Source organism: Enterobacter adelaidei, from assembly GCF_041937165.1.
Classification (GTDB): domain Bacteria; phylum Pseudomonadota; class Gammaproteobacteria; order Enterobacterales; family Enterobacteriaceae; genus Enterobacter; species Enterobacter adelaidei.
In genome coordinates this window covers 1034608-1091001 of the sequence record NZ_CP154353.1, presented here as the reverse complement: position 1 = coordinate 1091001, position 56394 = coordinate 1034608, and the positions used below count along the sequence as shown (strand labels likewise).

Annotated in this window: 54 protein-coding genes, 1 tRNA gene and 1 other annotated feature (2 of these 56 cut by a window edge); of the genes, 26 read left to right on the top strand and 29 right to left on the bottom strand. The window is 54.8% G+C overall.

Annotation, left to right across the window (positions count from 1 at the left end; all coding sequences use genetic code 11):
- The 4 genes from AAHF05_RS05310 to AAHF05_RS05295 all read right to left on the bottom strand — a co-directional run.
- Positions 1-386, bottom strand: partial view of an iron ABC transporter permease gene (locus tag AAHF05_RS05310; protein ID WP_164989101.1) — the start only. 1189 nt of this gene lie to the left of the window's left edge; the window shows 386 of its 1575 coding nt (coding positions 1-386); its start codon is at positions 384-386; the stop codon falls past the left edge of the window.
- A 24-nt stretch (positions 387-410) separates the two neighbouring features.
- Positions 411-1427, bottom strand: a complete 1017-nt coding sequence (locus AAHF05_RS05305) for an iron ABC transporter substrate-binding protein (protein ID WP_028018455.1) — start codon at positions 1425-1427, stop codon at positions 411-413.
- A 330-nt stretch (positions 1428-1757) separates the two neighbouring features.
- The gene (locus AAHF05_RS05300; RefSeq protein ID WP_129323870.1) at positions 1758-2978 is read right to left on the bottom strand and encodes a cytochrome P450; all 1221 of its coding nucleotides are present in this window, start codon (positions 2976-2978) and stop codon (positions 1758-1760) included.
- 99 nt (positions 2979-3077) lie between these two features.
- A tRNA-Arg gene (locus AAHF05_RS05295) sits at positions 3078-3154 on the bottom strand.
- A 278-nt stretch (positions 3155-3432) separates the two neighbouring features.
- Here AAHF05_RS05295 and AAHF05_RS05290 point away from each other — a divergent pair.
- From AAHF05_RS05290 to fimZ, 3 genes are all read left to right on the top strand, one after another.
- A complete protein-coding gene (locus AAHF05_RS05290) occupies positions 3433-4131 on the top strand; it encodes an EAL domain-containing protein (RefSeq protein WP_129323869.1) in 699 nt (232 codons plus the stop codon).
- 24 nt (positions 4132-4155) lie between these two features.
- Positions 4156-4884: a response regulator transcription factor gene (locus AAHF05_RS05285; RefSeq protein WP_129323868.1), complete on the top strand. Its 729-nt coding sequence runs from the start codon at positions 4156-4158 to the stop codon at positions 4882-4884.
- Between the two features lie 800 nt (positions 4885-5684).
- On the top strand, positions 5685-6317 hold the full coding sequence (gene fimZ, locus AAHF05_RS05280; protein ID WP_049007446.1) for a fimbria biosynthesis transcriptional regulator FimZ: 633 nt from the start codon (positions 5685-5687) through the stop codon (positions 6315-6317).
- 51 nt (positions 6318-6368) lie between these two features.
- Here the strand turns inward: fimZ and sfmF are convergent, their stop codons facing one another.
- The 6 genes from sfmF to fimA form a co-directional block, all read right to left on the bottom strand.
- Positions 6369-6890 carry a fimbria assembly protein gene (sfmF, locus tag AAHF05_RS05275; RefSeq protein ID WP_129323867.1) on the bottom strand — a complete coding sequence of 174 codons (522 nt, stop codon included), beginning with the start codon at positions 6888-6890 and terminating at the stop codon, positions 6369-6371.
- Positions 6891-6899: 9 nt separating this feature from the next.
- Entirely contained in the window at positions 6900-7907 is a 1008-nt protein-coding gene (gene fimH, locus AAHF05_RS05270) for a type 1 fimbria D-mannose specific adhesin FimH (protein WP_129323866.1), read from the bottom strand.
- A complete protein-coding gene (locus tag AAHF05_RS05265; RefSeq protein ID WP_129323865.1) occupies positions 7900-10461 on the bottom strand; it encodes a fimbrial biogenesis usher protein in 2562 nt (853 codons plus the stop codon). Before AAHF05_RS05265 ends, fimH begins: the two co-directional genes overlap by 8 nt.
- A gap of 14 nt (positions 10462-10475) precedes the next feature.
- Entirely contained in the window at positions 10476-11168 is a 693-nt protein-coding gene (gene fimC, locus AAHF05_RS05260) for a type 1 fimbria chaperone FimC (protein WP_129323864.1), read from the bottom strand.
- Positions 11169-11202: 34 nt separating this feature from the next.
- Positions 11203-11748 (bottom strand): type 1 fimbrial protein subunit FimI, encoded by a 546-nt coding sequence (fimI, locus tag AAHF05_RS05255; protein ID WP_129323863.1) that lies wholly within the window; start codon positions 11746-11748, stop codon positions 11203-11205.
- A 63-nt stretch (positions 11749-11811) separates the two neighbouring features.
- On the bottom strand, positions 11812-12363 hold the full coding sequence (fimA, locus tag AAHF05_RS05250) for a type 1 fimbrial major subunit FimA (RefSeq protein ID WP_129323862.1): 552 nt from the start codon (positions 12361-12363) through the stop codon (positions 11812-11814).
- 310 nt (positions 12364-12673) lie between these two features.
- Between fimA and folD the strand changes: the two genes are divergently transcribed.
- The 5 genes from folD (at position 12674) to AAHF05_RS05225 (ending at position 17187) form a co-directional block, all read left to right on the top strand.
- Complete coding sequence (folD, locus tag AAHF05_RS05245) at positions 12674-13540, top strand: bifunctional methylenetetrahydrofolate dehydrogenase/methenyltetrahydrofolate cyclohydrolase FolD (RefSeq protein WP_006809817.1); 867 nt, start codon at positions 12674-12676, stop codon at positions 13538-13540.
- Position 13541: 1 nt separating this feature from the next.
- Positions 13542-13754 carry a ribosome-associated protein YbcJ gene (ybcJ, locus tag AAHF05_RS05240; RefSeq protein ID WP_023310640.1) on the top strand — a complete coding sequence of 71 codons (213 nt, stop codon included), beginning with the start codon at positions 13542-13544 and terminating at the stop codon, positions 13752-13754.
- A 232-nt stretch (positions 13755-13986) separates the two neighbouring features.
- Positions 13987-15486: a PTS transporter subunit EIIC gene (locus AAHF05_RS05235; RefSeq protein ID WP_128348572.1), complete on the top strand. Its 1500-nt coding sequence runs from the start codon at positions 13987-13989 to the stop codon at positions 15484-15486.
- 83 nt (positions 15487-15569) lie between these two features.
- Positions 15570-16586 carry a Mal regulon transcriptional regulator MalI gene (malI, locus tag AAHF05_RS05230; protein WP_028018404.1) on the top strand — a complete coding sequence of 339 codons (1017 nt, stop codon included), beginning with the start codon at positions 15570-15572 and terminating at the stop codon, positions 16584-16586.
- A 73-nt stretch (positions 16587-16659) separates the two neighbouring features.
- The gene (locus AAHF05_RS05225) at positions 16660-17187 is read left to right on the top strand and encodes a metal-dependent hydrolase (protein ID WP_129323861.1); all 528 of its coding nucleotides are present in this window, start codon (positions 16660-16662) and stop codon (positions 17185-17187) included.
- An 89-nt stretch (positions 17188-17276) separates the two neighbouring features.
- Here AAHF05_RS05225 and cysS read toward each other — a convergent pair whose 3' ends face one another.
- Positions 17277-18662: a cysteine--tRNA ligase gene (gene cysS, locus AAHF05_RS05220; RefSeq protein WP_129323860.1), complete on the bottom strand. Its 1386-nt coding sequence runs from the start codon at positions 18660-18662 to the stop codon at positions 17277-17279.
- A 175-nt stretch (positions 18663-18837) separates the two neighbouring features.
- Here cysS and ppiB point away from each other — a divergent pair, with 175 nt between their 5' ends.
- The 6 genes from ppiB (at position 18838) to mnmH (ending at position 23304) form a co-directional block, all read left to right on the top strand.
- Positions 18838-19332, top strand: a complete 495-nt coding sequence (gene ppiB, locus AAHF05_RS05215) for a peptidylprolyl isomerase B (protein ID WP_028017583.1) — start codon at positions 18838-18840, stop codon at positions 19330-19332.
- A 3-nt stretch (positions 19333-19335) separates the two neighbouring features.
- Positions 19336-20058 (top strand): UDP-2,3-diacylglucosamine diphosphatase, encoded by a 723-nt coding sequence (gene lpxH / locus AAHF05_RS05210; RefSeq protein WP_129323859.1) that lies wholly within the window; start codon positions 19336-19338, stop codon positions 20056-20058.
- A gap of 136 nt (positions 20059-20194) precedes the next feature.
- Positions 20195-20404 (top strand): YdgH/BhsA/McbA-like domain containing protein, encoded by a 210-nt coding sequence (locus tag AAHF05_RS05205; RefSeq protein WP_028017585.1) that lies wholly within the window; start codon positions 20195-20197, stop codon positions 20402-20404.
- A gap of 171 nt (positions 20405-20575) precedes the next feature.
- Positions 20576-21085, top strand: a complete 510-nt coding sequence (gene purE / locus AAHF05_RS05200; protein WP_028017586.1) for a 5-(carboxyamino)imidazole ribonucleotide mutase — start codon at positions 20576-20578, stop codon at positions 21083-21085.
- On the top strand, positions 21082-22149 hold the full coding sequence (gene purK, locus AAHF05_RS05195; protein ID WP_129323858.1) for a 5-(carboxyamino)imidazole ribonucleotide synthase: 1068 nt from the start codon (positions 21082-21084) through the stop codon (positions 22147-22149). Before purE ends, purK begins: the two co-directional genes overlap by 4 nt.
- Before the next feature lie 84 nt (positions 22150-22233).
- Positions 22234-23304: a tRNA 2-selenouridine(34) synthase MnmH gene (mnmH, locus tag AAHF05_RS05190; RefSeq protein ID WP_374936441.1), complete on the top strand. Its 1071-nt coding sequence runs from the start codon at positions 22234-22236 to the stop codon at positions 23302-23304.
- Positions 23305-23429: 125 nt separating this feature from the next.
- Here mnmH and AAHF05_RS05185 read toward each other — a convergent pair whose 3' ends face one another.
- The 3 genes from AAHF05_RS05185 to ybbA all read right to left on the bottom strand — a co-directional run bounded on the left by AAHF05_RS05185 (position 23430) and on the right by ybbA (position 27855).
- Complete coding sequence (locus AAHF05_RS05185; RefSeq protein WP_049007457.1) at positions 23430-24575, bottom strand: porin; 1146 nt, start codon at positions 24573-24575, stop codon at positions 23430-23432.
- Between the two features lie 182 nt (positions 24576-24757).
- Positions 24758-27172 (bottom strand): putative ABC transporter permease subunit YbbP, encoded by a 2415-nt coding sequence (gene ybbP / locus AAHF05_RS05180; RefSeq protein ID WP_129323856.1) that lies wholly within the window; start codon positions 27170-27172, stop codon positions 24758-24760.
- A complete protein-coding gene (gene ybbA / locus AAHF05_RS05175) occupies positions 27169-27855 on the bottom strand; it encodes a putative ABC transporter ATP-binding protein YbbA (protein WP_028017748.1) in 687 nt (228 codons plus the stop codon). Before ybbA ends, ybbP begins: the two co-directional genes overlap by 4 nt.
- Between ybbA and tesA the strand changes: the two genes are divergently transcribed.
- The 3 genes from tesA to AAHF05_RS05160 are packed head-to-tail and all read left to right on the top strand — an operon-like array spanning position 27826 to position 30161.
- Complete coding sequence (gene tesA, locus AAHF05_RS05170; protein WP_129323855.1) at positions 27826-28449, top strand: multifunctional acyl-CoA thioesterase I/protease I/lysophospholipase L1; 624 nt, start codon at positions 27826-27828, stop codon at positions 28447-28449. The two genes, ybbA and tesA, sit on opposite strands and share 30 nt — an antisense overlap.
- 28 nt (positions 28450-28477) lie before the next feature.
- Positions 28478-29248, top strand: a complete 771-nt coding sequence (locus AAHF05_RS05165) for an SDR family oxidoreductase (RefSeq protein WP_129323854.1) — start codon at positions 28478-28480, stop codon at positions 29246-29248.
- A 58-nt stretch (positions 29249-29306) separates the two neighbouring features.
- Positions 29307-30161 (top strand): co-chaperone YbbN, encoded by an 855-nt coding sequence (locus tag AAHF05_RS05160; protein ID WP_023293125.1) that lies wholly within the window; start codon positions 29307-29309, stop codon positions 30159-30161.
- A 49-nt stretch (positions 30162-30210) separates the two neighbouring features.
- On the opposite strand, the gene fetB is transcribed toward AAHF05_RS05160, so the two are convergent.
- Positions 30211-31044 (bottom strand): iron export ABC transporter permease subunit FetB, encoded by an 834-nt coding sequence (gene fetB / locus AAHF05_RS05155; RefSeq protein WP_374936440.1) that lies wholly within the window; start codon positions 31042-31044, stop codon positions 30211-30213.
- Positions 30986-31657: an iron efflux ABC transporter ATP-binding subunit FetA gene (fetA, locus tag AAHF05_RS05150; protein WP_129323853.1), complete on the bottom strand. Its 672-nt coding sequence runs from the start codon at positions 31655-31657 to the stop codon at positions 30986-30988. Before fetA ends, fetB begins: the two co-directional genes overlap by 59 nt.
- A 136-nt stretch (positions 31658-31793) precedes the next feature.
- On the opposite strand from fetA, the gene AAHF05_RS05145 reads away from it, so the two are divergent.
- Positions 31794-32708: an SPFH domain-containing protein gene (locus AAHF05_RS05145; protein ID WP_024906863.1), complete on the top strand. Its 915-nt coding sequence runs from the start codon at positions 31794-31796 to the stop codon at positions 32706-32708.
- Entirely contained in the window at positions 32705-33157 is a 453-nt protein-coding gene (locus AAHF05_RS05140) for an NfeD family protein (RefSeq protein WP_129323852.1), read from the top strand. The genes AAHF05_RS05145 and AAHF05_RS05140 overlap by 4 nt, the downstream gene beginning before the upstream one ends.
- Here AAHF05_RS05140 and cueR read toward each other — a convergent pair.
- A complete protein-coding gene (cueR, locus tag AAHF05_RS05135) occupies positions 33154-33564 on the bottom strand; it encodes a Cu(I)-responsive transcriptional regulator (protein ID WP_049007462.1) in 411 nt (136 codons plus the stop codon). The two genes, AAHF05_RS05140 and cueR, sit on opposite strands and share 4 nt — an antisense overlap.
- Positions 33565-33672: 108 nt before the next feature.
- Between cueR and copA the strand changes: the two genes are divergently transcribed.
- The 3 genes from copA to ybaK all read left to right on the top strand — a co-directional run bounded on the left by copA (position 33673) and on the right by ybaK (position 37695).
- Positions 33673-36171 carry a copper-exporting P-type ATPase CopA gene (copA, locus tag AAHF05_RS05130; RefSeq protein WP_129323851.1) on the top strand — a complete coding sequence of 833 codons (2499 nt, stop codon included), beginning with the start codon at positions 33673-33675 and terminating at the stop codon, positions 36169-36171.
- Between the two features lie 50 nt (positions 36172-36221).
- Positions 36222-37016: a TraB/GumN family protein gene (locus tag AAHF05_RS05125; RefSeq protein WP_028017597.1), complete on the top strand. Its 795-nt coding sequence runs from the start codon at positions 36222-36224 to the stop codon at positions 37014-37016.
- Between the two features lie 199 nt (positions 37017-37215).
- On the top strand, positions 37216-37695 hold the full coding sequence (gene ybaK / locus AAHF05_RS05120; RefSeq protein WP_129323850.1) for a Cys-tRNA(Pro)/Cys-tRNA(Cys) deacylase YbaK: 480 nt from the start codon (positions 37216-37218) through the stop codon (positions 37693-37695).
- 47 nt (positions 37696-37742) lie between these two features.
- Here the strand turns inward: ybaK and ushA are convergent, their stop codons facing one another.
- On the bottom strand, positions 37743-39395 hold the full coding sequence (gene ushA, locus AAHF05_RS05115) for a bifunctional UDP-sugar hydrolase/5'-nucleotidase UshA (RefSeq protein ID WP_028017599.1): 1653 nt from the start codon (positions 39393-39395) through the stop codon (positions 37743-37745).
- 169 nt (positions 39396-39564) lie between these two features.
- Here ushA and AAHF05_RS05110 point away from each other — a divergent pair, with 169 nt between their 5' ends.
- Positions 39565-40785 (top strand): MFS transporter, encoded by a 1221-nt coding sequence (locus tag AAHF05_RS05110; protein ID WP_129323849.1) that lies wholly within the window; start codon positions 39565-39567, stop codon positions 40783-40785.
- Between the two features lie 229 nt (positions 40786-41014).
- Positions 41015-42691 (top strand): YbaL family putative K(+) efflux transporter, encoded by a 1677-nt coding sequence (gene ybaL / locus AAHF05_RS05105; RefSeq protein WP_129323848.1) that lies wholly within the window; start codon positions 41015-41017, stop codon positions 42689-42691.
- 80 nt (positions 42692-42771) lie between these two features.
- Here the strand turns inward: ybaL and AAHF05_RS05100 are convergent, their stop codons facing one another.
- From AAHF05_RS05100 to AAHF05_RS05060, 9 genes are all read right to left on the bottom strand, one after another.
- On the bottom strand, positions 42772-44076 hold the full coding sequence (locus AAHF05_RS05100) for an inosine/guanosine kinase (RefSeq protein WP_129323847.1): 1305 nt from the start codon (positions 44074-44076) through the stop codon (positions 42772-42774).
- Between the two features lie 62 nt (positions 44077-44138).
- Positions 44139-45101 (bottom strand): ferrochelatase, encoded by a 963-nt coding sequence (gene hemH / locus AAHF05_RS05095; RefSeq protein ID WP_129323846.1) that lies wholly within the window; start codon positions 45099-45101, stop codon positions 44139-44141.
- Between the two features lie 124 nt (positions 45102-45225).
- Entirely contained in the window at positions 45226-45870 is a 645-nt protein-coding gene (adk, locus tag AAHF05_RS05090) for an adenylate kinase (RefSeq protein ID WP_006809841.1), read from the bottom strand.
- Positions 45871-46063: 193 nt separating this feature from the next.
- Positions 46064-47938, bottom strand: coding sequence for a molecular chaperone HtpG (htpG, locus tag AAHF05_RS05085; protein ID WP_129323845.1), 1875 nt, complete (start codon positions 47936-47938; stop codon positions 46064-46066).
- 110 nt (positions 47939-48048) lie between these two features.
- Positions 48049-48654, bottom strand: a complete 606-nt coding sequence (gene recR / locus AAHF05_RS05080; RefSeq protein ID WP_028017605.1) for a recombination mediator RecR — start codon at positions 48652-48654, stop codon at positions 48049-48051.
- A complete protein-coding gene (locus AAHF05_RS05075) occupies positions 48654-48986 on the bottom strand; it encodes a YbaB/EbfC family nucleoid-associated protein (RefSeq protein ID WP_003858972.1) in 333 nt (110 codons plus the stop codon). The genes recR and AAHF05_RS05075 overlap by 1 nt, the downstream gene beginning before the upstream one ends.
- Positions 48987-49040: 54 nt before the next feature.
- Complete coding sequence (gene dnaX, locus AAHF05_RS05070) at positions 49041-50981, bottom strand: DNA polymerase III subunit gamma/tau (RefSeq protein ID WP_129323844.1); 1941 nt, start codon at positions 50979-50981, stop codon at positions 49041-49043.
- Positions 49647-49711: a sequence feature (DnaX frameshifting element), on the bottom strand. (Overlaps the previous gene by 65 nt.)
- A gap of 88 nt (positions 50982-51069) precedes the next feature.
- Positions 51070-51621 carry an adenine phosphoribosyltransferase gene (apt, locus tag AAHF05_RS05065; protein ID WP_028017607.1) on the bottom strand — a complete coding sequence of 184 codons (552 nt, stop codon included), beginning with the start codon at positions 51619-51621 and terminating at the stop codon, positions 51070-51072.
- A gap of 152 nt (positions 51622-51773) precedes the next feature.
- Positions 51774-52151, bottom strand: a complete 378-nt coding sequence (locus AAHF05_RS05060; protein WP_028017608.1) for a DUF454 family protein — start codon at positions 52149-52151, stop codon at positions 51774-51776.
- A gap of 50 nt (positions 52152-52201) precedes the next feature.
- On the opposite strand from AAHF05_RS05060, the gene priC reads away from it, so the two are divergent.
- A complete protein-coding gene (gene priC / locus AAHF05_RS05055) occupies positions 52202-52729 on the top strand; it encodes a primosomal replication protein N'' (RefSeq protein WP_129323843.1) in 528 nt (175 codons plus the stop codon).
- Positions 52730-52743: 14 nt separating this feature from the next.
- On the top strand, positions 52744-52935 hold the full coding sequence (gene rsmS, locus AAHF05_RS05050; RefSeq protein ID WP_129323842.1) for a pleiotropic regulatory protein RsmS: 192 nt from the start codon (positions 52744-52746) through the stop codon (positions 52933-52935).
- Here the strand turns inward: rsmS and mscK are convergent.
- Positions 52932-56279: a mechanosensitive channel MscK gene (gene mscK, locus AAHF05_RS05045; RefSeq protein ID WP_374936439.1), complete on the bottom strand. Its 3348-nt coding sequence runs from the start codon at positions 56277-56279 to the stop codon at positions 52932-52934. The two genes, rsmS and mscK, sit on opposite strands and share 4 nt — an antisense overlap.
- Before the next feature lie 113 nt (positions 56280-56392).
- Positions 56393-56394, bottom strand: a 2-nt sliver of a protein-coding gene (acrR, locus tag AAHF05_RS05040; protein WP_129323840.1) for a multidrug efflux transporter transcriptional repressor AcrR. It continues 652 nt past the right edge of the window; just 2 of its 654 coding nucleotides fall inside the window; its start codon lies beyond the right edge, outside the window; the stop codon is cut by the window's right edge — 2 of its three bases fall inside, at positions 56393-56394.

Below are 56394 nucleotides of genomic sequence, written 5' to 3'. Positions count from 1 at the left end.
GACGGAACAACACTTACCCACGCATAACTTTGTACAAACGCGGGGATAGCCAGCGGAGCCACCGCCAGCGCAGACCAGATCCCTCGTCCGGCAAGCTGCGTGCGCTCTGTGAGCCAGGCGATTGCTACACCTGTCACAATACAAAGCGGAACCGCTAACGCCGTCAGCCACAGCGTGTTGCTGAGCAACTCAGCAACACGCGGGCGGAACACCAGCGCCTTAATCGTCTCCCAGCCCGTCTCAATGCCAATGGCAACGATAAAACCTAAAGGCAGAAGCGCCATTAATGAAAACAGGACAGCTAACGCAACCATCGGCAGTGCAGGACGCCTGCGAGCAGGCTCCTGCACTCTGTTTTTGCCGATGTCGAGACTTAGACCAGACATAAGACGTTCACTTTACTCTCAGGATCACAGCAGACCGGCTTGTGTCATCAGCTCGATAACTTTTTTACTGTTGAGCGTTGAAGGTTCAACTTTCGGCGCATCGAGATCTTTCAGCGGAACGAGTTTCGGGTTAGAGGCAGCATTTACACCCACAGCATATTCAAAGGCATTGTTGGTACGCAGGCTTTCCTGGCCTTCTTTACCCGTGATGTATTTGATGAACGCCTGTGCTTGCTCTTTGTGTTTGCTGGATGCCAGTACACCACCGCCGGAGAGGCTCACAAACGCGCCCGGATCCTGGTGTTTGAAGTAGTAGAGCTGGGTGTTTTTGCTGTTTTCACCCGTTTTGGACTGGTCGACAAAACGGTAGTAGTGATAAATCACGCCGCCATCAATCTGACCGGCATTGACGGCCTTCATGACGGTGCTGTTACCTTTGTAGGCAACAAAATTGGTTTTCATCGCTTTAAGCCATTCCAGAGTCGCCTTCTCGCCTTTCAGGGCCAGCATTGCGCTCACAATGGCCTGGAAATCTGCGCCTGACGGTGATGCCGCCCAACGGCCTTTCCACTCAGGTTTCGCCAGATCCATCAGCGATTTTGGCAGCTGCTGTTCGGTCAGTTTTTCCGGGTTATACACGAACACCGTGCTGCGGGCAGCAATCCCGATCCAGCGACCGTGTGCCGGACGATATTCTGCTGGTACCTGCTTCAGGGTATCTGCATTCAGCGGCGCGAACAGGTTGGCATTATCCACCAGAACCATGGACGGCGAGTTTTCCGTCAGGAATACGTCTGCTGGCGATGCGCTGCCTTCCTGAACCAGCTGGTTACCCAGCTCGCTGTCATCACCGTTACGCAGAGTCACTTTAATACCGGTTTCTTTAGTAAAACCGTCAACCCACGACTTAACCAGGTTTTCATGCTGCGCGTTGTAGACAACGATACCCTCGTTGTTATCGGCCGCAACTGATTGTGTAGAAAGTAAAAGTGATGAAGACAACAAGGCAAGGGAGAAACATGACAGCAGACGAGAATTCATGAACATATCCTTAATTGACCAACGTGATTAACAACGCATAGCTTTGTGGGACAGGATTAAAGCATACAAAAACGCTAATGATAATTAGTATCAATCCAGTTTTAGCGTAAAAGTGTAAAATTTCATTATAGAGGTGTTTAAAGTGATAAAAATCCAGATTTAAGAATGGAGAAAAATAAAGATTAAGAAATCCTTAAGGGCAGCCCTAATAAAAGATAATTAGCACTCTATTTATTAAGCCGTTATTTAACCGAAAAGAAAAGAATAAAAATTCGACCACAGGGCATTAGAAAAAAATGACTCCCTTCATGTCATTGTCCTGTTATCGCACTAGTCGATCTTAAGCGGAAGTGTCTCCAGCGTTCTCAGGATCAGACTTCGATTCGACCATTTCGCCTCCCCCTCCAAAGCAGTAATCCCTCGCTCGCTCAGGGCCGTCGCCAGATTTTCAGCCTGAAACTGCGCCAGCAACTGCCCGATGCACTGGTGCACACCTGCTCCAAACCCTAGCTGTCGCTGTGCATTATTTCTGCCCGGAATAAAGCGCGACGCCTCTTCAAAAACGCGTTCATCCCGGTTAGCGGAGCCAAGGCACAGCAACACGTTATCGCCAGCCTTCAGTTCACGCCCCAGAAAATGCACAGGAGCCGCAACCTTCCGCCTGCCCATCTGAAGCGGGGATTCAAAGCGCATCGTTTCGCTTACTATCTCTTTCATCCGCAGCGTGTTATTTATGACCCCCTCCTGCAATTCCGGATGCAATGCCAGCATATAGAGCAGATTTCCGGTTAGCGCTTCGCTGGTTTCACTGCCGCCAATAAGCATCGTGATGCAGTCCGTGCTAAACCGCTCATAAAGCGCATTCCCATCTCCGCCATATCCTTTCAGCAGGCTGCGATAAAACAGCGAATCGTAACCTTCTCTGTGCGCCTGCGCGAGCTGGAGAAAGCTATCATCCAGACGGGAGAGCGCTTTTATCAGCCTCTGAAGCCCCTCACGGTCAATGGCGCTGGGATCCAGCAATAGCCTGATGGCACCTTTCTCTTGCTCCACCACCTCCTGTTGCGCCTGCGGCAGGTTAAGCCATACGGTGAAAAGCTTCCCCCATAGCGGCGCTGCAACCTGCCGAACTCCGTCAAACGGGCGAGCTGCGGGTAAAGCGGCTACCACTGAATGTGATTCGTGTGAGATGAGATGGGTTAGTGCCCTCCAGGATTCGCCGGTAAACAGAGCCTGCAGAGCCTGACGGTGAGCGCGATGAACACTTCCCTCCTCAAAAAGGACAATGCCGTAGAGAAGATCCCGCAGCCGGTGCGGAAGGTTAAAACACTCTTTTTCCAGCACAGCATGCACGTCTTCAGGGATACCTGAAGAGACGAATGCACGCTCCTTCATTGCCTGATACACGTCCTGATAGCGGGTAAGCACCCATGTTTTCCCGATTCGCGTCACCGGCTGATGGTTTCGCATATGATGATAGACGTCGTGAAGATTCTCCTGAAAGACAGGAGAGGCAGGATTAAACCGAAGCGCTTTGTCGACATATGCCATGGGTGAGCCCTCATCACAGGATTAATCACCATTGAGTTAAGCAGGGATATGTTTCAGTTCAAGTATGGCGATGGAGTCTGGGGGATTACGGGGATCAAATGGCACGCCCTGTAGGATTCGAACCTACGACCTACGGCTTAGAAGGCCGTTGCTCTATCCAACTGAGCTAAGGGCGCACTGAGAAGAGTGAACTTCGCGGTGGTGAAACGCGAAGAATTATACGGTCAATGTCAGGTGAGTCAATGCCTTTTCCGTTTTCAGGCCCAATAACGACTAGTCGGTTGTAAATACGGCTGTTTTTTCAACATTTTCATCAAATTCACCGTAAAATTATGCGCTGCGAAAAGGCTTAGTGGCATTTAAGTAACGCCTGCTGTTTTCCTGAACGTCACCTCGTCACACTAGTAAGAGGTATCCCGGCCGCCCGGAGGCTGACAGACAACAGGACAATGGAGTGACAGCGCAAAACCTGATCTATACGCCCCCCCAGCTACAGACCCTTTCTCAGGACATCGTCGGCATTAAACTTGAGCCCATTGTCGCCCTCACCTCTTTGCGTCAGATTGGCGCTGAGGTGCTTAGCATCATGTCCGAAACGCGGCACAGTGAGGCGTTTTTCCATCGTCAGTCCGCAGAAGAGTCGATAACCCTGCTTGAAGCGCAGCTTGTCGCGTTAAAAAATACACCGCACTGTCATAACCTTTTTATTAATCTGCCGATAACCGTCCTGACAGAGTCAGAATCTTTTCAGCGACTTATCCGGCTGAGTGGGGCTCTGCTGAATATTGAGATCGTCGATCTCGCGGCTTTTTTGGCGCTGTCTGTTGCACAGAAACAGAGCGTCATTCAGAACCTGCAGCAACTCAGAAGGCAGGGGCACAGCATCTGGCTGGATGATATTGATGAAGTATTAATTTCGTCGTTTATATCCTGTCGACTACCGTTAAGCGGCATCAAGATTGATAAAGAAGCTTTCTGGCGCTTACGCGCCACCCCTGCGCTGAGGCAACTGGTTTCACTTTGCTTTCAGCTTGCCGGGAAAGTTCTTATCGAAGGGATTGAAACTGAGCGCGATCACACCTGGGCACTGCAGGCGGGCGCAGATCTCGGCCAGGGGTATTACTGGCCGTCCTGGACATGGCCGGAGGATTAAAAAGCCATTTCCAGGAGGGAGACCATGCGAATGACAGTGCGCCGTTACAGGCGGCGGCGTACAGGAAGTGATGCATTGGGATTTACGCACTCGCCTTTTGCTCCCCCCTTTTTCGACCGACTCGAATTTTTGAGCCAGTCCATCAGCCAGCCCCGCAAAACAGACGCCCCGTTTATCCTTCTGGTGACGGAGGATCACTTCCTGCGCACCGGTTTTCTCAACGGGCAGTTTCCCCTGAGCAGTTGCTGCGACTACGCCACGCTGGACGACGCCCTTGTCGCTCAGACGCAGTGGCCATCAGCCCGTCTGGTCGTGGATATTGAAAGCCGCTCCACGGGGCTTCTGGAGAAACTGGATCAGTTGAGACGGCATAGCCTGTTTCCTCCTTTCCTTACGCCCTGGCTGTTGGTCCGGGCCGATAATTACGACACCCGCCTCTTCTGCAAAGCGGCAGGTCCCTTTCATGTGCTCGAACGTCAGCTGAACGCCACTGCGCTCCAGCACAGCCTGCTGGATACCCGCCCCCCGCAGGGTACCGGGAAAGACTGGTTCTCGCGTAATGAATGGCCCATCCTGCAGGAGCTTTCCCGGGGCAAGACATTACGTCAGATTGCCCATATGCAGAATCGTCCCTATAGCCGCATTATCTATCGTCTTAGCTGCATCCTGCTGAAACTCGGGCTAAGCCATCGCCAGGAATTACTGCATCTTCTTAATAACCTCTCAGACTGCACGTTTTCACTCACATCCTAACCCCTTATTTCCTAAAGCGGTTTAGGAATTTACTTACCACTTACGTTGCAAGAATGTTAATTCTTAACAATAAAATCGAAATTATAACTATTCCTAATTTATGGGCGTGAACCTTGTGAAATACCACAAATTGCCGAAACAGCAGAACTTTCCTCCATCGGTTAAGTGAATGCAGAAGGCGTTAATAAGATGATAATGATGTAAAAACAAGCAGCTTGGTGACGCCTTCCAGGAGTAAAAAGCGAAGCGATCAGCATGTTCTCCTGTACAGCAGACACCGTTATCCAGGTCAACGTAAGAACTTTCAGATGAAGGTCTGACGGCCTGTGAGGGTAATTTTTAACCTCTCCACAACGGGTTCGCCCCTTTAAAAAAGGCGTAATTTTGTTAACAATTAATCAACATACAGAGATATCTGTTATTTTTTGTTATTACATAAAGACGAAAATATGCGGTAAATGAGATACCAGGACATTTCCGCTAATTTTAAAAAATTAGCTATTCAGATCCAGAAGATAATACAAACCAACACACGGATATTAATTTACAGGGTTTTCGGAAAAAACTTACCCTGTATAATAAGATGCGTACCAAATCTGAATAAGAAAAACCTTTTTGCCAACACCAGCCAAATGAGATGACCGCGCTGAGGCATAGTTCTTTTCATTACGTAAACAAGGATGCTTTCGCTCTTTCCAGGGAAATACTTCGGTATAGGGATCTGCACATTATATCCTTCCGGCATTTCGTGAGTTTTACAAAACTCTACATAACGCTTTTAACAATCTGAGGCATTAAAAATGAAACCGGCATCCGTTATCATTATGGACGAACACCCTATTGTCAGAATGTCGATAGAAGTCCTGCTACAGAAAAATAAAAACATCACCGTCAAGCTCAAGTCTGGCGACAGCCATGAAGTCCTTGACTGTATCCGTAATCACCCTATTGATATGGTGATCCTTGACATCGAACTCACCAGTACAGATGCTTTCGCTTTACTAAAGAGAATCAGAAACTTAAATAAAAACATTAAGATTCTGTTCCTCTCGTCGAAATCAGAGTTGTTTTACTCAGGCCGTGCCATTCGAGCCGGGGCAAATGGCTTTGTCAGTAAACGAAAAGACCTGGGTGAGATCTACAATGCTGTAGATATGATCCTTATGGGCTATTCTTTTTTCCCGTCGGAAACGCTGAATTTTATAAATCACCAGGGTTCAGGGAAAGGGATCGCAGTGGATATGCCATTATCGAATCGTGAAGTCACGGTATTACGTTATCTGGCGAATGGATTATCCAATAAGGAAATAGCTGAACAGCTACTATTGAGTAACAAAACCATTAGTGCGCACAAATCCAACATTTATTCCAAGCTGGGCGTGCAAAGTATCGTGGAATTAATTGATTACGCCAAAGCGCACGAACTGCTATAACCTGAATTCACTCCCTGCAGCTTATCTGAGCTGCAGGGAGTGCGGTCAGTGCTAATTATAGTTAATCATGAAAGTGGCATCAGCGTCAGCCTGTCCGGGCTGAGGGTTTTCGGCAGTGGCAATATAATTGGCATAAAACGACAGAATTGCATTCCCCTGAGCATCAACCGTGACTGGCTGGCTGGCCTGTTGAAGCGGCAGGCGCGTTTTATCCGCATCCCTGATCTCAACGGCGACATGACTTGCTGTACTGGCGTCATTCAACGCCAGCAACCCGTTATTACTTCCGTCAGCTTTGCCTGAAAACGTGATCGACGCAGCGCCCGGCGGACAGCCAGTCAGCTTCAGCGTAAACGGCATGGGCTGCGTGCGGCTCCCGGTGGAGCTCAGCTGTTTAGTCGGCCAGGTGCCCAACGTGACGGTCTTGTCGCTATCGCTCCCCTCTGCTACACAGGTGAAATCGACAATATTGCCGTAGAGTCGAATGTTAATTTCGCCCAACGCGGTTTCCGCCTGAGCTTGTGTGCAAAGCGCAAAGAGCGCCACGGTGATAAAATGGATTCCGTTTCGCATATCGGCTCCTTAGTCGTAATCCACACGCAAATATCCGCGCGAGGTAAAGCGCCCTTCCGCTGGCTTGTTGCCCGTCACGCTCACCGGCCAGACCCGGATCCCCACCTGCGCCTGCGCACTGTCGTCGAGACGGAACGGAATTTTACTCGTCAGGTTGTTGGGCGTGAGCGGCGCACCGCTCTCGTTGGCAATGATGAAGCCTACATCCGGGTTATCGGACACCAGTACATTATCGGAGACCTTTTCAGCCTCGACTCGCATCGTCAGCATGGCGTTCGCCTCCACGTTGGTGCATTTAATCGCGATGGTTTTGCTTTGCGATGAGACGCCCTCCGGCTTGTTACCCACGCCCGCTTTGCTGAACAAAGAGGCGCCAATGTCGCCGAAATCAAACTCAACCACATTACCGGCATTGATGGCGCAGCTCTGCGGCACCTGAATAGTTCCGCTGTAGCTGATGGTGTAGACCGGCGTGGTTAACGGATCGGAGGACGTGGTGGTGACGTAAACACGGAACATGGTGGCACGTGGGATCACCACCATATTGATAAAGCGTCGCGTCACTTTAAGGCGGAAAATAAGGCTGGAATCCTGCACACCAAACGGTTTGTTTTTTGAAACGTTCGGATGACTCCCCATCTGGATATAGTTTTTGGGTGGATAAAACGCGCCAGCAAAGCTGTCCGTGATTTTCATCGCCCCGTCAAGATAGTCATTAAGCTTCAGATACTGGTAACCATCGCTGGTCCCGGTGATCGGGTAATCTGTCACATAGCTGCGTTTGGTGGTATTACCGGTCGTGCCCTTTGGGCAGACGGCATTCACCCCTACCCACTGCGATTTCTCGCTGAGCGTCACGACCTGCCCAACCTGGTTATTTGAATTATTAAATTTATCCGTCAGGTCGTAATGCACTTCCGTCGGTACACCTTTTTCATTGACGCACACGGTCGCTAATGCGTTTGTCGCGGGCAGTAACGCCAGAAGCGACAGGGCAAAGATTTGGGTTTTAATCACAGCTGATCCCCTTAAGTGTGATCGCTTGTTGCAGGCTCTGTTCAGGCAAGCTGTAAGGTGCACGGCACTGGGACTGCGTCCCGTTGCCCCACTGGATAAGCAGTTCCCCTTCCAGCGGCAGCCCACTCAGGTAGATCTGCCCGTCATCCCCCACCATGCTTGTGACGCCACTCTGGGTTTCGCGCACCACGGCACCGAACGGCACGGGCTGGTTACCGCGCATCACCGTCAGCAGGGCACGCACACCAATACGCGTATCAAAGCTGGCGCGAACCAGCGCGCCTTTGGTTGGCACCACGCTGCTCACGTTGTTTTCGATATCGGTGTTGTTGCTCATGGTGTTGGTATCCAGCGCCACGCGGTTGTAGCGATAGACGGTGGCATACGGCATCACCGCATAGCCTCGCCAGTCGGTTTTCACGCCGGTCTGGTTTTCCACACTGACGCCCGATGCTCCCGGCGCTTTGATCAGCACGTTGGTGTCGCCCAGTGGCTGACTGAAGGTCACCCCGTCGGCATGACCGACCACGCCCCCGGAGAGCTGCCAGTTGAGATCGTGCTGATCGCGTGAGTAGTTATAACCCGCGGCCAACGTGCCGTAAGTCGCCTGCCAGTTGGCACTGGCGCTACCGCTTGAGCCATTATTGCTGGTGTGTCCCTGGGTCACGCTGTAGTTCAGGTTGCGATCCTCCAGCAGCGTACCGCTGACGCCGGTTTGCCAGCTCGTATCGCCATCGCTGTTTCGGCTGGCGGATGCCGTGGCATAGGCGCGGTCAATCGCGCTGTCACGGCGATATCCCTGACGGGTAAAGAGGCTAAACGGCACGGAGACGTTAAACGACGCGATCCGGTCGGTACCTTCTATCCCGACGGATTTGTTCCACGACCAGGAAACGGAGTAGTTGATCCCCTTCACGCCCCCCGCATACCCCAGCTGATACCAGAGGTTTGTCTCGTCGGTTCCCCAGTAGCTCTGCTCGCTGCCGGAGATATATACCGATCCATAATCCCCCAGCGACTGAGACACATTGAGCTGGAAGCGCCCTTTTTTATTCCACGTCAGGTTGTGATAACTCTGCACGTCCGGGACGCTGTTATCATCCTGGTTATCCGCATACTGATAACCTTCCATTGAGCGCCAGGCCACATCGTCCAGGGTGTAAAACCCTTTTGTGGAGTAGCGGTAACCCAGCAGCTGGAAGTTGGTGCCGAAACCGTTGAGTGATTTCGCGTAGAGGAAGCGCAGAGACTGTCCTTCATGTTTGCTGTCGTCCGCGAGCTGGCTGCGGGCATGGGTAATATCGAGCGAAACCGCGCCCCAGTCACCGAGGTTTTTTCCGGCCCCGATAGCCACCGCGGTATAACGAGATGCCAGTTGGGTACCACCGTACAACGTGTAACCATTGGCAAGACCGGTAATCAGGGTTCCCTGAGTAAAGAATGGCGTATCCTGATCGCTGTTACCGCTGCGGTAATCCCCGGCAACAAGATCGTACTTCCAGCGCCCTTCACGCTGCAGGAGCGGTACGGTGGAGTACGGCACGGTATAGCGCTGCTGGGTACCGTCTTTCTCTTCGACCGTCACTTCCAGGTCACCGCTTGAGGAGGTCGGGTTGAGATCGGTAATGGCGAACGCGCCGGGCTGGACATAGCTTTGATAAATGACATAGCCGTTCTGACGCACCACAACTTTAGCTGGCGTCCTGGCAATTCCGCGTACGGTTGGGGCATAGCCCTGCAGGCTGTCAGGGTACATGCTGTCAGATGAAAAGAGCCGCCCACCGCGAAAACCGACGCTGTCGAAGACATCATTGCCGGTATTACTGTCACCCAGCACCAGTTCACTTTTAAGCGGAATAACGGTGCGTTGCGCCCAGGTACCGATATTCTGCCACTCGCTGTGTCGCTGCCCGTTATTCTGCGTGTAACGCCATGCACCATTGTTACGTAAACGCCAGGCGCCATAGTTCAACCCGCTCTGCAGGTTCAGGTAATAACTGTCGTCTTCACTGCCCCGGTTACCGGTGAAACTGTAGTTCAACAGTGCGGCGGGAATGCCTTCATCCCATTGTTCAGGCGGAATGTAGCCACGGGCGCTGTTCTGCAACGCCACCTGCGGCAGGCTGACGTTCAGACGCTGAGAGGCAAAGTTAAATGTCGTCTCACTACCAGGAATGGCCGTGGTCAGCGGAACGCAGGTATCGCCCTGTACATTTGCCAGTTCAGGAAATGCCGCAACATTGACACCAAAGCGATCGAGCATCGCGCGCGTGATGCACGGCGATAAACCGCCCGCCACTGGCGGGGTGTTTTCGGCTTGCTCAAAACGCACGTCCTGGGTGCCGATAAACTCATCGTTACGCCAGATATCCACACGATAAACGCCGGGTGCCTGCTGGTGACCTTGTTCAAAACGCGACAAATCCGCCACGCTGGCGGTATCGTCGGACAAGAAGGCCGGGTTGAAGTAGCTTTCGCTCCAGCCAGACTGCGGCCAGAGCGCGGCCATCAGCGCCAGTGCAACCGGGCAGTAACGTCCCAGATGATTTTTCATCGCCCTGACTCTGCTCACAGGTTGACGCTACGCGCCGGTGTAATGGCACCGTAGTCATTCACGCTCTGCCAGGAGAGCGTGCCGCTCGCACCGGCTGGCAGTACCTGCTGTGCCGAGTTTTTAGGCGCAACCATCAGGTTATCCAGCGTCTTACCACCCAGCTTCATGTTGACCAGGGTGATGTAATACGGAGACGCGTTGCTGACTTTGAGGTGGTTGCCAGTACGCTCAAAACGCAACTGGGAGAGCGCCTCTTCCGGCTGCATCGCCAGATTGTTCGGGCGTACAAACAGTTTGATACGCGAAAGGATCGCCAGCTGCAGCACGTTATTGTTTTCCGTTTTCTCCTTGTTCACTGACGGGATCGCTTTCACGTTCATGTAAAAGAGCGATTCGCGGTCGGCGGGTAGCGTCGGTCCGGCGTAAATAATACGCAGCGTGTTTTCGCTGTCTGGCTCACTCACAAACAGGGGCGGTGTGACGGCAAAGGTTTTTTCTTTTTGCCCGTTCGCATTTTCGATCCACGCGTTGATTAAATAGCGTTCTTGTTTGTTGCTGTTAGTGATCGCTAGCGACGTTTGCTTCGCATCTGCCGGATAAATAACGCGAGTGGCCCCCAGCGCAATACCGCCGGAAGCATTCGCGCAAGCAGAAACCATCATCAAAATAAACGATAAAAAAAGTCCTGGTTTAATTCGGGTATTCATCACAACCGTACCTTTAATAATGTGTTCGCAGGTGTTATGGATAAATCAACGTAAACCAGACATCCGACTGAATATTGCCTGGCATGAGATGTTCGGAAATAGCCCGATAGCGGGCGCTAAAATGAAACGCGAGTTCACTGGTATTTACCGGCAACCAGCTGACGGCAGTGGCATTTGGGATAATCTGACGTTGTTGTTCGTCAAAGAGCGCCAGCCCCACACCGCTGCTGACAGGTGTTTCACCTGGCCGCGATGTCGCCAGAAAAACCTGCGGATCTTCTGCGGGTGTGACGCCCTGAAACTGGATCCCCACGGTGCGCGAGACATCAACGCTGCAATCCAGTAGCCTCACAGTGAAGGGCACATTCACCGCGGAAAAACTACCCACCCCGGCAAATGAATTGGTTCGATACTGTCCCATGTCGATGCGCATATTCTGGCTGTCGGGCGCCACGGCGCAGCCGCCGTTCACCAGCTCACCTCTGAGGTGAACTTTCCCGCCTTCGATCACCACAGTATGTGCCGATGCCTGGTTAGCCATCGCAAGGGTTAAAAGCAGTAGTGCTCCCGTTTTTGTCATCCTTCGTTCCTGGCATTAGCGTATGACGGCCTCGTCCCTGAGGCCTGGACATCCCTGTATGAATTATTCGTATTTCATAACGAAGGTGGCGTCAGCGTTTGCCTGGCCTGGCTCGGTGGTCGCAGCCGTTGACTTATAACGCGCGGTGAATTGCAGGGTGTTCGTTCCTTCGATCAGGTTCTGCGCAGCAGAGAAGGTTGCACCGTCTGGGGTCAGAACGCTGGATTTGCTGTCGAGGATCTCGATACCCACGCCTTTCGCGGTGTTGTCATTGTTACCGGAAGTCACTGCCAGCAGGGTTTTGTCAGTTGCATCAATCTGACCGGTGAACGCAACAGCAGCGGTTTTTGCTACCAGTGGATCGCAATCGTTCAGTTCAATGTTGAATGGGATATTAGAGGTAGTGTCGCCCACTTTAGTGAATTTCGCGGTACGGTACTGACCGAGATTAACAGTCTGCTCGGAAGAATCGGTATTTACTGAACATGCAGCATTAACCAGTTCACCTTTAAAATGCACAGTACCGCCATTTACGGAAACCGGATCTGCATGAGCGGCACCCGCGACCAGGGCCAGAGTTGCAATAACAGTAGAAGCAATGTTGCTGAGTTTCATGTCTATTCCTTTAAAATGTAAATAACCCTTCCCGCGAATAATCGGGAATAAGAAATACGTTCAATTGTTGAATTGAAAGCTTATTTCGGAGGAGACAAAGTAGCTCAGGAATCATTTTTTAAATATGTCAAAACGCTGCCATTTCTCCAGGTCACATCCTAATCCCGCCTAAGAAATTGACCATCCATCTGGAAGGGTTTTTATGCCCTACTGATGAAAACTCGCAAAGGGTGACTGACAGCGGCGCTCGCTTCTGACAAAATACAGGCAATCCCCCCTTTCAAACGTTACAGACGGAATCTTCTCTCTGATGGCAGCAAAGATTATTGACGGTAAAACGATTGCGCAGCAGGTGCGCTCTGAGGTTGCGGAAAAAGTGAAGGCGCGTAAAGCGGCAGGATTTCGCGCCCCTGGGCTGGCCGTTGTGCTGGTTGGTAGCAACCCGGCATCACAAATTTATGTCGGCAGCAAACGCAAAGCGTGTGAAGAGGTGGGCTTCGTCTCCCGCTCTTACGATTTGCCAGAAACCACCAGCGAAGCAGAACTGCTGGAACTTATTGACACTCTGAATGCCGATAAAGAGATCGACGGTATTCTGGTGCAGTTGCCGCTGCCGGCGGGCATCGACAACGTGAAGGTGCTGGAGCGTATCGCACCGGATAAAGACGTTGACGGTTTCCATCCGTACAATGTTGGCCGCCTGTGCCAGCGTGCACCGCGTCTGCGTCCATGTACGCCACGCGGTATCGTGACGCTGCTGGAGCGTTATAACATTGACACCTACGGTCTGAACGCCGTGGTCATTGGTGCCTCCAACATTGTGGGCCGCCCGATGAGCATGGAACTGCTGCTGGCCGGCTGCACCACTACCGTCACCCACCGTTTCACCAAAAATCTGCGTCACCACGTAGAGAACGCCGATCTGCTGATCGTTGCCGTCGGGAAACCGGGCTTTATTCCAGGTGAATGGATTAAAGAGGGTGCGATTGTCGTGGACGTCGGAATTAACCGTCTGGAAAACGGCAAAGTCGTCGGTGACGTAGTGTATGAAGATGCTGCGGCACGTGCCTCTTACATCACCCCAGTACCGGGCGGCGTAGGCCCGATGACGGTTGCCACATTGATTCAGAATACTTTGCAGGCATGCGAAGAGTACCATGATGTAGAGGACGCGTAAGATGGCGACATTTTCATTAGGAAAACACCCACACGTTGAGCTGTGCGATCTGCTGAAGCTGGAAGGCTGGAGCGAAAGCGGCGCGCAGGCGAAAATCGTGATCGCCGACGGGCGAGTAAAAGTCGACGGCGTGGTGGAAACGCGCAAGCGCTGCAAGATTGTCGCGGGACAGACCGTGAGCTTTGAAGGACAGAGCGTGACCGTTACGGCCTGAGCCGTTTGATGCCCTCACCCCAACCCTCTCCCACCGGGAGAGGGTTAAAAATCCCCTCACACCCATCACGGTTATTTATCGATCAACTTCAAATAATCACTATTTCCTCTGTTGAATAGTGAAAATTCAGTTGCGTGTTTTTCACTCTTTGCCCACGATAAGTAGAACGTTCTACTAAAACGTTCTACTTACAATAACAGCGCCAAAAAAGCGCTACTCGGGGGAAATCAGCATGAGTCTGATATCAGGGTTTGTTAAATCGCTGTCTAAGTTGTCTATGATTGGTCGCGCCTTGATGCTGCCAATTTCACTGCTTCCCGCTGCGGGCCTCCTGCTGGCCTTCGGCGATAAGTTCCACCTGCCGCTGATGATGAACGCGGGCGGGGTTATTTTTGATAACCTGCCGATGCTGTTCGCCATTGGCTCTGCCGTGGGTCTGGCGTCTGAATCCGGTATTGCTGCGCTGTCTGCGGCGGTATCGGTGTTTGTCACGAATATCACCATTAGCACCGTGCTGAGCATCACGCCGGAAATGGCCTCTCAGGGCGGGAAATACGCCATGGTGGTCGGCATCCCGACGCTGCAAATGGGCGTCTTCGGCGGCCTGATCTGCGGTATTCTCGCGGCCTGGTGCTATAACCGCTTCCACACCATGCAGCTCCCGGAGTTCCTGGGCTTCTTCTCCGGTAAGCGCTTCGTGGCAATTGCAACGGCGTTCCTCTCGTTCCTGATGGGGCTGCTGCTGCCCTACATCTGGCAACATATCCAGGCCGGTATCGACGCGCTCTCCGTGATCGTTAACGGCGATAATCAGGCGGCGTCGACCTTTATCTTCGGTCTGGTGGAGCGCGCGCTGATCCCGCTCGGACTGCACCATATCTGGTACCCGTCTTTCTGGTATTCGTTTGGGGATTACACCACCCAGGCAGGCCAGGTGATCCACGGCGACCAAACCATCTGGTTCAAGATGCTGGAAGAAGGGGTCAAATCCTTCAGCAGCGACACCTACCAGAACGCCGGTAAGTTCATGCAGGGTGAATTCCCGCTGATGCTGTTCGCGCTGCCTGCGGCGTGCCTGGCGATGTATCACGAAGCCCATACGAAGAATAAGAAAATCGCGGCCGGTATTCTGTTCTCTGCGGCGTTGACCTGCTTCCTGACGGGGATCACCGAACCGGTTGAGTTTACCTTTATCTTCGTGGCGCCGATTCTGTACGTCTTTAACGCCATCATGGCGGGCCTGGCTTATATGACCATGTATCTGCTGCATGCGCATATCGCCAAGTCGTTCTCCGCGGGCTTTATCGACTATCTGTCATTCGGGATCCTGCCGTCGTTTAACGGTTACAAAACCAATTTCCTGAACGCCATTATCATCGGCATTCCAATGGGCCTGATTTATTACTTCACGTTCCGCTTTGTGATCCGTCGTTTCGACGTGAAAACCCCGGGCCGCACTGAAGTGACAGCCAATGCGGATGAGAAGTCAGATTCCGAACTCGCGACCGAGATCATCACCCTGCTGGGCGGAGCGCATAACATCGACTCCGTCGGCGCCTGTATCACCCGCCTGCGTCTGGAAGTGGCAAAAAGCGAGGCAGTTGATAAAGACGGCCTGAACGGACTTGGCGCGCGCGGCGTGGTCTTCGTCGGCGACAACGGTATTCAGGTGATTTTCGGTGCCAGAGCACAGTTTATCGCCCAGACCATGTCCACCATGATCGGCAAATAATAAGATGCCTGAACGACACGTCTCCTGTACGCTGGGAGACGTGTTTTATCTGGCTGATAATCGGCAAATTTCAGGGAGCGGTTTTGAAGAAAGTCAGCATTATTGATGTCGCAAAGCACGCGGGCGTTTCGGTCTCAACCGTCTCGCTGGTGTTGCGCCAGAAAGGGAAAATCTCGGAGGCAACGATCGAGAAGGTCAACGCTGCCATCAATACCCTGGGCTATGTTCATAACGTCGCCGCCGCCAACCTTCGCGCCAACACCTCCAATCTTATTGGTCTTATCCTCCGTGACTTCAGCGACAGCTTCTCCATCAAGGTGATGGCGAGCATCGTCCTGGAGCTGGAAAAACAGGGGTATATGGTGTTTCTCGGCCAGCCTCAGAATGACTATGACCATCTTGAACGCTGCCTGCTGTCGTTTAAACAGCAGGGCGTCGCCGGTGTGATTTACCTGGCTTCTGACACCCGGACATCCACCCTGCCGGAACACATTCGTCATTGCCCACTGCCGTTGGTTGCGGTCTCTCAGTCGTTGCTGGATGAAAAATGTAACCTGGTGATGCGTGATAACCGTCAGGCGGCAAATCTGGCGGTACGTTATCTTATCGAGCGCGGCCATCGCAATATCGCCTACATTGGCGGGCGTGAGGGCTGCCTTATCCGAGAGCAGCGTCTGCTTGGTTTTCGCAGCGCGATGACGCAAAACGGGCTGGTCTGGCGCGATGAATACTCTCCGGCCTGCAGTGATGACACGCTGGCCGCGGGTTTCGCCACCCGCCAACTGCTGGAAAAAAACAACACCATCACCGCCCTGCTCTGCCACTCGCCTGATGCCATGATCGGCTCTATATCAGCGATTCATCAGGTAGGACGTACGGTGGGTAAAGACGTGTTTCTGACGCAGCAGGTCGCGCTGGTCGGTTTCGAAGATATGCTGCACGTAAACCTCACGTCACCGTCATTGACCTACGTCTCCTCCGCCAGTGAAGAGACGGGGCGTCAGGCTGCCGGGTTGATTATTCGCAAGCTGAAAGAGCCGGACTTGCAAACGCAGCGGATTACGCTTTCCGGGCAGCTTATCGCGCGCGAGTCGGCGTAAAATCAGAATTTAGCACAGGTCTGTTAGCGCGAGATTACTGCTATATTTCCATGATTTGCCATGGATAATGTCAATGCCTACCGTTATTACGCACGCTGCTGTTCCGCTTTGCCTGGGTTTAGGCCTGGGAACCAGAGTTATTCCGCCTCGTCTGCTGTTCACCGGAATTGTCCTCGCGATGTTGCCGGACGCCGACGTGCTGGCGTTTAAGTTCGGCGTCGCCTATGGCAATGTTTTCGGCCATCGCGGCTTTACTCACTCCCTGCTGTTTGCCTTTGTGGTGCCGATACTCTGCGTTCTGATCGGTCGACGATGGTTCAGAGCCAGCCTGACCCGGTGCTGGCTGTTTTTAACCGTGTCATTACTGTCGCACAGCCTGCTGGATTCCATTACCACGGGGGGGAAAGGGGTTGGCTGGCTGTGGCCGTGGTCAGACGAACGCTTCTTTGCGCCATGGCAGGTGATTAAGGTCGCACCGTTCGCGCTGTCACGCTATACCACGCCGTACGGGCATCAGGTGATCATTTCAGAATTGCTGTGGGTGTGGCTGCCGGGAGTAGTGCTGATGGGGATGTTGTGGTGGAGAAGACGTGCGCGCTGATGCCCTCACCCCGACCCTCTCCCACGGGGAGAGGGAGAAAACCTGACCATTCCCTCTCCCTGCGGGAGAGGGTTAGGGTGAGGGGAAGATTACTTACGGCGCCAGGTGGTTCCCTGCGGGCCATCTTCCAGAATGATGCCCATCTCGGTCAGACGGTTACGCGCCGCATCTGCCGCCGCCCAGTCTTTCGCCTGACGCGCTTCCAGACGTGCGTTGATCAACGCTTCAATTTCCGCCACTTCACCGTCGTCCGCCTGCGCACCGCTTTGCAGGAACACGTCCGGCTCCTGCTCCAGCAGGCCGAGAACGGAAGAGAGCTTACGCAGATGGGACGCCAGCGCATTCGCTGCCGCCATATCCTCTGACTTCAGGCGGTTCACTTCGCGCGCCATGTCGAACAGCACGGAGTACGCTTCTGGCGTATTGAAGTCGTCGTTCATCACCTCAACGAAGCGCGCTTCGAACGCTTCGCCGCCCGCAGCAGGAACAGACCTGTCGGTACCGCGCAGCGCGGTGTACAAACGCTCCAGCGCCGAGCGCGCCTGCTTCAGGTTCTCTTCGCTGTAGTTCAGCTGGCTGCGATAGTGGCCGGACATCAGGAAGTAACGCACGGTTTCCGCATCGTAATACTTCAGCACGTCACGCACGGTGAAAAAGTTGCCGAGTGATTTAGACATCTTCTCGCGGTCAACCATCACCATCCCGGAGTGCATCCAGTAATTAACGTACTCACCGCCATGCGCGCAGGTGGACTGCGCGATTTCGTTTTCGTGGTGCGGGAACATCAGATCCGAGCCGCCGCCGTGAATGTCGAAGTGCTTGCCCAGCTGTTTGCAGTTCATCGCCGAACATTCAATGTGCCAGCCAGGACGCCCTTCGCCCCACGGAGATGGCCAGCTCGGTTCACCCTCTTTGGACATCTTCCACAGCACGAAGTCCATCGGGTTGCGCTTCACGTCAACGACGTCAACGCGGGCACCGGCCTGAAGCTGATCCAGATCCTGACGGGAGAGCGCGCCGTAGGTTGGGTCCGTCGGCACGGAGAACATCACGTCGCCGTTATCCGCAACGTAGGCATGACCGCGTGCGATCAGCTTTTCGGTGATTTCAATAATTTCGTGAATATGGTGGGTCGCACGTGGCTCACTGTCCGGGCGCTGAATATTTAATGCATCAAAGTCTTTGTGCATTTCAACGATCATGCGATCCACCAGCGCCACAAAGCTCTCGCCATTTTCATTAGCGCGTTTAATGATTTTGTCGTCAATGTCGGTGATGTTGCGCACGTACTTCAGGTTGTACCCCAGAAAACGCAGGTAGCGCGAAACAACATCGAAGGCGACAAAGGTACGGCCATGGCCAATATGACAGAGATCGTAAACCGTAATACCACACACGTACATGCCGACTTCCCCGGCATGGATAGGTTTAAATTCCTCTTTTTGGCGCGTCATTGTATTAAAGATTTTTAACATCGAAGATTCCATGTAAACACGTGTGTGGGTTGTTTGTTCCCTATAATACCCATAATTCGGAATAGGATCAGCACACAATGCAAGGTGATCGCGTCCTGTGGTTATGCTATAACAAGCCCCTATATGTGACCCGAACACGGGTTGACGCACCACAATAACGGAACAGGATGCAAAAATGGTTACTTTCCACACTAATCATGGCGATATCGTAATCAAAACCTTTGATGACAAAGCGCCTGAAACAGTTAAAAACTTCCTGGACTACTGCCGCGAAGGTTTCTACAACAACACCATTTTCCACCGCGTGATCAACGGCTTTATGATCCAGGGCGGCGGTTTTGAACCTGGCATGCACCAGAAAGAGACCAAAGAAGCGATCAAAAACGAAGCGAACAACGGTCTGAAAAACACCCGTGGCACGCTGGCGATGGCCCGTACTCAGGCGCCTCACTCTGCGACTGCCCAGTTCTTCATCAACGTGGCCGACAACGACTTCCTGAACTTCTCTGGCGAAAGCCTGCAGGGTTGGGGCTACTGCGTATTCGCAGAAGTGGTTGAAGGTATGGACGTGGTTGATAAGATCAAAGCCGTCTCTACTGGCCGCAGCGGCATGCACCAGGACGTTCCTAAAGAAGACGTAGTGATTACCAGCGTGACCGTCAGCGAGTAATTGGTGGCGACACTCTTTATTGCGGATTTGCATCTGCAAACAGAAGAACCGGCGATCACCGCCGGTTTTCTGCGTTTTTTACGCGGTGAAGCAAAAAGCGCCGACGCGCTGTACATTCTGGGCGACCTGTTCGAAGCCTGGATTGGCGACGACGACCCTAACCCGCTGCACCGGGAAATGGCTGCTGCCATTAAAGCGCTGGTGGATTCCGGCGTTCCCTGCTACTTCATCCATGGCAACCGTGATTTCCTGCTCGGCAAGCGCTACGCCCGCGAAAGCGGCATGAAGCTGCTGCCGGAAGAGCAGGTGCTCGACCTCTATGGCCGCAGGGTCCTGATCATGCACGGCGACACGCTCTGCACCGACGATACCGGTTATCAGGCCTTCCGCGCCAAAGTCCACACCCCGTGGATCCAAAAAGTGTTCCTGGCCCTGCCGCTGTTTATCCGCAACCGTATCGCTGCCAGAATGCGCGCGGGCAGTAAAGCCGCCAACAGCAGCAAATCCATGACCATCATGGACGTGAACCCGCAGGCGGTCGTGAACGTGATGGAAAAGCATCGCGTCCAGTGGCTGATCCACGGTCATACCCATCGCCCTGATGTCCACACGGTGGTCGCCAACGGCGAACCTGCCCACCGCGTCGTACTGGGTGCCTGGCACAGTGAAGGCTCCATGGTCAAAGTAACACCAGAGAGTGTAGAGCTGATCGCTTTTCCGTTTTAACCCCTCAAATATCATTCTATTTTTTTGAATAACATTGGCAAATTGTTCCGATTTTAATCAGCCCATGGTTAGCCTAATATTTATCACATCAGGGCAACACGCCCTATCCCAGATAAATTACTTCAGGAATACGACCATGAAATCTATCAAAACTTTCGTTGCAGTTGCCGCTCTTTCTATGATCTCTTTTGGTTCTTTCGCTCAGAGCGTCAGCGCGAGTGCTTCTACCCTCGACCGCGCAGAAGCGAAAATCGCCGCTCAGGCTGCTGAACAAGGTGCGTCTTACAAAATCACCAGCGCACAGGTTAACAACCGCGTATACATGACCGCAGAACTGACCAAATAAAGACACCTGATTGATGAAAACAGACCGCCAGATAGCGGTCTGTTTTGTTATGTCCTGGCGGTCACAACGGCTCAAGTTTTAACCGCGCAACCGTTTTCCTTCCCCGTATTACATGCTATTCTCTGTGCCCTCGAAAGCAGTGTGTTTCGCACCACAGGAGTTTTAAGACGCATGTCTTCCCGCAATAATCCGGCGCGTGTCGCCATCGTGATGGGGTCCAAAAGCGACTGGGCTACCATGCAGTTCGCCGCCGAAATCTTTGAAATCCTGAATGTTCCGCACCACGTTGAAGTGGTTTCCGCACACCGTACACCGGACAAACTGTTCAGCTTCGCCGAAGGCGCTGAAGAGAACGGTTATGAGGTGATCATTGCCGGTGCGGGCGGCGCAGCACATCTGCCAGGCATGATTGCCGCCAAAACGCTGGTCCCCGTTCTGGGCGTACCGGTACAAAGCGCTGCGTTGAGCGGTGTCGATAGCCTCTATTCCATCGTGCAGATGCCGCGGGGTATTCCGGTCGGCACGCTGGCGATTGGTAAAGCGGGTGCTGCAAATGCTGCCCTGCTGGCTGCACAGATCCTGGCGACGCATGATAAAGACTTACATCAGCGTCTGGCTGACTGGCGTAAAGCACAGACCGACGAGGTGCTGGACAATCCGGATCCACGGGGTGCGGCATGAAGCAGGTTTGCGTCCTCGGTAACGGTCAGTTGGGCCGTATGCTGCGCCAGGCGGGTGAACCGCTGGGTATTTCCGTCTGGCCCGTCGGGCTGGATGCTGAACCTGAAGCGGTACCGTTCCACCAGAGCGTGATCACCGCCGAGATCGAACGCTGGCCGGAAACGGCGCTGACTCGCGAACTGGCGCGTCATAACGCCTTTGTTAACCGCGATGTTTTCCCGATTATTGCCGACCGCCTGACGCAAAAGCAGCTGTTCGACAAGCTCGGTCTGCCGACCGCACCGTGGCAGCTCCTGTCGGATAAAAGCGAGTGGAATGATGTTTTCGCGATGCTGGGCGAACTGGCCATCGTGAAGCGCCGCGTGGGCGGTTACGATGGCCGCGGTCAGTGGCGCCTGCGTGCATATGAAACGGCAGAACTGCCGGATGATTGCTACGGCGAGTGTATCGTTGAGCAAGGTATCAACTTTAGCGGCGAAGTGTCGCTGGTCGGCGCGCGCGGGCACGATGGACACACTGTGTTTTATCCGCTGACGCATAACCTGCATCAGGACGGCATTCTGCGCACCAGCGTGGCGTTTCCGCAGGCCAGTGCGGAACAACAGGCACAGGCGGAAGACATGCTATCTGCCATCATGCACGAACTGGGCTACGTCGGCGTAATGGCGATGGAGTGCTTTATCACCCCGTCCGGTCTGCTGATCAACGAGCTTGCGCCGCGCGTTCACAACAGCGGCCACTGGACGCAAAATGGCGCGTCCATCAGCCAGTTCGAACTGCACCTGCGCGCCATCACTGAGCTGCCTCTGCCGCAGCCGGTGGTGAATAGCCCGTCGGTGATGATCAACCTGATCGGCACCGATCTGAACTACGACTGGCTGAAGCTGCCGCTGGTACACCTGCACTGGTATGACAAAGAGGTTCGCCCGGGTCGTAAGGTCGGTCACCTGAACCTGAACGACACCGACACGGGCCGTCTGAGCGCCACCCTCGAAGCCATCATCCCTCTTCTGCCGCCGGAATACGCGAGCGGTATCGTCTGGGCACAGTCTAAGATCAAGTAACACACCTGCGCCGGGGAGTTGACCTTCCCCTTCCCCGGCGTACAATTCCCGCCCATTGCTGCTGAGTTTTCTTCTGGAATAACCATGAACGATGGAACGGACTATCGCGCGATCCTCGCGTCCGATACCCCTTTAATCGACGTTCGCGCGCCGATTGAATTTGCCCAGGGTGCGATGCCCGCCGCCATTAACCTGCCGTTGATGAATGACGACGAACGCGCCGCCGTCGGCACCTGCTATAAACGCCAGGGCCCCGAGGCCGCGCTGGCGCTCGGCCATAGTTTGGTGAACGGCGCCACGCGTGAGGCACGGATCAACGCCTGGCGGGAGGCCAGCCTTGCCCATCCTGAGGGCTATCTCTGCTGCGCACGCGGCGGCCAGCGTTCGCACATCTCACAGGCATGGCTGAAAGAGGCGGGTGTCGACTACCCGCTGATCCGCTGCGGCTATAAAGCCTTGCGTCAGACGGCGATTCAGGTCACAACCGAGCAGTCACAAAAACCGATGGTACTTATCGGTGGCTGTACCGGCAGCGGTAAAACCCTGCTGGTTAAGCAACATGTCCAGGGCATTGATCTGGAAGGGCTGGCGCGCCATCGCGGTTCATCGTTTGGCCGCACGCTCACGCCGCAGCTTTCCCAGGCCAGCTTTGAAAATCACCTTGCGGTTGAGCTATTAAAAAAAGACGCTGCACGCTGGGTGCTGGAAGATGAAGGTCGGATGATTGGTTCCAACCACCTGCCGGAGTGCCTGCGCGACCGTATGGTTGAAGCCCCTATCGTTGTCGTCGACGACCCATTTGATATCCGTCTTGAGCGCCTGCGAGAAGAGTATTTCGACCATATGTGGGCAGATTTTTCTGCGGCTTACGGTGATGAAGCAGGCTGGAAAGAGTACAGCGAGTATCTGCACCACGGCCTGTTCGCCATTCGCCGCCGTCTGGGGCTGCAGCGGTATGCAGAATTCACCGCGCTGTTAGATTCCGCACTGCTGGAACAACAACGCTCTGGCAGCACTGACGCGCACTTCCGCTGGCTTGCCCCGTTGCTGAATGATTATTACGACCCGATGTACAGCTATCAGCTTGGAAAGAAAGCGGAAAAGATTGTCTATCGCGGAACGTTCGAAGAAATTGCTGAGTGGCTTGATCGCTGAAAAATAAAGCCGGGTGACGAGGCAAAAGCAAAACGGCAACCAGAGTTGCCGTTTTTAATGTTTGTTCCCTCTCCCTGTGGGAGAGGGTCAGGGTGAGGGCATCAGGCAGCACCCTACAAAACGACTTAGAAGTCGTAACGCAGACGGACCAGGTTCATATCGCCCAGATCGTCGGTGCTGGAGGTGAATACGTGTTCGTAATCAACGCGGAAACCATAATCCAGCTGGAAGCTGATACCCACACCGTTGTCGATGCGCTGGTAGTTACGGCCGTTCACGTACTCGATGCGATCGCCCATGAAGTAAGGCTGGATGGATTTAACCGCATACTGATTGATTGGGAATTTATACCCAGCGAAGTATTCAATACCCCACGCGTCGCCCGCAAAGTAGTCGTTAACAGACACTTTTTTGGTGGTCAGGAAGTTCTGGTACCAGCCGCCGCCAAAGGAGAAGGTCCAGTTGTCAGGTTTCCAGCTCAGAGCAGTACCGAGGATGTTCTGATCGTAGGTTTTGCTGTCGCCGTTGTCCGGGTTACGCATGTCGGCGCGGGTGTAGTTCCACGCCGTACCCCAGGTCAGATCTTTAGTCAGGTGATAATCCAGACCCAGTGAACCGCCGCCTTTACGCTTGTAGCGCAGGCCGTTGCCCGGCAGGTATTCGCTGTCTTCAAACAGGTAGGATGCATAAATGTCAGCATCGCCAACGGTTTTCTTATATTTCAGCATGTTGCGTGAACGATAAGAACCGTCGTAGTCACCGTTGATACCGTTACCTGGTGCCTGACCAATCATATCGTAGTCCCAGATATCGGTTTTCACGCCAACCACATCATAGTAAACGCTGTTCTGTTGACCGAAGGTCAGCGTACCCCAGGTATCGCTCTTCAGACCGGTGTACAACATACGGCGAGTAGTGTTGTTCGCGCCTTCTTTGTAGTGGTTGTCCCAGTCGAACAGCGCAGGAATGTTCACGCCCAGCTCGTAGTAGCTTACCCAACTGATGTCATCAAACAGGTAGTAATCGGCTGCGAAACGGAAACGGGTACCGCCGTCGAAGCCATTACGTTTGTAGGAACCTTTGTCGCCATCGCCCGTCATCATGTTGAACTGAGGACGGATACTGCCGCCCACGGTGAAGTTCAGACGGCTCAGTGGATCGCCCGCCTGAGGATCCTGTTTAAGAACGGTGATTTCTGCCTGAGAAGCGAAGGTAGTCAATGCCACTGCCGCGCCGATCGTAACCGCCAGCGCTGATTTTTTTATAGTCATTATTTTTCCTTAATAGACACGCTGCTAAATATTTAGCGGGTGAATATTAACTGGAAATAATCAGTCTGTGTGGACGGTTTTTTAATGTTTTGTGCTACTAAATGAGTGGGTATTATCTTTTTGTGCCATTAAATTACTACGCACCGATATAAAAACCGGTGCGTAATTATCACCACATTGAATCAACTCTCAAACTGGCGGAACAGGGCTTTGCCCTTTAACAAGCGTGTACCGAGCCAGCCTCCACAGAGGGAAAGCAGTACCGCACCAAAGAGAGGCAATGTCAGCCAAAGACGCCAGTCAGGCTCCCATGGGAAGTCGAAGACCTTTGTCTGCAGGACAGCCAGCGCCGTCTCTGCACCAATGGCCGCGACCAGACCCGCCACCAGCCCCAGCAGTGCGAATTCACTCCAGAGTGTCGCCCGCAGCAGCCGCTTACCGGCCCCCAGCGTGCGGTAAACCACCAGTTCCTGATGACGCTGGCGCATCCCCACCTGTACCTGGGCCAGCAGCAACAGCACGCCACAGATCGTCACCAACACCACCATCACCTCCAGCGCGCGGCTCACCTGCTCCAGCACCTGTCCCACCTGCTTCAGGATCGCCCCGATATCCAGCAGGCTGACCGTCGGGAATTCCCGGTTAAGCTGCGTCAGCATGCCGTTGCCGTTTTCCCAGCGGAAGCTGGTCAGCCAGCTCTGCGGTTGTCCGTCCAGCGCCCCCGGCGGGAAGATGAAGAAGAAGTTGGGCCGCAGGCTTTCCCAGTCCACTTTACGCAGGCTGGTGACTTTCGCGGTAAAATCCTGCGTATCCCCGGTAAACGTGACGCTGTCTCCCAGCTTAACGCTCAGGTGCTTCGCCAGCCCCTCCTCCATCGACACCTCTCCCGCTTTCGGCGGCCAGGTGCCGGCGGTTATCGGGTTGTGGTCAGGGCGTTTCTCCTGCCAGGTAAGGTTCAGCTCGCGGTTAAGCGACTCGTCCTTGTTCCCCTCCGTTGACTGACCGTTGATCTGCGTCAGCCGTGCGCGAACGATGGGGTAGAACGACTCAGGAATAATGTGATGCTCCGACAGAAATCCCTTCAGCGGCGTGACCTGCTCAGGCGCGATATTGATCAGGAAATAGTTTGGGCTTTCCGGCGGAAGCTGCTGCTGCCAGCGATCCAGCAGATCGCCTCGCAGCACCAGCAGAAGTGCCAACAGCATAAACGACAGCGAAAACGCCGAAAGCTGGCTGAGCGTGGACCAGGGCTGATGCAGCAGACGGTTCACTGCCAGCCGCACGGGAAGCGATTTTACCGTGATTTTTTTCAGAATATTGAGCAGTATCCAGCCCAGTACGCCGCACAGCAGCGCCAGAACAACCGCCCCGGACAGTACTGCCCAAAGCAGAGTGCTGCCCCCCATCAGCCAGGCCAGCAGCCCAACCGCCACCGCGATTATCACAGGAAGGTAGAACTTCAGCGGCCAGACGTTTGCCACGACGTCACGGCGTAAAACACGCAGCGGCTGCGTCGCAATCAACAGCCGGTACGGACGGAGCCCCACCAGCACCGAGATTACCGTCATCGCGCCCATCGCCCACAGCCACGGCCAGAGGCTGGCCGGCGGCAATGCTGCCGGGAGCACCGGTTTCAGCATCACCATCAGCAGTTTTTCGAACAGCAATCCCATTACCCCGCCGGTGAAGGCCGAGAAAAGCAGCAGCATCAGCCACTGGCCGACAATCAGCTTACGCAACTGCACCCTGCCCGCACCCAGCGTTTTGAGAACCGCCACCAAATCGTAACGGCTGCGGCAGTAGTGCCCCATTGCGACGGCAACTGCCGCCACTGCCAGCAATAGCGTTAACAGGGCCGAAAGCAGCAGGAACTGCTGAGAACGCTCGAGGGACTTACCGAGCGCTCCCTCGTCCTGCTCCAGCCCATACCATCGGTGTTCCGGTTTTAACTGCGGCAGAAGCCATTTTTCATACGCGTCAAGCTGGGCAGGCGTGCCGCCAAACTTATAGCGCCAGGTGACGCGGCTGCCCGGCTGTACGGCATTGGTTTTCGCCACATCGGCGGTGTTCATCAGTAATCGCGGCGCGAGCTGGAACGGATTAAACCCGGAGTCAGGTTCCTGAACCACTTCCCCGGCAATTTTCAGCGTAGCATCACCGACATCAATGCTGTCGCCCGTTTTCAGGTTCAACAGCGCCATCAGGCGCGGTGCCAGCAGCACCGTGCCGGGTTTGGGTTTCAACCCTGGCGGGCTGGTTTGCAGTTCGCCATACATCGGGTAGATGTCATCGACGGCTTTGACGCTTGCCAGTTGCGGCGTTTCGCCCGCGAAGGTCATGGTCTGGAAGCTTATCTGCTCCCCGACCTTGAGCCCCCGCTTGCGCGCTTCATCAATCCAGCCCGGCGGAACCGCGCGTGAACTTTGTAGCGCCCTGTCTCCCGCCATAAACTCCCGGCTTTGCTGACTGAGCCCTTTCTCCATGCGGTCGCTGACGCTGCCGAGCGCCAGCACGCACGCTACCGCCAGGCTTAAGGCCAGCCAGACTATCAGCAGCGAGGGCGAGCGCCACTCGCGCCAGAACCAGCGGGCAATCATGCTTCCTCCTGAAGAACACCGTTGACCAGCCGCAGACGACGGTCACAGCGGGCGGCAAGTTGCGGGTCGTGGGTCACGAGGATCAGCGTAGTGCCATGTTCACGGTTGAGCGAAAACAGCAGGTCAGCAATCTTGTCCCCGGTTTTACGGTCAAGGTTACCGGTAGGCTCATCAGCGAACAGTACCTCCGGACGACCGTTAAACGCGCGCGCCAGCGCCACGCGCTGTTGCTCCCCGCCGGAAAGCTGTGCCGGAAGATGGTCGAGGCGTTTGCCCAACCCCAGTTGCTCCAGTAAGGCCTTTGCATGCGCGCGGCTTTCACGGCTATTTTCGCCGCGCAGAAGCGCCGGGAGTTCGACGTTTTCCAGCGCGTTCAGCGTCGGGATAAGCATAAAGGACTGAAAAACAAAACCGATGTGTCGCGCACGCAGCGCAGCGCGCGCCTCTTCATCAAGCTGATGCAGCGGTTGCCCGACAAGGTGGACCTCTCCGCTGCTTCCGTCGTCCAGACCCGCCAAAATCGCCAGCAGCGTAGACTTACCGGAACCGGATTCGCCAATCAGCGCGATGGTTTCAGCGCGTTTGACAACGAGTTCAACTCCAGTAAGGATGGAAAGCTCGTGTTCCCCCTGACCGACGGATTTCTTAAGACGATGAACTTCAACACTGTTTTCCGCTGGCATTTGCCCTTCCTGTTTTTGATTCTGATGACCTTCCGCGCGGCGGCAGCGGACACGTTACTGGTTCTCGGCGACAGCCTGAGTGCAGGCTATCGCATGGCCGCCAGCGCGGCCTGGCCTGCTTTGCTCAATGATAAATGGCAGAGCACAACGCCTGTGATCAACGCCAGCATCAGCGGCGATACCTCGCAGCAGGGTTTGTCGCGGCTGCCTGCTCTACTCAAACAGCATCAGCCACGCTGGGTGCTGGTCGAACTCGGCGGCAATGATGGCCTGCGCGGTTTCCAGCCTCAGCAAACGGAGCAGACGCTGCGCACCATTTTGCAGGACATCAAGGCGGCAAACGCCCAGCCGCTGCTGATGCAAATTCGTCTGCCCGCCAACTACGGTCGTCGGTATAATGAAGCCTTTAGCGCGATCTACCCTAAGCTTGCCAAAGAGTTTGATATTCCGCTGCTGCCATTTTTCATGGAAGAGGTCTATCTCAAACCCCTGTGGATGCAAGACGACGGGATCCACCCCAATCGCGATGCGCAGCCGTTTATTGCCGACTGGATGGCAACGCGGCTGGCCCCTTTAGTTAAACATGACTCCTGATTAAGCGGAGATCCTGACAGGTAAAGTTATGCAAAAATCGGTCTTAATTACAGGATGTTCCAGCGGAATCGGCCTGGAAAGCGCGCTCGAATTAAAGCGTCAGGGATTCAGGATACTGGCTGCCTGCCGTAAATCCGACGATGTCGAACGCATGAACGGAATGGGGTTTACCGGCGTGCTGCTGGATATGGACTCACCGGAGAGCGTTGAACGCGCCGCCGATGAGGTCATCGCGCTGACCGACAATCGTCTGTACGGGCTCTTTAACAATGCCGGCTACGGCGTGTATGGCCCGCTGGATACGATCTCCCGCGAAACGCTGGAGAAACAGTTTTCGACCAACTTCTTCGGCGTACATCAGCTCACCATGCATCTGCTCCCCGCGATGCTGCCGCACGGTGAAGGTCGCATCGTGATGACATCGTCGGTGATGGGGCTGATTTCCACCCCGGGCCGCGGCGCCTACGCCGCCAGCAAGTATGCGCTGGAAGCCTGGTCCGACGCCCTGCGCATGGAGTTGCGTCACAGCGGCATTAAGGTCAGCCTGATTGAACCCGGCCCCATCCGCACCCGCTTTACCGAAAACGTCAACCAGACGCAGGCGGACAAACCGGTTGAAAACCCCGGCATCGCCGCACGTTTTACCCTCGGACCAGAAGCGGTAGTGGCCAAAGTGCGCCATGCTTTTGAGAGTGAAAACCCCAGAATGCGCTATCCGGTGACGCTGGTCACCCATGCCGTAGGCTGGTTAAAACGCCTGCTGCCTGGCCGGATGATGGACAAAATTTTACACGGTTGAGTTGAAGCAACGACGCTCACCCCCATGTAAAGAACAAACCGACAAAAGAGAAAGCCGCATGTCCGTACAGAATATCGTCAATATTACTGAAGCAAACCTGCAACAGACCCTCGAACAGTCAATGACCAAACCGGTGCTGTTCTACTTCTGGTCTGAGCGTAGCCAGCACTGCCTGCAGCTGACGCCGGTACTGGAAAGCCTTGCCGCACAGTACAACGGCCAGTTCATTCTCGCCAAACTGGATTGTGACGCCGAGCCAATGGTGGCATCTCAGTTTGGTCTGCGCGCAATCCCAACCGTCTATCTTTTCCAGAATGGTCAGCCTGTTGATGGTTTCCAGGGGCCGCAGCCGGAAGAGGCTATTCGCGCCCTGCTGGATAAAGTCCTGCCGCGTGAAGAAGAGCTGAAAGCGCAGGAAGGTATGGCGCTGATGCAGGAAGGCAAATATGACGAGGCGCTGCCGCTGCTCAAAGAGGCGTGGCAGCTGTCGAAGCAAAACAGCCAGATTGGCCTTCTGCTGGCAGAAACGCAGATTGCCCTGCACCGCTCAGAAGACGCAGAAGCCGTGCTGAAGACGGTTCCGCTGCAGGATCAGGACACCCGCTACCAGGGGCTGGTCGCGCAAATTGAGCTGCTGAAGCAGGCGGCAGACACCCCGGAAATTCAGCAGCTGCAGCAGCAGGTAGCTGACAACCCGGCCGATGCCGCGCTGGCAAGCCAGCTGGCGCTGCAGCTGCATCAGGTAGGGCGTAACGAAGAAGCGCTGGAGCTGCTGTTTAGCCATCTGCAAAAAGATCTGGCTGCCGCAGACGGCCAGGCGCGTAAGATGTTCCAGGAAATTCTGGCCGCGTTGGGTACCGGCGACGCGCTGGCGTCGAAGTATCGCCGTCAGCTTTACGCGTTGCTCTACTAACAAAAAAATGCCCGGTGGCGCTAACGCTTACCGGGCCTACAAAACAGGCTTAACCCGTTTTCTTTAATTGCGTCACCACCAGCTGGTGACGCGCGTTATAGAACTTCCGGTAGGTGAGGTAACAGGCAATGATGGTGGACAGGCTCGCCGTTGAGAGCAGCATAAATGTCACCATAATCTGATACTTAATCGCTTTTACCGGATCGATACCGGCAAAAATCAGACCCGACATCATACCCGGCAGGCTCACCAGCCCCACCGTTTTGGCTGAATCCACCGTCGGGATCAGCGATGAACGGATACTCTCACGGATCAGCCGCGCAGAGGCCATTTTAGGCGTCGCCCCCAGGCTTAACTTCTCCTGCAACTGCTGCTGTTCACTGCTGAACCGCTGGCCCAGATTGTTGTAACACAGCCCCACGGCAACCATCGCGTTTCCGGCGATCATTCCGGAAATGGGGATAACCTGCATTGGCGTAAACGCAATCGAGCCGGAGAGCACCAGCACTGCCAGCGTGAGCGCCGTCCCGGTCGTTATGGCAATAAACGACGAGATAAAGGCCTTATCAATGTACTTACTGCGTTTTTGCGCATTCCACGCTGCGTTGAAGCAGATAAAGAGCACCATCAGCAGCGTCAGCACCGCGTGGTTGACGTTGAAAATATACTTCAGCACATAGCCGACAATAATCAGCTGAATAACCGCCCGGCAGATACTCCACAGTATATCTTTTTCCAGCCCCAGCTTTTCCCGGTAGCTGACCACAATCGCAATCAGCACCAGCACCATCGAAAAGGCCAGCGATTCATTGGTAATATTATGTTCACCCACGGTTAGCCTCCTGCATTTTCCCACCGTGCGGCTGCAGCGTAATGACGTCATCCGCATGGGTAATTTCGTTAGCGTCGTGCGTCACCCACAGCACGGCAACATTCTGCTTACTGGCGTAATGATGAATGATGTCGTTAACGTTGCGCTTATTGGCCTCATCCAGCGCGCTGGTGATTTCGTCCAGCAACAGCACCCTGGGTAAAAATTGCAGATTACGGATCAGCGAGACGCGTTGCTTTTCTCCACCCGACAACTCACTCACGGCTTTGGTCAGCGTCTCCTGCGGCAAGCCAAAACGTTCCAGATCGGCCGATAACCGCTCAGGATCGGGCGTCTTATTGCGAATTTTCCAGGGAAAAATCAGGTTGTCATACACCGTATCGCCGAAGAGCGTGGGCGTTTGTACCGAGTATGAGACCTGCTGGCGATACGCCTCAGGAGAGAGCATTGCAATATCCTTCCCCTCAAAAAAAATCTTGCCTGAGGTCGGGCTGAGCAGCGAGGCAATGATTTTTAGCAGCGTACTTTTCCCGCAGCCCGATGGCCCGGTGATCAAACGAAACTCCCCCGGCGAAACGGTAAAGCTGACATTGTTCAGAATAGTGGTTTCACCCACACGATAGCCTACATCCGCGATTGTCAAAATCGCGCTGTTATCCTTCATGTTATTTCCTGCCTTCATCCCAATAATTAGCAGTAGTCTACGGCGATTAGTGATTGTAAGGCGACTTTCCTCGTATACTTAAGGTCAACAAACAGCCAAATGGCTTCCGCCACAGCATGCAAAACAGGAGGTTTTTATGCTCATCGTCGTTCCTGTCCTTATTTTCGTTGCGCTGGTTATTGTCGGCGCTGGCGTCAAAATTGTCCCGCAGGGTTACCAGTGGACAGTCGAGCGTTTCGGACGCTACACCAACACATTACAACCTGGTTTAAGCCTGATTGTCCCTTTCATGGACAGAATTGGCCGTAAGATCAATATGATGGAACAGGTGCTGGACATTCCTTCTCAGGAAGTGATTTCAAAGGATAACGCCAACGTCACCATTGATGCCGTCTGTTTTATTCAGGTAATTGATGCGCCAAAAGCGGCCTATGAGGTGAGCAATCTGGAGCTGGCTATCGTTAACCTGACGATGACCAATATCCGTACCGTACTGGGCTCAATGGAGCTGGACGAGATGCTCTCACAGCGCGACAGCATCAATACCCGACTGCTGCATATCGTCGATGAAGCGACGAATCCGTGGGGGATCAAAGTCACCCGTATTGAGATCCGCGACGTTCGCCCGCCGGCTGAACTGATCGCCTCCATGAATGCCCAGATGAAGGCTGAGCGAACCAAACGCGCCTACATTCTCGAAGCCGAAGGGGTACGCCAGGCCGAAATCCTCAAAGCGGAAGGGGAAAAACAGTCGCAGATCCTCAAAGCCGAGGGCGATCGCCAGTCTGCGTTCCTCCAGGCGGAAGCGCGTGAACGTTCGGCCGAAGCGGAAGCTCGTGCCACCCAGATGGTGTCAGAGGCGATTGCCGCTGGTGATATCCAGGCCGTGAACTACTTTGTCGCGCAAAAATATACCGACGCGCTGAAACAGATCGGCTCAGCAAACAACAGCAAAGTGGTCATGATGCCGCTGGATGCCAGCAGTCTCATGGGCTCTATTGCCGGGATCGCTGAACTGATCAAAGACAGCGGAAACGAGCGTAAAAAATGATTGAGCTCATCGCCGCACATCCTCACGCTTTCTGGCTAAGCCTCGGGGGGTTATTGCTGGCCGCTGAGATGCTGGGCGGTAACGGCTACCTGCTCTGGAGCGGTGTCGCCGCCGTGATTACCGGGCTGCTCGTGTGGCTTCTGCCGCTCGACTGGGCGTGGCAAGGTGCGTTGTTTGCCGTACTGACACTGGTGGCTGCATGGCTGTGGTGGCGCTGGCTTAACCGACGGGTTAACGAGCAGAAACCGTTAGATGCGCACCTTAATCAGCGCGGGCAGCAGATTGTCGGCCAGCGTTTTACGCTCGACACCGCACTGGTGAACGGGCGTGGACATATGCGCGTGGGCGACAGTTCGTGGCCTGTCGTGGCCGACGATGACCTCAGCGCCGGAACGCGGGTTGAGGTCATTGCGGTAGAAGGAATCACCCTGCGGGTTAAAGCCTGTTAAACAGATGCCTTACGATGGCAGCAGCCAGCAAGATTATCTATGATCGGGCAATCGGCGCTGTCATCTCCCGGACATGATTCCGCCAGCGCCAGCAGCTGTTTGCGCATCGCCTGTAACTCGGTGATGTGGCGTTCAATCTCAGCCACCTTTTCCAGCGTGCGCTTTTTCACATCAGCGCTGTGACGCTTCGGATCGTTAAAGAGATTCACCAGCTCGCCACACTCTTCCAGATTAAAACCGACCTGTCTTGCCTGACGCAGCAGCGTCAGTTCGTCAAGATGCAGTTGCGTGTAACTGCGGTAGCCGTTTTCGCTGCGCAGCGGCGGTGTCACCAGCCCTTTCTCTTCATAAAAGCGAATCGCTTTGCTGGTTAAGCCGGTTTTTTTCGCAACATCACTGATATTCACATTTCCCCCTTGACCTTCCCCTTGATGGAAGGTTTAACCTTCATAACAGTTAGCCAAAAGCGTTATGTTGGTCAACAACTGACCAGATCATTATACGGGAGTTTTGTTATGTCTCACACTATTGACCTGACATTGGACGGCCTCTCCTGCGGCCACTGTGTCAAACGCGTTAAAGAAAGTCTGGAACAGCGTCCTGACGTTGAAAGCGCTGAAGTTACCATCGATCATGCCGCCGTAACCGGTAGCGCCAGCGCGGATGCGCTGATTGATACCATCAAGCAGGCCGGTTACGGGGCGGAGCTGAGCCACCCAAAGGCTAAACCGCTGGCAGAGTCATCATCCCCGTCGGAAGCACTGACAGCGGCCACTCCTGAGCTTCCGGTAGCTGATGATATTGATGACAGCCAACAGCTGCTGATCAACGGCATGAGCTGCGCCAGCTGCGTCTCCCGGGTACAAAACGCCTTGCAGGCCGTACCGGGCGTCGCGCAGGCACGGGTCAATCTTGCGGAGCGCACCGCGCTGGTGATGGGCAGTGCCTCCGCCGCAGACTTAGTGCAGGCCGTTGAGAAAGCAGGCTACGGTGCTGAAGCCATCGAAGACGATGCAAAGCGTCGTGAACGTCAGCAGGAAACGGCGGTTGCCACCATGAAACGCTTCCGCTGGCAGGCAATAGTTGCCCTGCTGGTCGGGGTTCCGGTGATGGTGTGGGGCATGCTCGGCGACAACATGATGGTCACCGACGATAACCGCACGCTGTGGCTGGCGATCGGTTTGATCACCCTTGGGGTGATGATCGTTGCAGGCGGACATTTTTATACCAGCGCCTGGAAAAGCCTGAAGAATCGCACTGCGACGATGGATACGCTGGTTGCCCTTGGTACAGGGGCAGCATGGCTGTATTCGATGAGCGTTAACGTCTGGCCTCAGTGGTTCCCGATGGAAGCGCGACATCTTTATTATGAAGCGAGTGCGATGATTATCGGCCTGATCAACTTAGGCCATATGCTCGAAGCGCGCGCGCGTCAGCGTTCCTCAAAAGCACTGGAAAGATTACTTGATTTAACGCCGCCAACCGCGCGGGTAGTCACAGAGGACGGTGAAAAGAACGTCCCGCTGGCCGAGGTTCAACCCGGTATGACTCTGCGCCTGACTACGGGTGACCGCGTTCCCGTTGACGGTATTATCACACAGGGTGATGCCTGGCTGGATGAAGCGATGCTCACCGGGGAACCCATTCCACAGCAGAAATCCCACGGTGACGCCGTTCATGCCGGTACGGTGGTGCAGGACGGCAGCGTGCTGTTCACCGCCAGCGCCGTCGGCAGCCACACGACGCTGTCGCGTATTATTCGCATGGTGCGCCAGGCGCAGAGCAGTAAACCAGAAATTGGCCAGCTTGCTGATAAAATCTCAGCCATTTTTGTTCCGGTCGTGGTCGGTATTGCCCTGATGAGTGCGGCTATCTGGTACTTTTTCGGCCCCGCGCCGCAGATTGTTTATACCCTGGTGATCGCCACTACGGTGCTGATCATCGCCTGCCCTTGCGCACTCGGTCTTGCCACACCGATGTCGATTATCTCCGGTGTCGGTCGCGCCGCCGAGTTTGGCGTGCTGGTGCGTGATGCCGATGCCCTGCAACGCGCCAGTACGCTCGACACGCTGGTGTTTGATAAAACCGGCACGCTGACCGAAGGCAAACCGCAAGTTGTGGCCGTGAATACGACAGGTATGGCAGAAAATGGCGCACTGCGTCTTGCTGCCGCGCTTGAGCAAGGCTCCAGCCATCCTCTGGCTCGCGCGATTATTGAGAAAGCCGGTAATGCCAGCCTGCCGCAGGTGAGCAATTTCCGCACCCTGCGCGGACTCGGCGTCAGCGGTGAAGCAGAAGGCCACGCGCTGCTGCTGGGCAACCAGGCATTGCTCAATGAAAACGGTATTGATACTGCCGAGCTGGAAAGCGAGCTGAAGGTGCAGGCGTCTCAGGGCGCCACGCCGGTTCTGCTGGCGGTGGATGGCAAAGCCGCCGCGCTGCTGGCCGTGCGCGATCCGCTTCGCCAGGACAGTGTGGATGCCTTAAAACGCCTGCACCGCGCGGGTTATCGCCTGGTCATGCTGACCGGGGATAACCCGACCACCGCCAACGCCATTGCGAAAGAAGCCGGTATTGATGAGGTCATTGCAGGCGTACTGCCGGACGGTAAAGCTGACGCAATCAAGAAACTGCAAAGCCAGGGTCGTCAGGTGGCAATGGTCGGCGACGGCATCAACGATGCCCCTGCGCTGGCCCAGGCGGATGTCGGCATCGCCATGGGAGGCGGGAGCGATGTCGCTATTGAGACGGCAGCGATCACGCTGATGCGCCATAGTCTGATGGGCGTTGCTGATGCGCTGGCCATTTCAAAAGCCACGTTGCGCAACATGAAGCAGAACCTGCTGGGGGCATTTATCTACAACAGTTTCGGCATTCCGATTGCCGCCGGGATTTTGTGGCCGCTGACCGGCACGCTGCTGAACCCGGTGGTCGCAGGTGCAGCCATGGCGCTCTCCTCCATCACCGTGGTAAGCAACGCCAACCGACTGTTGCGGTTTAAACCGAAGGATTGAACCTTGTACTCGTACGCGCTAGCATGAACCTTTCCGTTCATGGAGCGCGTATGAGTCTGTTTAATCGTATAAAAACATCGTTTCGCGCCCTATTCCCCCGCCGTTATGCCTGGCCCGGTCTGGATATCTCGCTTCCTGGCGGCCAGCACCTGCACCTGGTGGGCAGCATCCATATGGGTACGCAGGATATGTCTCCCCTGCCTCCTGGTCTGATAAAACTTCTCAAGCGCGCCGATGCGCTGGTTGTTGAGGCGGACATTTCGGGCCATGAATCACCGTTTGCCGGTCTGGAGAGCACTCTCAGCCTGGCAGAACGTCTGGATGATGCTCTGCTCGCGGAACTGACGCGCGTCGCGGATGAAACGGGCGTGTCGCTCTCGATGATCGACGCTCTGCCGCTCTGGCAAATTGCCATGGTGCTTCAGGCCACGCAGGCGCAACGTCTGGGTCTGCGCGGTGATTACGGCATTGATTACCAGTTACTGAATATGGCAAGGGCACGCAGGATGCCGATCATCGAACTGGAAGGGACGGACAGCCAGATTGCGCTGTTGCGACAACTGCCTGACGACGGTCTGATGCTGCTGGATGATACCCTGACCCACTGGCACACCAACGCGCGCCTGCTGCAGACCATGATCGGCTGGTGGCTGGATGCTCCTCCCGCAGACAGTAAGCTGGCTTTACCGTCGACGTTTAGTGAATCGTTATATGATGTGCTGATGAATGCGCGTAACAAAGCCTGGCGGCAGACGCTGCATGCCTTACCTGCCGGGCATTACGTTGTCGCAGTAGGTGCATTACATTTGTACGGAGAAGGGAATTTGCCGTCACTGTTGAAATAAAAAAATGGCCAATATTTCTATTGGCCCGTCAAAGAGGAATTTCATCGTTTTTATTATGCCGAAGGAGACCTTCGGTTGAGCCGATTGTCGCTCAAAGTGACCATCACTGCCAATACTATTGCGCAAGATGGTGCTATTTTTTAGACAAACGTCAGGCGTATGCTGTGAGCATGAATTGTCTGTCGTAAGAAGGATAGCTATGACTCCCGCCGTTAAATTACTCGAAAAAAACAAAATTCCTTTCCGGATCCATACCTACGATCACGATCCGAATGAAACCAATTTTGGTGATGAAGTGGTGCGCAAACTGGGGCTGAACGCTGACCAGGTCTATAAAACGCTGCTGGTCGCCGTGAATGGCGACATGAAGCACCTCGCCGTCGCGGTTACGCCCGTCGCCGGGCAGCTTGATTTGAAGAAAGTGGCGAAAGCGCTGGGCGCGAAAAAAGTGGATATGGCAGACCCAATGGTTGCGCAACGCACCACGGGCTACCTGGTCGGCGGGATCAGCCCACTCGGGCAGAAAAAACGTCTGCCGACGCTGATAGATGCGCCTTCACAGGAGTTTGAAACCATCTTTATATCCGGCGGCAAACGCGGGCTGGATATTGAGCTTGCGGCGGGCGATCTGGCGAAAACGCTGGACGCGAAATTTGCGGATATTGCACGCCGGGAGTAAGAGAAAAGCCGGGTAAGGCGCAGCCGCTACCCGGCAAAACAACCACACTACTGCCAGCTCACCTCACCTTTCGGCTCGTATGCATTCACGTCAATCGGCGAGTTTTGCTCGATGAACTGCTTCAGCACTTCCGCGTCGATAAAACCGGTGTTCACATAGCCTGGTTTGTTATCAATATGCGGATAGCCGTCTCCACCTGTGGCGTTAAAGCTTAACGTCGCCAGACGGTACGTTTTAGCCGGATCAACCGGTTCGCCTTTGATCTTCAGATCGTTAAGCTTGCCGTCTTTCGCCACAAAGCTCACGTTGGCAAACTGCGGATAGGCACCGGAATCCGGCTTCATCTGCGCCACGGCGGTCAGGTAGTCAATGACCTCTTTCCCGCTCATGTCCGCATAGACCACCACGTTACCGAACGGCTGCACCTTCAGAACGTCTTTATAGGTAATGTTTCCACCTTCGATGGAATCACGAATACCGCCGCCGCTCATTACGCCAAAATCAGCGCCGGTACGCGCCATTTGCGCTGCCAGCACCAGATGCCCCATATTGGTCTGCACGAAGCGGACTTTGCTACGATCCCCTTCCAGACGACCATTGAGCGTGCCAATCTTCACATCCAGCTGTGCCTTACCTTTATTCTGGAACGGCGTCAGCAGGGAGAGCATCTGCTGATTCTCAGCAATCTCCGGGGTGTAAAGTACGCGCTCACTTTTCCCGTCAGGATAAGTGACTTTCTTCTTCAGGTTGACCGGGATGAGCTGGTAATGCACCAGTTTCATCTCGCCGTTACGGAACTCAAAATCCGCCCGGCCTACGTATTTGCCCCACTCATGCGCCTGCACAATCCAGATGCCGTTCTGACGGTCTGGGGCACACGGCGTGCCTGGCACGTAATCAACCTGCTTTTTATTCTCGGAGGCCATGCAGACCGGATCCTGTGAGTGACCGCCCACAATCATTGCCAGCGAGCCAGCCGGCAGGCTGCGCGCCATCTCCACGTCACCTGGCGCATTAGAGCCGTGTTCACCATTGTCATAGTGCCCCATGTGGGTGGTGGCAATAATCACATCCGGCTTTTCGTTCTGCTGTAATTCCTGAATAACCAGCTTTGCTTCGTCTGCCGGTTTACGGAATTCGATATCGGTAAAGAACTCAGGATTGCCAATTTTCGCTGTATCGTCAGTCGTTAACCCGATGACGGCGATTTTAAGATCCTGACGCTTAAACAACGCCCACGGTTTAAACAGGCGTTCACCGGTGCTTTTCTGATAAATATTGGCTGAGAGGAACGGGAATTTTGCCAGTTTTTCCTGCTGGCGCAGTACCGTTAGTGGATTATCAAACTCGTGGTTACCGACGGCCATCGCATCGTAACCAATCAGATTCATACCGCGAAAATCGGGCTCGGCATCCTGTAAATCGGATTCCGGTACCCCGGTGTTGATATCTCCCCCGGACAGCAACAGCACGCTGCCGCCCTGAGCCGCCACCTCTTTACGAATACCATCCACCAGCGTTTTTTGCGCCGCCAGACCATATTCGCCGTATTCACTGCGCCAGAAATGCCCGTGGTGATCGTTGGTATGCAGAATGGTGATTTTGTAGGTTTTATCTTTTTCGTATGCCTGCGCGGGCAGGCTTACCAGGCCCCATGCGGCGATAAGCGCCAGCGCGACGCCCCGCTTCATTAACTTCATCTTTTCTCTCCCTGACCAATAGACAAAGGCAAAAATTACAATGACTCACAATAATAGACAAATAAGTTTTCAGAATTGCGACTTTCTTCAAATGCCCCTGACAGGTATGTTAGTTGGATAATAATTACATCCTGCATTTCTAATAACTAAAGACGTGGTAATTCTCTTTATGGCAATCAGTGAATCAACCCAGCCCGTTCCGGGCGTGCCGGCGTCACCGCCGAAATCGCGCACCTCTTTTAAAGTCTTAGGTGCAATCAGTCTTTCTCATCTGCTCAACGATATGATCCAGTCGTTGATTCTGGCAATTTATCCGCTGCTGCAGTCCGAGTTCTCTTTAACCTTCGTGCAGATCGGGATGATCACCCTGACCTTCCAGCTCGCGTCCTCGCTACTGCAGCCAATAGTGGGCTACTGGACGGACAAATACCCGATGCCATGGTCGCTGCCGATTGGCATGTGTTTCACCTTAAGCGGGCTGGTACTGCTGGCCATGGCAGGGAGTTTTGAAGCGGTGTTGATCGCCGCCGCACTGGTGGGCACCGGCTCGTCGGTCTTCCACCCGGAATCCTCCCGCGTGGCGCGTATGGCCTCCGGTGGTCGTCATGGTCTGGCGCAGTCACTCTTCCAGGTGGGCGGTAACTTTGGTAGCTCTCTCGGCCCGCTATTGGCCGCGGTGATTATTGCCCCTTACGGTAAAGGCAACGTGGCATGGTTTGTGCTGGCCGCACTGCTGGCCATTGTCGTGCTGGCGCAGATCAGCCGCTGGTATGCCGCTCAACATCGGGTGAACAAGGGTAAACCTAAAGCGAAGGTGATTAATCCTCTACCGCGTAACAAGATTATCCTGGCGGTTTCCGTCCTGCTGGTGCTGATTTTCTCGAAATATTTCTATATGGCGAGCATCAGCAGCTATTACACCTTTTATCTGATGCAAAAATTCGGATTATCGGTACAAAATGCGCAGATCCACCTGTTTGCCTTCCTGTTTGCGGTTGCTGCCGGGACAGTGATTGGCGGGCCTGTGGGGGATAAGATTGGACGTAAATATGTAATTTGGGGCTCTATTCTCGGCGTGGCACCGTTTACCCTTATTTTGCCGTACGCCAGCCTTGAATGGACGGGAATTTTAACCGTGATTATTGGTTTTATCCTCGCTTCCGCGTTTTCCGCCATTCTTGTCTATGCGCAAGAGCTGTTACCGGGTCGTATCGGTATGGTTTCCGGACTCTTTTTCGGGTTCGCCTTCGGCATGGGTGGGCTTGGTGCTGCAGTGTTAGGGATGGTTGCGGATCACACCAGTATCTTCCTGGTTTATAAAATCTGCGCTTTCCTGCCACTTCTTGGGATGTTGACCATATTCCTGCCTGATAACCGTCACAAAGCGTAAATTACGGGTAGCCAAAGTTTTACTTTGGCTACCTGATACCCTGATGCCATAAGGGTTTCTTCTGTCTCCCCCTGCTGAATTTATCAAAATGCGCTTTTTTTCGTGCTTATTGCTGTTTTATTCAAATTTCAACAATTATTCATAAACATAAGAGTAAAAATTGTCATAAACTATTACTCGGTTTTTTGGTTTGCGCCAAAAAGGAACACCCACAACGAAAGGAGACGGAATGCATCACGCCACACCGCTAATCACCACCATTGTTGGTGGCCTTGTGCTCGCTTTTATCCTTGGCATGATCGCCAATAAACTGCGTATTTCTCCCCTTGTCGGCTATTTGTTAGCGGGTGTCCTGGCGGGACCGTTTACGCCTGGTTTCGTTGCGGATACCAAACTGGCTCCTGAACTGGCGGAATTAGGCGTGATTCTGCTGATGTTTGGCGTCGGTTTGCATTTTTCACTGAAGGACCTGATGGCGGTAAAGTCGATCGCCATACCGGGAGCGATCGCCCAGATAGGGGTAGCGACGCTGCTGGGGATGGCGCTTTCAGCAATTCTTGGCTGGTCGCTGATGACCGGTATCGTTTTTGGGCTGTGTCTTTCCACCGCCAGTACCGTGGTGTTGCTGCGCGCACTTGAAGAGAGACAGCTAATTGACAGCCAGCGCGGACAAATCGCGATAGGCTGGCTGATTGTTGAAGACCTGGTGATGGTGTTAACGCTGGTACTGCTGCCTGCCGTCGCCGGGATGATGGAAAAAGACAACGTCGGCTTTGCCTCGCTGGCGCTGGATATGGGCATTACCATCGGTAAAGTTGTGGCGTTTATCGCCATCATGATGCTGGTGGGCCGCCGTCTGGTGCCGTGGATCATGTCCCGCAGCGCAGCGACGGGTTCACGCGAATTGTTTACCCTCTCCGTGCTGGCGCTGGCGCTGGGTATCGCCTTTGGTGCCGTTGAGCTGTTTGATGTCTCCTTCGCGCTGGGCGCGTTCTTCGCCGGGATGGTGTTGAACGAATCCGAGCTGAGCCACCGTGCGGCGCACGATACCCTGCCGCTGCGCGATGCGTTTGCCGTACTGTTCTTCGTTTCCGTCGGGATGCTGTTTGACCCGATGGTCCTGGTTCATCAGCCGCTGGCCGTGCTGGGCACGCTGGCGATTATTATCTTTGGTAAGTCGCTTGCCGCCTTCTTCCTGGTCAGGATGTTTGGCCACTCCCCGCGTACGGCATTGACCATCGCCGCCAGCCTGGCGCAAATTGGTGAGTTCGCCTTTATTCTGGCGGGTCTGGGCATGGCGCTGAACCTGCTGCCGCAGGCCGGGCAGAACCTGGTGCTGGCAGGCGCAATCCTGTCGATTATGCTGAACCCGGTCCTGTTCGCACTGCTGGAAAAATACCTCGATAAAACCGAAACGCTGGAAGAACAGACGCTGGAAGAAGCTATCGAAGAAGAGAAGCAGATCCCGGTAGATATTTGTAATCACGCCCTGCTGGTTGGTTTTGGTCGCGTGGGCAGCCTGCTCGGCGAGAAGCTGATGGCGCAAGGGATCCCGCTGGTCGTGATTGAAACCTCACGCACCCGCGTCGACGAGCTGCGCGAGCGCGGTATCCGTGCAGTGCTGGGCAATGCGGCAAACGAAGAGATCATGAATCTGGCGCATCTGGACTGCGCGCGCTGGCTGCTGCTGACCATACCTAACGGCTATGAAGCAGGAGAAATTGTGGCATCCGCGCGCGAGAAATGCCCGACGATTGAGATTATCGCCCGCGCGCACTATGACGACGAGGTGGAGTACATTACCGAGCGCGGTGCGAATAAGGTCGTGATGGGCGAGCGCGAAATTGCGAATACGATGCTGACGCTGCTGGAGAAACCTCCGGTTGAAGAAGGGGTGACGGGTTAAAAAAGCCTGCTGGCGCTACGCTTAGCAGGCCTACAAGTAGCCCCGGTAAGCGTAGCGCCACCGGGGTTTTCTTTTAGCAATCAACGATCCCAATAAGCCTCTTCCAGGCTGTCTTCCCGTTCCGGCAGCCCACGCGTTAAGCGCGGAGAATGCTGGTTAAGCACCTGATAACTCACGCGGTTAGCGTATTTGCACACCTGCGCCAGCGACGAATAGGTCAGCCAGTTGAACTTGTGCTTGCTGGAATTCGGGACGTTAGTTTTATGGTAAGCATTCGCGGTGATGTCATGGAGCAATGCGGCCAGCGCGCCATCACCTGCACCGTTGGTGTTCATGATCTTCTCTGGCCCGCCCATATACGGGGCGATGTGCGAGTAGATACGCAGCGGATTAACACAGTCTTTAAAACGCATACCACGGCTGAACTCGTACTGGTTGAACTCGGCGATCGCGCCAGGCAGCAATGGATGCTGGGTTTTGCGCTTGCTCTCTTCTTCGGTGAAGCCCGCCATGTATAACCCAACCGGCCCTGCGGTACAGAGAACCAGATCCACCCACTCCAGCGCTTTATCAGACGCCAGCAGCGGATCGCTTTCGCCCGTCAGCGCTTCCGCCTCTTCTTCGTTCATCGCCAGAATCGAGACGTGCTCTTTCAGGAACGCCTGCCACCATTCAGGGTTATCGGCAATCACGAATTTGGTGCCCAGCGTCAACACCACCGGCACATCATACTTTTTGGCGTATTCGATCGCCTTCATGGTCGCGTCCGGCATCGGCTCACCCGGTTTGCAGCGCACCAGATAGGAGGTCAGCACCAGCGCCGAGGCGCCTGCAATCACCTCTTCCGGGATGCTCTCGGCACGCAGTTTGTTCATGTGACCCGGGCTGATGGCAAAGGTACGCTCGCCGGACTCACCGATCAGCGTAAAGCAGCGGCCAATCGGCCCGTCGACGCCCTGGAGATAGTTCAGATCGGTACGGCTGGAGGTGTTACAGAGATAACGGTAGGCATAGCCTCCGATTTCGATATTGCTGCACATTACGCCCAGCAGAACCGAGCGGTCATCAGCCAGTACGGAGTAGTTGTGCATGGTGTTACCGATGGTACCGCCGGCAAACTGATGGGTGATCAGGTTTTCGCGCACCAGTTCCTGGTAAAGCGCTTCGGCAACGTCGTCCTCAATCACCAGCGAGTGACCCGCGCTCAGACCGTAACGGGCGACAAACGCATCATCCACTTTCGCTTCAATGTCCACCAGCGTCTGGTCGATACCAACGACCCATGCGGCACTGGTTTCATTCTCAGGCTGGATTTGCTGCAGGAGCGGATCGCGGGCATCAACGGGAAAGTAGTGTTTGGATTTACGTTTACCGGGAAATTTCATGGTCTGAACTGTACAAAGAATATGGGCCGGGAATGTTAGCACAAACCCGGCCCGGAGTGCGATCAGCGACTGTTTCTCACCAGAGAGACCATCATGTCGATATGCTCAGGCGAGTCGTTAAGTGCCGGAATGTATTCGTACTTCGTCCCCCCCGCTTCCAGGAAGAATTCTCTGTTTTGCACAGCAATTTCTTCGAGCGTTTCCAGGCAATCCGCCGAGAAGCCTGGCGACATCACCTGAATATGCTTCACCCCTTTCTCACCGAGCATCTTAAGCGTTTCATCGGTATATGGGGTGAGCCACGGCTCGCGGCCAAAGCGCGACTGGAAGGTCATCATCACCTTCTCCGGCGGCAGGCCGAGGGCAGAAACCAGTTCGCGCGTGGTATCACGACAACGCTGCGGGTAATCATCCCCCTCGTCAGCGAAACGCTGCGGGATGCCGTGATAAGACAGCAGAAGCAGATCCGGCTCGCCGTGTTTTTCGAACGACGCGCGCGCGCTGTTGGCAAGCGCCTTGATATAGAGATCGTTATCCGCGTAGTCGCGAATGAAGGTCACGCCAGGTATGCGACGGCGAGTCGCCAGAATACGCGCCAGTTCATCCCATACCGCAGCAACCGTCGAACAGGAGTACTGCGGATAGAGCGCCAGCACCACTATGTGGTCAACCCCCTGCGCCAGCAGTGATTCCACCGCGCTTTCCAGGGACGGTTTTCCGTAGCTCATGCCAAGCGCGACGGGCACATCCGGCAGGCGGGCAGCCAGCGCTTTTTCCTGACGACGGCTGTAGACCATCAGTGGCGAGCCCTCTTCCATCCAGACGGACTGATAGAGCTTAGCGACGCGCGGAGAACGGATCGGCAGAATGACGCCACGCAGCAGCGGCCACCACAGCAGTCGTGGAAAATCCACAACGCGCGTGTCGCTTAAAAATTGTCGCAGGTAGCGTTTTACCGCGTCTGATGTAGGTGCTTCTGGGGTGCCCAGATTGGCAAGCAGGATGCCGGTTTTCGCCTGACTCATTCACGCCTCTTAACCATTTGAATGGTTGTCAATTGTAGCGGAAATGCGTTTAAACGAAACCCATTGCTGCGATAGGAAAGATGGGAATATTTCTCACCCGGAGATCCGGGTGAGAAAGGTGCAATTAGCCGAGGATTTTTTCCAGCTCTGCACGTACGTCAGCAACGGCTTTGGTTCCGTCAACTTTCGCGTATTTGGTGTTACCCGCCTGCGCTTCTTTGGTGTAGTAGCCAATCAGCGGTGCAGTCATCTGGTGGTATTCCACCAGGCGCTTACGCACGGTCTCTTCCTGATCGTCTTTACGGGTAGTCAGCTCTTCGCCGGTCACGTCGTCTTTGCCTTCAACCTTAGGTGGGTTGAATTTGATGTGGTAAACGCGGCCAGAAGCAGCGTGTACGCGACGGCCAACGATACGGTCAACGATCAGCTCGTCCGGTACGTCGAACTCCAGAACGTAGTCCACGTTGATGCCCGCTTCTTTCATGGCGTCAGCCTGAGGAATGGTGCGTGGGAAGCCGTCCAGCAGGAAACCGTTACGGCAGTCTTCCTGAGCAATGCGCTCTTTGACCAGAGCGATAACCAGCTCGTCGGTCACCAGCTTGCCTGCGTCCATGATGTCTTTCGCTTGTTTACCCAGCTCGGAGCCAGATTTAACAGCGGCGCGCAGCATGTCACCGGTGGAGATTTGCGGAATACCGTATTTCTCCATGATGAACTGAGCCTGAGTTCCTTTACCCGCGCCCGGAGCGCCAAGCAGAATAATACGCATTGCGAAAATCCCCTCAAAAGTCGTTTCAATTTTTCAAAAGCGCTAAACAATACCACCAGAACGGGCATCGCTCAAGGAAGGCGGGAAGGCTGAAACGGTTAACGGGGGGAGATTATTTGGGAGGGTGGGTCTGGTGCCCTCACCCCGGCCCTCTCCCACGGGAGAGGGAGAAGACCAGGGGGGGCGTGGTCAATTACGCCAGCAGCAGCGCATTCACACGTTTAATGAACAGGTTAGGATCTTCCAGCGTGCCGCGTTCGGCCAGCAGGGACTGATCCAGCAGCAGTTCAACCCACTCGGCAAAGCGAGCGTCGTCCTGGGTATCTGCCGCGCGTTTCACCAGAGGATGATCCGGATTAAGCTCAAAGATATATTTCACTTCCGGCATCGCCTGGCCCGCCGCAGCGAACAGTTTCGCCATCTGGGTGCCCATTTCGTCAGCGTCGGTGGTAACGATCGCCGGGGTATCAGTCAGACGATGAGTGAAACGCACCTCTTTCACACGTTCGCCCAGCAGGGTTTTCACGCGCTCAACGAATGGCTCCAGCGCCTTCTCGGCTTCTTTCGCGCTTTCATCCACTTCATCCGCCAGCTTGTCGATGGACTCATCGGCTTTGGCAACGGACTGGAACGCCTTACCGTCAAACTCGGTCAGGTAGTTCATCATCCATTCGTCGATGCGGTCAGAAAGCAGCAGCACTTCGATGCCTTTCTTGCGCAACAGCTCGAGGTGCGGGCTGCTCTTCGCCGCCGCGTAGCTGTCGGCGGTGATGTAGTAAATCTTCTCCTGCCCTTCTTTCATGCGCGAGACGTACTCTTCCAGCGACACGGTCTGCGCGGAAGAGTCGGTGTGCGTAGACGCGAAGCGCAGCAGTTTGGCGATGGCCTCCAAGTTCGCGGTATCTTCCGCCGGGCCCTCTTTCAGCACCAGGCCGAACTGTTTCCAGAAGGTCTGGTATTTTTCCGCATCGTCTTTCGCCAGTTTTTCCAGCATCTGCAGCGCACGTTTGGTCAGAGCGTTGCGCAAGTTACGGGTGACGGTGCTGTCCTGCAGAATTTCGCGGGAGACGTTCAGCGGCAGATCGTTGGAATCTATCAGACCACGCACAAAGCGCAGGTAGTTCGGCATGAACTGCTCGGCATCGTCCATGATGAACACACGCTGTACGTACAGCTTCAGGCCGTGCTTGTGATCGCGGTTCCACATGTCCCACGGTGCCTGTGCCGGAATGTACAGCAGGCTGGTGTACTCCTGCTTACCTTCCACACGGTTGTGGCTCCAGGTCAGCGGGTCGGTAAAATCGTGGGCGATGTGTTTGTAGAACTCGTTGTACTCGTCGTCTTTGATTTCAGACTTGTTGCGCGTCCACAGTGCCTGCGCCTTGTTGATCTTCTCCCAGGAGACCACGGTTTCGCCGTCTTTCTCTTCCTGTTTTTCAATCTCAACCGGCAGGGCGATGTGATCGGAATATTTGCTGATGATGGAGCGCACGCGCCAGTCGTTCAGGAAATCATCTTCACCTTCACGCAGGTGCAGGGTGATTTCGGTGCCGCGATCCGCCTTGGTGATGTCATCAACGGTGTATTCGCCTTCACCTTTGGACTCCCAGAACACACCATTTTCCGCGCTGTCACCTGCTGCACGGGTACGCACGGTAACTTTGTCCGCGACGATGAACGCCGAGTAGAAACCAACGCCGAACTGACCGATCAGCTGGCTGTCTTTCGCCTGGTCAGAGCCCATGGACTCCAGGAACGCTTTGGTGCCGGATTTGGCGATAGTCCCGAGATGGTCGATGACCTCATCGCGATTCATCCCGATGCCGTTATCGGCGATGGTCAGGGTACGGTTCTCTTTATTGAAAGAGACGCGCACGCGCAGTTCACCGTCGCCTTCGTACAGATCCGGGTTAGACAGTGCGCGGAAGCGCAGCTTGTCCGCCGCGTCCGAGGCGTTGGAAATCAGCTCACGCAGGAAAATTTCTTTGTTGGAATACAGGGAATGGATCATCAGGTGCAGAAGCTGTTTTACTTCTGACTGGAAACCACGGGTTTCTTGTCCTTTCATCTAAGTCGACCTCAACAATGCCATTTAATGGGGTTTTAAAACGTTGAGGGAGAGATGGGGATAAGGGGGGGAAATTTCAAGCGGAGGCCACGGACGCAGCCTCCGTTTGGTCAGAAAATAATCTTGTGGCGTCCCGCAAGAGAGTGCGACAGCGTGGTGCCATCGACCATCTCGAGCTCGCCGCCCACCGGCACGCCGTGGGCGATACGGCTGGCGTCAACGCCGTACTGCGAGCAAAGCTCGGCGATGTAGTTGGCCGTTGCCTCCCCTTCCACCGTAGGATTGGTGGCGAGGATCACTTCGTTGATCGTTTCGGACTCAAGACGCTGTTCAAGGCGGTCGAGGCCGATATCGTCCGGGCCAATACCGTCCAGCGGGGAGAGATGCCCCATCAGCACGAAATAGCGGCCGGAAAACTGCCCGGTCTGCTCAATGGCGTAGATGTCCGCCGGACTCTCCACCACGCAAATCTGACCGTTTTCCTGACGACGCGGATTCGAACAGATGTTACACACGTCCTGCTCGGTAAAGGTACGGCAATCCGCACAGTGACCAATTTCTGACATGGCGCGGGTCAGAGCCTGCGCCAGGCGCATCCCGCCGCTGCGGTCGCGCTGCAATAGCGTAAACGCCATGCGCTGCGCCGACTTCGGGCCAACGCCCGGCAGGCAGCGCAGTGCTTCCATTAACTGCGTGAGCAGCGGACTGGTTTGCATCAGAATGGCATCTTGAAGCCAGGTGGCAGTTGCATACCGCTGGAAACAGAGGCCATTTTCTCTTTCTGAGTTTCGTCGATACGGCGAGCGGCATCGTTAAACGCGGCTGCAACCAGATCTTCCAGCATCTCTTTGTCGTCTTCGAGCAGGCTTGGGTCGATCTCAACGCGGCGGCAGTTGTGCGCACCGTTGATGGTCACTTTGACCAGACCGGCACCGGATTCACCCGTGACTTCCAGCTGAGCGATCTCTTCCTGCATCTTCTGCATTTTTTCCTGCATCTGCTGAGCCTGCTTCATCAGGCCACCCAGACCGCCTTTTCCACCAAACATAGGCTTCTCTCTTTTTTCACGTTTAAGGATTACAACCGTAAGTCAGACTCACGATCAAATGGGGCGAATACTCTCTTCATCCAGATCGGCGTCGAAGAACCGGCGCAGGGTCTGAATGTTGTTATCCGCGATAATTGCCTCGCGCGCCTGCGCGAGCTTCTCTTCATAAATGGCCTGACGCCACTCCAGCGGCGTTTTCACTGCCGGATTATCATCTTCAATGATAGTCAATTCAACCGGCGCACCCTGTAATGCGGTGAGCGCCTCGGCCAGCGCCTTTTGCGCGCCTGGCGAATTCAGGTGTCGTTGACCAGGACGCAGGTGTAAACGCACCTGATTGCCGTCCTGCTCTTTCCAGGCATTCAGCGCGACCTGCTCCACCAGCTTGGGCAACTGAAGCTTACTGACCTCGGCGGCCCAGGCATCACGCGCAATTGACTCTTCGGCGAGCTTCGCGGAAAGCTCCGGCGTTTTCTCATGCTCCAGCGCCTTTTTCAGCGCTTTCGGGGTGGCGACCTCTTCCTTCACCTCTTCGATGATAGTGGTCGCCTTCCAGCGGTAAGCCTCTTCTTTCACCGGGGCTTTCTGCTCGAGCGCGGACGGTGCAGGACGCGACTGTACGCGCTCCGTTACCGAGGCCAGTCGTTCAAGCGCGGCGTTGTTAACCGGCCGCGCTCTTGCAGGCGCTGCCGGTTCACTCTTTTTTGGTTTGGTTGCTCCCTGCGCACGCTGCAACTGACTGCGTGCGGCAAGCACCGAACTGGTGGCGTCCGACAGCGGCACATTTTGCTGCGGCGGCGTCGGCTGCGGTGGAACCTGCTGCGGTGGAACCTGCTGCGGTGACATCACCGCCGTCGGTGCGACCGGAGCAAAGGATTGTCGCGGCACGTCCGGTTCCGGCAACGGTATACGCGGATGGAACGCCAGCGCGCGCAGCAGCGTCATTTCAACGCCCATACGCGGATCCGGCGCGAACGGTAACTCTTTGCGGCCAATCAGCAGCGTCTGGTAGTAAAGCTGAACATCAGCAGGCGGTACGGTGCGGGCAAGTTCACGCATCCGCTGTTCGATAGCCGCCATATCCGCACCAATGGCAGACGGAGAAAGCTGCAGCATTGCTACACGGTGCAGCAGGCTGAGCATCTCGACCAGCAGCCCTTCCCATTCAATACCACGGGCAGCGGCAGCATCGACCTGCGACATAACACGCTCGCCGTTGGCGGCAACCATCGCTTCGATAAGAGAGAGCGCCTGATCGTCATCCAGCGTGCCGAGCATGGTGCTGACCGCCTCGGTGGTGAGCTTGCCGTCACCGCTGGCGATCGCCTGATCGGTAAGACTGAGCGCATCACGCAGGCTGCCGTCCGCCGCGCGAGCCAACAGCTGCAGAGCACGCGGTTCGTGGACAATTTTCTCTTCGTCGAGAATACGTTCAAGCTGGGCGCGGATCTGCTCCACGTCCAGCGCCTTCAGATGGAACTGCAGGCAGCGCGACAGAATAGTGACCGGCAGCTTTTGCGGATCGGTGGTCGCCAGCAGGAATTTCACATGCGCAGGCGGTTCTTCCAGCGTTTTCAGCAGGGCGTTGAAGCTGTGGCGCGACAGCATGTGCACTTCATCGATCAGGTAGACCTTGAAGCGGCCACGCGCCGGGGCGTACTGCACGTTGTCGAGCAGATCGCGGGTATCTTCAACTTTGGTGCGCGAGGCGGCGTCGATCTCGATCAGATCGACAAAACGCCCCTGCTCAATCTCGCGGCAGTTATCGCATACGCCACACGGCGTGGCGGTGATCCCGGTTTCGCAGTTCAGACCTTTTGCCAGCAAACGGGCAATAGAGGTCTTGCCGACGCCGCGGGTGCCGGAGAAAAGATAGGCGTGATGGATGCGACCTAGCGACAAGCCGTTCGCCAGGGCCGTCAGCACATGTTCCTGACCGACAACGTCAGCAAAGGTTTGTGGTCGCCACTTACGGGCTAACACCTGATAACTCATGGGCAGGCTCTGCAACGCTGGAAGGTGAATTTATGGAGGGGAATGCTATCACAACCTCACCCATTGAGCGAGGTTGTGAAAATCGGGATCAGTGACCCGGGAATGGCACCAGGCTGTAGCTGGTAATACCCTGTTTTTCCAGGCGCTGTTCACCGCCCAGATCGAACAGGTTGATGATGAATGCCGCATCGGTCACTTCACCACCCAGACGACGGATCAGCTTCACGGTCGCTTCGATGGTGCCGCCGGTTGCCAGCAGATCGTCAACCACCAGCACTTTGTCGCCAGGGACGATCGCATCAACGTGGATCTCCAGCTGATCGGTGCCGTATTCCAGCTCGTAGCTTTCAGCGATGGTTTCACGTGGCAGTTTGCGCGGTTTACGTACCGGAACAAAACCCACACCCAACGCCAGCGCAACCGGTGCGCCAAACAGGAAGCCACGGGCTTCGGTACCTACTACTTTGGTGATCCCGGCGTTTTTATAACGCGCAACCAGCAGTTCAATGCTGAGCGCGTACGCTTTCGGGTCTTCCAGCAAGCTGGTGACATCACGGAAAAGAATGCCAGGTTTTGGATAGTCCTGGATACTTTTGATGCTGTTTTTCAGATATTCAAGCTGCTGTGCAGTTGCGGTCATCGGTTTGTGCCTAAATAAAACAGTGTTACTCACAGCGCGCAACGAGTCGATTAAAGATAACAATTGTTTAACCTTTAACCAGGCGCACCTGTGCTCGAAAACGGTCGAATTTACTGTCTGTGCGAGATAATTGCAACAGACATTATAAGGCGTCAGTGCTTTTGTTGCTTTTCATCAACCACCGGGATTCGCCACATAAAGATGAGCAGGCATGTCAGGATCGCCAGCAACAGGATCCGTACCCACATCATTTTCACCAGCCATAATGAAATAGCGAAGGTGATGAGGATCACCGCGATCGCGCGCGGTTTAGCACCGGGCGGCATGGCCCGGTGTTTTTGCCAGTGGCGCAGATAACCGCCAAACCATGAGCGATACAGCAGCCAGTGGTGAAAACGCGGCGATGATCGGGCGAAGCACCAGGCCGCCAGCAGGATAAACGGCGTGGTCGGCAGCAAGGGTAAAACCACACCTAATGTGCCAAGCACTACCGCCAGCCAGCCAATAATGATTAAAATAGTACGCTGCATAATGCGAATCGTTATCAAACTGAACGGCTACTTTACCACTGGAGAGCGCCTTGAAAACAGCCTTGCTTCTGGAGACGCTGCAAAAACAGCTGACCACCCTGCGAGCAGAGGCTACCCCTCTGATGGGGCACGCCACGCTGAAGCCGCGCTTTGACCGGCAACTTTTTCGCACCCGAAGCACGCTCATTCAGGATTATATTGCTGAAGCCCAGGCCCATCTTGATGAGCTTCGCCACGCGGTTGAGCACAAGCAAACACAGCAGGTGGCCTGGCTTGCAGAGCATCTTGCCGGGCAAATCACCGCCCTACGCCGGGAAATTGCCACCTGGACGCTGCGCGCCTGGGACGGTGCATCTCCGGGGCTCGGCAAATGGCAGCGTAAGCGGCTGGAGAACCAGGAGTTTGAACGCCGGTTGTTTGAGATGAAGCGCGAGCGGGAAGCGCGCCTGAGCAACAGTGAAACGCTGGAAGAGCAGCAATTATTGATGCGTGAGATTAGCGCGCTGGAAGGACGCCTTGTCCGCTGCCGTCAGGCGCTGGATGAGATTGAACGCGTGATTGCACGTTTGACCCGTTAACAGGAGCCACACAAATGTCACTGGAAAATGCACCCGATGAGGTCAAGCTGGCCGTTGATTTGATTATGTTACTGGAGAATCATGAAATCCCCGCAGAGACGGTGCTTAAGGCGCTGGAGATTGTGCGAAGAGATTTTGAGGGTAAGGTGAAGGTTGTATTGCCCTCACCCTGCCCCTCTCCCGGTGGGAGAGGGAATATAGATTAGGCCGGTGTCGGATCGTCACCCTTAATTTCACGCTTCACTTCCGTATGCTCGTCACCTTTCTCGTTACGCAGGTGAACTTCAAGCTGGTTGAAGGCGATATTAATATCGTTCTCACGACACAGGCGATCGATAGAGCGGTTCAGCTCATCCACGGTATAACTGCGGTCACGCAGTTCACGTACGTATAACCGCAGCTCGTGATCCAGGGTGCTCGGCCCAAAGGTCGTGAAGAAGACCGATGGCGCAGGATCGTGCATCACTTTCGGATGTTCAGACGCCGCCTGCAGCAGTACCTCTTTTACCTTATCCAGATCCGAACCGTAGGCCACGCCCAGGCGGATAACTACGCGCGTCACGGTGTCTGAAAGCGACCAGTTGATCAGGCGCTCGGTCACGAACGCTTTGTTCGGGATGATCACCTCTTTGCGATCAAAGTCGGTAATGGTGGTGGCTCGAATACGGATCTTGCTGACCGTACCGGAGAACGTGCCGATGGTGACGGTATCGCCGATACGAACTGGACGTTCGAACAGGATGATCAGGCCGGATACAAAGTTACCGAATATCTCCTGCAGGCCAAAACCAAGACCTACCGAGAGCGCGGCAGCCAGCCACTGCAGTTTGTCCCACGACACGCCCAGCGAGCCAAAGACCGTCATCGCCCCGACAATAATGATAACGTAGTTGAGGATTGTGGTAATGGCATAGGACGCCCCCTGACGCAGGTTCAGGCGCGACAGTACCAGCACTTCCAGCAGGCCTGGCAGGTTGCGAATCAGCGCCCAGGCCACCATCGATGAAACCAGCGCAAAGAGCAGGCTGCCCATGGTGACGCTCTTCATGACCGCAGCACCGGCTTCGGTACCGTTGTATTGCCAGAGGGTGATACTGTCCAGATAGGCGAAGACGGTAATTAAATCAGACCAGATAGCCCAGAACATCACCGCAAACAGAGCGACCATCACCAGCATGGTGATACGCAGCGTCTGCTGGTTGACCTGCTCCAGGGCGATGGTCGGCTCTTCCTGTGGCTCCGCCCCTTCCGCGCCCTCTTTTACCTGATGTTGACGACGCGCAATGGCACGGCGATAGGCGATACGACGGGCCGCAACACTCAAACCTCGCAGAACGGTCTGATAGAGCAGGTTCCAGATGATCACCAGATAAACCGTTTCAATCCAGCGACCAGACAGACGCAGCGTGGTGTAGAAGTAGCCCGTTGCCGTAAGCACCATCAGCGCCAGCGGAATGATTGCCAGTACCGTCACGGTAGCCAGACGAATATTGTGGGACTCTTTATCACGCCAGCTATCGCGGCACATCGGCCACATCAGAATGGCAATCAGCAGCAGGTTCAACAGAATAACCAGCTGCCCCAGTACATCATCCATCAGATGCAGCGGGGAAAGTTCAGAGACAACCGACCAGAAGTGCAGCGGCAGAAGGGCCAGGCTGATACGCACAATCTGACGACGCCAGTGGCTGGTCAGCTGCGCAGGCATATTGAAATGGCGCACTGCCACGCCGTCTTTTTCCAGTACCTTCCAGCACAGACCAAACACCAGCCAGAACAGCGCCAGTTTCTTACTGAACGCCCACAGCAGATCGCTGACGTTAAGCTGCATCGTGAGCAGAATCAGACCTACCGCCAGGATAATCAGGCACACCGGCAGGGCGCGGATGAGGTCGATCAGAATCGCTTTCGGCGTATGAAGCTGGCTATCGTTTCGCAGTTGTCCCACTTCGGACGCCAGTTTCGCCTGATACTTCTTCAGCCAGCCCAGACGCCAGCGGATCAGACCGGCAATCAGCAGCAGCGGTAATCCCGCCAGGAAGGCAATCATCACCGCAGGCCAGGCTTTCTCCCAGTTCACGGTAATTTTCATGCTCTTGATCTGCGTTTTCAGCATCTCAGGGAAGGATTTAATCCAGTCCCAGTCCATTGGCTTGTTGCTGTTTACCCAGAAAATCTGCTGCGTCAAAATTTCCTGCAGACTTTTCGAGACGCTCACCAACTGCTGCTGGTTGATCTGCAGGTTAATGGCCATCATCAACTGGTTGCCCAGCTGTTTGTTGAGCTGGTCCAGCAGTTCGCGACGCATATCCACTACCTGAAGTAGCGCATCGTGCACCTCCGGGTTCACGTCACTGGAATGGCCTTCTTCAATTTTGGCGACAAAGGTATCGCTCTGGAAAAGGGCATCTCGCTGCTGGTTGACATCAAACTGCTCCAGACGCAAATCCGCTATGCGGTTGGTCATATCCTCCAGTTCATCGGCAGACGGGAGCGTCTGCTGCTGCTGGTAGAGAATACGCGACAGGAGGAGGCTGCCTTTCAGAACCGCAATCTGCTCTTTAATGTTGCGTTCAGCCTGCAGCGCGCGGTCCAGCCAGTTTTTTACTTTGATATTTTGCTGAACCAGCGAGTTACCGCTTTCCGTCGCCTGTATCAGACGCTGGCTGAGCTGATGGTTAGCCTCGAGTTCCTGTTTCACCAGTGGGTTCGCCTGAATACGAGCGGTTTCGTCAGGTGATACTGCCTCCTGGGCGGTTTTTTCTGTCAGCGTCAGGCGTTTACTGTTAACCGCCTCCTGCAACAGCTGCAGCTGGTGTTCCAGGCGATTAATATTCGCGGTGACGTAATCACGCTGTTTCTGAAGCGTGTCCTGCAGCACCGTATTCCCTTCCAGGCTCTTACGTTGCTGTTCGATTTGCGCGTTGAGTAATGTTTGCTGAACCAGCAGCAGGGTTTGCTGCGTCGGGCGTAAAGTGCCCTCACCCACCGTCGTGCCATTCAGGCGGTTACGGATCTGCTGCAGCTGTTGGGACGCGGCGTACATTGCGTTTTGCACGCGCTCGGGCTGAGTCTGCAGTGAGACAAGTTGGCTATTATACGTTGCGAGATCGGACTGTGCGGTTTGCAGATCGTCAAGTGATTGCGAGACGCGCGACTCCAGCTGACGTAAAGAAAGGGTCGCGAGTGTTTTACGTGTTTCATCGTCGTTATCGACGTCACTCAGGGCATTCAGCGCATCCGTTGCCTTGCGCATGTTGTCAGGAGCCTGAGCCACCTTCTGACGCAGTTGCGCGGTTTCAGCTTTGACACGCTCAATTTTATCGTACGTTTCCAGCGTTTCCGTCAGATCCTGCTGGATAAGCTTCTCCTGAGGAGAGAGATCTTTCTGTTTGTTCAGAGTGTCGAGTTGCGACTGAACATCAGCGCGCGAGGGAATATCATTGCTGTTGTCGGCACGGGCCCAGGAAAGCGGTGCCGTGGCGAAGAAAAACAGCATCGCAAGGAGCAATGCAAAAACAGGATGTTGCGAGCGATTGATGGGCAGCATAGTCGTGAATGATGTCAGAAGATGACCGAAAATAGTCCGGCGTGAAGAATATCACGCTCGCCTGAAGCAGAATAGCGCGAACGTTATCCTCTGAGATAAATCCTGGAAAGGGGTC

Excerpts from the sequence above, each read along its gene's own strand:
- AAHF05_RS05305 (WP_028018455.1), bottom strand. The coding sequence starts at position 1,427 with ATGAATTCTCGTCTGCTGTCATGTTTCTCCCTTGCCTTGTTGTCTTCA.
- AAHF05_RS05300 (WP_129323870.1), bottom strand. The coding sequence starts at position 2,978 with ATGGCATATGTCGACAAAGCGCTTCGGTTTAATCCTGCCTCTCCTGTC.
- AAHF05_RS05285 (WP_129323868.1), top strand. The coding sequence starts at position 4,156 with ATGCGAATGACAGTGCGCCGTTACAGGCGGCGGCGTACAGGAAGTGAT.
- fimZ (WP_049007446.1), top strand. The coding sequence starts at position 5,685 with ATGAAACCGGCATCCGTTATCATTATGGACGAACACCCTATTGTCAGA.
- sfmF (WP_129323867.1), bottom strand. The coding sequence starts at position 6,890 with ATGCGAAACGGAATCCATTTTATCACCGTGGCGCTCTTTGCGCTTTGC.
- AAHF05_RS05265 (WP_129323865.1), bottom strand. The coding sequence starts at position 10,461 with ATGAAAAATCATCTGGGACGTTACTGCCCGGTTGCACTGGCGCTGATG.
- fimC (WP_129323864.1), bottom strand. The coding sequence starts at position 11,168 with ATGAATACCCGAATTAAACCAGGACTTTTTTTATCGTTTATTTTGATG.
- fimI (WP_129323863.1), bottom strand. The coding sequence starts at position 11,748 with ATGACAAAAACGGGAGCACTACTGCTTTTAACCCTTGCGATGGCTAAC.
- fimA (WP_129323862.1), bottom strand. The coding sequence starts at position 12,363 with ATGAAACTCAGCAACATTGCTTCTACTGTTATTGCAACTCTGGCCCTG.
- folD (WP_006809817.1), top strand. The coding sequence starts at position 12,674 with ATGGCAGCAAAGATTATTGACGGTAAAACGATTGCGCAGCAGGTGCGC.
- ybcJ (WP_023310640.1), top strand. The coding sequence starts at position 13,542 with ATGGCGACATTTTCATTAGGAAAACACCCACACGTTGAGCTGTGCGAT.
- AAHF05_RS05235 (WP_128348572.1), top strand. The coding sequence starts at position 13,987 with ATGAGTCTGATATCAGGGTTTGTTAAATCGCTGTCTAAGTTGTCTATG.
- AAHF05_RS05225 (WP_129323861.1), top strand. The coding sequence starts at position 16,660 with ATGCCTACCGTTATTACGCACGCTGCTGTTCCGCTTTGCCTGGGTTTA.
- cysS (WP_129323860.1), bottom strand. The coding sequence starts at position 18,662 with ATGTTAAAAATCTTTAATACAATGACGCGCCAAAAAGAGGAATTTAAA.
- ppiB (WP_028017583.1), top strand. The coding sequence starts at position 18,838 with ATGGTTACTTTCCACACTAATCATGGCGATATCGTAATCAAAACCTTT.
- AAHF05_RS05205 (WP_028017585.1), top strand. The coding sequence starts at position 20,195 with ATGAAATCTATCAAAACTTTCGTTGCAGTTGCCGCTCTTTCTATGATC.
- purE (WP_028017586.1), top strand. The coding sequence starts at position 20,576 with ATGTCTTCCCGCAATAATCCGGCGCGTGTCGCCATCGTGATGGGGTCC.
- purK (WP_129323858.1), top strand. The coding sequence starts at position 21,082 with ATGAAGCAGGTTTGCGTCCTCGGTAACGGTCAGTTGGGCCGTATGCTG.
- mnmH (WP_374936441.1), top strand. The coding sequence starts at position 22,234 with ATGAACGATGGAACGGACTATCGCGCGATCCTCGCGTCCGATACCCCT.
- AAHF05_RS05185 (WP_049007457.1), bottom strand. The coding sequence starts at position 24,575 with ATGACTATAAAAAAATCAGCGCTGGCGGTTACGATCGGCGCGGCAGTG.
- ybbP (WP_129323856.1), bottom strand. The coding sequence starts at position 27,172 with ATGATTGCCCGCTGGTTCTGGCGCGAGTGGCGCTCGCCCTCGCTGCTG.
- tesA (WP_129323855.1), top strand. The coding sequence starts at position 27,826 with ATGAACTTCAACACTGTTTTCCGCTGGCATTTGCCCTTCCTGTTTTTG.
- ybbA (WP_028017748.1), bottom strand. The coding sequence starts at position 27,855 with ATGCCAGCGGAAAACAGTGTTGAAGTTCATCGTCTTAAGAAATCCGTC.
- AAHF05_RS05165 (WP_129323854.1), top strand. The coding sequence starts at position 28,478 with ATGCAAAAATCGGTCTTAATTACAGGATGTTCCAGCGGAATCGGCCTG.
- AAHF05_RS05160 (WP_023293125.1), top strand. The coding sequence starts at position 29,307 with ATGTCCGTACAGAATATCGTCAATATTACTGAAGCAAACCTGCAACAG.
- fetB (WP_374936440.1), bottom strand. The coding sequence starts at position 31,044 with ATGACGTCATTACGCTGCAGCCGCACGGTGGGAAAATGCAGGAGGCTA.
- fetA (WP_129323853.1), bottom strand. The coding sequence starts at position 31,657 with ATGAAGGATAACAGCGCGATTTTGACAATCGCGGATGTAGGCTATCGT.
- AAHF05_RS05145 (WP_024906863.1), top strand. The coding sequence starts at position 31,794 with ATGCTCATCGTCGTTCCTGTCCTTATTTTCGTTGCGCTGGTTATTGTC.
- AAHF05_RS05140 (WP_129323852.1), top strand. The coding sequence starts at position 32,705 with ATGATTGAGCTCATCGCCGCACATCCTCACGCTTTCTGGCTAAGCCTC.
- copA (WP_129323851.1), top strand. The coding sequence starts at position 33,673 with ATGTCTCACACTATTGACCTGACATTGGACGGCCTCTCCTGCGGCCAC.
- AAHF05_RS05125 (WP_028017597.1), top strand. The coding sequence starts at position 36,222 with ATGAGTCTGTTTAATCGTATAAAAACATCGTTTCGCGCCCTATTCCCC.
- ybaK (WP_129323850.1), top strand. The coding sequence starts at position 37,216 with ATGACTCCCGCCGTTAAATTACTCGAAAAAAACAAAATTCCTTTCCGG.
- ushA (WP_028017599.1), bottom strand. The coding sequence starts at position 39,395 with ATGAAGTTAATGAAGCGGGGCGTCGCGCTGGCGCTTATCGCCGCATGG.
- AAHF05_RS05110 (WP_129323849.1), top strand. The coding sequence starts at position 39,565 with ATGGCAATCAGTGAATCAACCCAGCCCGTTCCGGGCGTGCCGGCGTCA.
- ybaL (WP_129323848.1), top strand. The coding sequence starts at position 41,015 with ATGCATCACGCCACACCGCTAATCACCACCATTGTTGGTGGCCTTGTG.
- AAHF05_RS05100 (WP_129323847.1), bottom strand. The coding sequence starts at position 44,076 with ATGAAATTTCCCGGTAAACGTAAATCCAAACACTACTTTCCCGTTGAT.
- hemH (WP_129323846.1), bottom strand. The coding sequence starts at position 45,101 with ATGAGTCAGGCGAAAACCGGCATCCTGCTTGCCAATCTGGGCACCCCA.
- adk (WP_006809841.1), bottom strand. The coding sequence starts at position 45,870 with ATGCGTATTATTCTGCTTGGCGCTCCGGGCGCGGGTAAAGGAACTCAG.
- htpG (WP_129323845.1), bottom strand. The coding sequence starts at position 47,938 with ATGAAAGGACAAGAAACCCGTGGTTTCCAGTCAGAAGTAAAACAGCTT.
- recR (WP_028017605.1), bottom strand. The coding sequence starts at position 48,654 with ATGCAAACCAGTCCGCTGCTCACGCAGTTAATGGAAGCACTGCGCTGC.
- AAHF05_RS05075 (WP_003858972.1), bottom strand. The coding sequence starts at position 48,986 with ATGTTTGGTGGAAAAGGCGGTCTGGGTGGCCTGATGAAGCAGGCTCAG.
- dnaX (WP_129323844.1), bottom strand. The coding sequence starts at position 50,981 with ATGAGTTATCAGGTGTTAGCCCGTAAGTGGCGACCACAAACCTTTGCT.
- apt (WP_028017607.1), bottom strand. The coding sequence starts at position 51,621 with ATGACCGCAACTGCACAGCAGCTTGAATATCTGAAAAACAGCATCAAA.
- AAHF05_RS05060 (WP_028017608.1), bottom strand. The coding sequence starts at position 52,151 with ATGCAGCGTACTATTTTAATCATTATTGGCTGGCTGGCGGTAGTGCTT.
- rsmS (WP_129323842.1), top strand. The coding sequence starts at position 52,744 with ATGTCACTGGAAAATGCACCCGATGAGGTCAAGCTGGCCGTTGATTTG.
- mscK (WP_374936439.1), bottom strand. The coding sequence starts at position 56,279 with ATGCTGCCCATCAATCGCTCGCAACATCCTGTTTTTGCATTGCTCCTT.